General features: G+C 60.3%; 44 protein-coding genes (1 of these 44 running past the window's edge). 26 read left to right on the forward strand and 18 right to left on the reverse strand.

Going from position 1 to position 57,671, the window contains the following annotated elements:
- Positions 1 to 82 precede the first annotated feature (82 nt).
- The 6 genes from AD89_RS0100560 (at position 83) to AD89_RS19500 (ending at position 6,841) form a co-directional block, all read left to right on the forward strand.
- Positions 83 to 889, forward strand: a complete 807-nt coding sequence (locus tag AD89_RS0100560; protein WP_025776663.1) for an anti-sigma factor — start codon at positions 83 to 85, stop codon at positions 887 to 889.
- 82 nt (positions 890 to 971) lie between these two features.
- The gene (locus tag AD89_RS0100565) at positions 972 to 1,646 is read left to right on the forward strand and encodes a hypothetical protein (RefSeq protein WP_155807327.1); all 675 of its coding nucleotides are present in this window, start codon (positions 972 to 974) and stop codon (positions 1,644 to 1,646) included.
- The gene (locus AD89_RS0100570; protein ID WP_025776665.1) at positions 1,643 to 2,377 is read left to right on the forward strand and encodes an RES family NAD+ phosphorylase; all 735 of its coding nucleotides are present in this window, start codon (positions 1,643 to 1,645) and stop codon (positions 2,375 to 2,377) included. Before AD89_RS0100565 ends, AD89_RS0100570 begins: the two co-directional genes overlap by 4 nt.
- Before the next feature lie 344 nt (positions 2,378 to 2,721).
- On the forward strand, positions 2,722 to 3,054 hold the full coding sequence (locus AD89_RS17835; protein ID WP_025776667.1) for a hypothetical protein: 333 nt from the start codon (positions 2,722 to 2,724) through the stop codon (positions 3,052 to 3,054).
- A gap of 213 nt (positions 3,055 to 3,267) precedes the next feature.
- On the forward strand, positions 3,268 to 4,287 hold the full coding sequence (locus AD89_RS19495; protein ID WP_025776668.1) for a HamA C-terminal domain-containing protein: 1,020 nt from the start codon (positions 3,268 to 3,270) through the stop codon (positions 4,285 to 4,287).
- A complete protein-coding gene (locus AD89_RS19500) occupies positions 4,280 to 6,841 on the forward strand; it encodes a DEAD/DEAH box helicase (RefSeq protein ID WP_081770289.1) in 2,562 nt (853 codons plus the stop codon). The genes AD89_RS19495 and AD89_RS19500 overlap by 8 nt, the downstream gene beginning before the upstream one ends.
- A gap of 83 nt (positions 6,842 to 6,924) precedes the next feature.
- On the opposite strand, the gene AD89_RS0100600 is transcribed toward AD89_RS19500, so the two are convergent.
- Positions 6,925 to 8,382: a hypothetical protein gene (locus AD89_RS0100600; RefSeq protein ID WP_231488323.1), complete on the reverse strand. Its 1,458-nt coding sequence runs from the start codon at positions 8,380 to 8,382 to the stop codon at positions 6,925 to 6,927.
- A gap of 339 nt (positions 8,383 to 8,721) precedes the next feature.
- On the opposite strand from AD89_RS0100600, the gene AD89_RS0100605 reads away from it, so the two are divergent.
- Together AD89_RS0100605 and AD89_RS20080 are read left to right on the forward strand one after the other, a co-directional pair.
- Positions 8,722 to 9,912 carry a YbfB/YjiJ family MFS transporter gene (locus tag AD89_RS0100605; RefSeq protein ID WP_025776671.1) on the forward strand — a complete coding sequence of 397 codons (1,191 nt, stop codon included), beginning with the start codon at positions 8,722 to 8,724 and terminating at the stop codon, positions 9,910 to 9,912.
- A 293-nt stretch (positions 9,913 to 10,205) separates the two neighbouring features.
- Positions 10,206 to 10,349, forward strand: coding sequence for a GPGG-motif small membrane protein (locus AD89_RS20080; RefSeq protein WP_167193803.1), 144 nt, complete (start codon positions 10,206 to 10,208; stop codon positions 10,347 to 10,349).
- Positions 10,350 to 10,486: 137 nt separating this feature from the next.
- On the opposite strand, the gene AD89_RS0100615 is transcribed toward AD89_RS20080, so the two are convergent.
- The 5 genes from AD89_RS0100615 to AD89_RS0100635 are packed head-to-tail and all read right to left on the reverse strand — an operon-like array spanning position 10,487 to position 15,452.
- Entirely contained in the window at positions 10,487 to 11,197 is a 711-nt protein-coding gene (locus AD89_RS0100615) for a glycosyltransferase (RefSeq protein ID WP_025776672.1), read from the reverse strand.
- Positions 11,194 to 12,606, reverse strand: coding sequence for a bifunctional PIG-L family deacetylase/class I SAM-dependent methyltransferase (locus AD89_RS0100620; protein ID WP_025776673.1), 1,413 nt, complete (start codon positions 12,604 to 12,606; stop codon positions 11,194 to 11,196). The genes AD89_RS0100615 and AD89_RS0100620 overlap by 4 nt, the downstream gene beginning before the upstream one ends.
- A complete protein-coding gene (locus AD89_RS0100625; protein ID WP_025776674.1) occupies positions 12,596 to 13,651 on the reverse strand; it encodes an acyl-CoA dehydrogenase family protein in 1,056 nt (351 codons plus the stop codon). Before AD89_RS0100625 ends, AD89_RS0100620 begins: the two co-directional genes overlap by 11 nt.
- 42 nt (positions 13,652 to 13,693) lie before the next feature.
- Entirely contained in the window at positions 13,694 to 14,782 is a 1,089-nt protein-coding gene (locus AD89_RS0100630) for a hypothetical protein (RefSeq protein ID WP_025776675.1), read from the reverse strand.
- Positions 14,783 to 14,822: 40 nt separating this feature from the next.
- Positions 14,823 to 15,452, reverse strand: coding sequence for a TetR/AcrR family transcriptional regulator (locus AD89_RS0100635; protein WP_231488325.1), 630 nt, complete (start codon positions 15,450 to 15,452; stop codon positions 14,823 to 14,825).
- Positions 15,453 to 15,727: 275 nt separating this feature from the next.
- Here AD89_RS0100635 and AD89_RS0100640 point away from each other — a divergent pair, with 275 nt between their 5' ends.
- The 6 genes from AD89_RS0100640 to AD89_RS0100665 all read left to right on the forward strand — a co-directional run bounded on the left by AD89_RS0100640 (position 15,728) and on the right by AD89_RS0100665 (position 19,915).
- Positions 15,728 to 16,039: a general stress protein gene (locus tag AD89_RS0100640; RefSeq protein WP_025776677.1), complete on the forward strand. Its 312-nt coding sequence runs from the start codon at positions 15,728 to 15,730 to the stop codon at positions 16,037 to 16,039.
- A 96-nt stretch (positions 16,040 to 16,135) separates the two neighbouring features.
- On the forward strand, positions 16,136 to 16,333 hold the full coding sequence (locus tag AD89_RS0100645; RefSeq protein ID WP_025776678.1) for a CsbD family protein: 198 nt from the start codon (positions 16,136 to 16,138) through the stop codon (positions 16,331 to 16,333).
- A gap of 181 nt (positions 16,334 to 16,514) precedes the next feature.
- The gene (locus AD89_RS0100650) at positions 16,515 to 16,787 is read left to right on the forward strand and encodes a hypothetical protein (RefSeq protein WP_025776679.1); all 273 of its coding nucleotides are present in this window, start codon (positions 16,515 to 16,517) and stop codon (positions 16,785 to 16,787) included.
- A 226-nt stretch (positions 16,788 to 17,013) separates the two neighbouring features.
- Entirely contained in the window at positions 17,014 to 17,796 is a 783-nt protein-coding gene (locus tag AD89_RS17840; protein WP_025776680.1) for a YceI family protein, read from the forward strand.
- A gap of 245 nt (positions 17,797 to 18,041) precedes the next feature.
- On the forward strand, positions 18,042 to 18,878 hold the full coding sequence (locus AD89_RS0100660; protein WP_155807328.1) for a hypothetical protein: 837 nt from the start codon (positions 18,042 to 18,044) through the stop codon (positions 18,876 to 18,878).
- A gap of 113 nt (positions 18,879 to 18,991) precedes the next feature.
- Complete coding sequence (locus AD89_RS0100665; RefSeq protein WP_025776682.1) at positions 18,992 to 19,915, forward strand: LCP family protein; 924 nt, start codon at positions 18,992 to 18,994, stop codon at positions 19,913 to 19,915.
- A 14-nt stretch (positions 19,916 to 19,929) separates the two neighbouring features.
- Here the strand turns inward: AD89_RS0100665 and AD89_RS0100670 are convergent, their stop codons facing one another.
- Positions 19,930 to 21,993: a hypothetical protein gene (locus AD89_RS0100670; RefSeq protein WP_155807329.1), complete on the reverse strand. Its 2,064-nt coding sequence runs from the start codon at positions 21,991 to 21,993 to the stop codon at positions 19,930 to 19,932.
- A gap of 321 nt (positions 21,994 to 22,314) precedes the next feature.
- Between AD89_RS0100670 and AD89_RS0100675 the strand changes: the two genes are divergently transcribed.
- The 4 genes from AD89_RS0100675 (at position 22,315) to AD89_RS0100690 (ending at position 30,150) form a co-directional block, all read left to right on the forward strand.
- Positions 22,315 to 23,400: a hypothetical protein gene (locus tag AD89_RS0100675; RefSeq protein ID WP_155807330.1), complete on the forward strand. Its 1,086-nt coding sequence runs from the start codon at positions 22,315 to 22,317 to the stop codon at positions 23,398 to 23,400.
- 225 nt (positions 23,401 to 23,625) lie between these two features.
- Positions 23,626 to 24,477, forward strand: coding sequence for a polysaccharide pyruvyl transferase family protein (locus tag AD89_RS17845; RefSeq protein WP_025776685.1), 852 nt, complete (start codon positions 23,626 to 23,628; stop codon positions 24,475 to 24,477).
- Positions 24,478 to 24,606: 129 nt separating this feature from the next.
- A complete protein-coding gene (locus tag AD89_RS0100685) occupies positions 24,607 to 28,455 on the forward strand; it encodes a CDP-glycerol glycerophosphotransferase family protein (RefSeq protein WP_155807331.1) in 3,849 nt (1,282 codons plus the stop codon).
- A gap of 78 nt (positions 28,456 to 28,533) precedes the next feature.
- Positions 28,534 to 30,150: a CDP-glycerol glycerophosphotransferase family protein gene (locus AD89_RS0100690; RefSeq protein ID WP_231488333.1), complete on the forward strand. Its 1,617-nt coding sequence runs from the start codon at positions 28,534 to 28,536 to the stop codon at positions 30,148 to 30,150.
- 15 nt (positions 30,151 to 30,165) lie between these two features.
- On the opposite strand, the gene AD89_RS0100695 is transcribed toward AD89_RS0100690, so the two are convergent.
- Genes AD89_RS0100695 through AD89_RS0100735 form a run of 9 tightly spaced genes read right to left on the reverse strand, consistent with a single transcriptional unit; the run spans position 30,166 to position 43,913 of the window.
- Complete coding sequence (locus tag AD89_RS0100695) at positions 30,166 to 31,200, reverse strand: XcbB/CpsF family capsular polysaccharide biosynthesis protein (protein WP_155807332.1); 1,035 nt, start codon at positions 31,198 to 31,200, stop codon at positions 30,166 to 30,168.
- A gap of 58 nt (positions 31,201 to 31,258) precedes the next feature.
- Entirely contained in the window at positions 31,259 to 34,792 is a 3,534-nt protein-coding gene (locus AD89_RS19100; RefSeq protein WP_155807333.1) for a bifunctional glycosyltransferase/CDP-glycerol:glycerophosphate glycerophosphotransferase, read from the reverse strand.
- A complete protein-coding gene (locus AD89_RS0100705) occupies positions 34,789 to 35,670 on the reverse strand; it encodes a DUF6270 domain-containing protein (protein WP_025776690.1) in 882 nt (293 codons plus the stop codon). The genes AD89_RS19100 and AD89_RS0100705 overlap by 4 nt, the downstream gene beginning before the upstream one ends.
- Positions 35,667 to 36,974: an ABC transporter ATP-binding protein gene (locus AD89_RS19105; protein ID WP_025776691.1), complete on the reverse strand. Its 1,308-nt coding sequence runs from the start codon at positions 36,972 to 36,974 to the stop codon at positions 35,667 to 35,669. Before AD89_RS19105 ends, AD89_RS0100705 begins: the two co-directional genes overlap by 4 nt.
- Complete coding sequence (locus AD89_RS0100715; protein WP_025776692.1) at positions 36,961 to 37,842, reverse strand: ABC transporter permease; 882 nt, start codon at positions 37,840 to 37,842, stop codon at positions 36,961 to 36,963. The genes AD89_RS19105 and AD89_RS0100715 overlap by 14 nt, the downstream gene beginning before the upstream one ends.
- Positions 37,839 to 39,584: a glycosyltransferase family 4 protein gene (locus AD89_RS0100720; protein ID WP_025776693.1), complete on the reverse strand. Its 1,746-nt coding sequence runs from the start codon at positions 39,582 to 39,584 to the stop codon at positions 37,839 to 37,841. The genes AD89_RS0100715 and AD89_RS0100720 overlap by 4 nt, the downstream gene beginning before the upstream one ends.
- A complete protein-coding gene (locus tag AD89_RS0100725; RefSeq protein WP_025776694.1) occupies positions 39,581 to 40,942 on the reverse strand; it encodes a glycosyltransferase family 4 protein in 1,362 nt (453 codons plus the stop codon). Before AD89_RS0100725 ends, AD89_RS0100720 begins: the two co-directional genes overlap by 4 nt.
- Positions 40,939 to 41,976: an MraY family glycosyltransferase gene (locus tag AD89_RS0100730; RefSeq protein WP_025776695.1), complete on the reverse strand. Its 1,038-nt coding sequence runs from the start codon at positions 41,974 to 41,976 to the stop codon at positions 40,939 to 40,941. The genes AD89_RS0100725 and AD89_RS0100730 overlap by 4 nt, the downstream gene beginning before the upstream one ends.
- Positions 41,976 to 43,913, reverse strand: coding sequence for a polysaccharide biosynthesis protein (locus AD89_RS0100735; protein WP_081770292.1), 1,938 nt, complete (start codon positions 43,911 to 43,913; stop codon positions 41,976 to 41,978). The genes AD89_RS0100730 and AD89_RS0100735 overlap by 1 nt, the downstream gene beginning before the upstream one ends.
- Positions 43,914 to 44,140: 227 nt before the next feature.
- On the opposite strand from AD89_RS0100735, the gene AD89_RS0100740 reads away from it, so the two are divergent.
- The 7 genes from AD89_RS0100740 to AD89_RS0100770 all read left to right on the forward strand — a co-directional run bounded on the left by AD89_RS0100740 (position 44,141) and on the right by AD89_RS0100770 (position 54,881).
- Entirely contained in the window at positions 44,141 to 46,033 is a 1,893-nt protein-coding gene (locus AD89_RS0100740; RefSeq protein WP_231488327.1) for a glycosyltransferase family protein, read from the forward strand.
- 218 nt (positions 46,034 to 46,251) lie between these two features.
- Positions 46,252 to 46,587 (forward strand): hypothetical protein, encoded by a 336-nt coding sequence (locus AD89_RS0100745; protein ID WP_025776698.1) that lies wholly within the window; start codon positions 46,252 to 46,254, stop codon positions 46,585 to 46,587.
- A complete protein-coding gene (locus tag AD89_RS19110) occupies positions 46,584 to 49,217 on the forward strand; it encodes a glycosyltransferase (protein ID WP_025776699.1) in 2,634 nt (877 codons plus the stop codon). Before AD89_RS0100745 ends, AD89_RS19110 begins: the two co-directional genes overlap by 4 nt.
- Positions 49,210 to 50,070, forward strand: a complete 861-nt coding sequence (locus AD89_RS20085; RefSeq protein ID WP_025776700.1) for a hypothetical protein — start codon at positions 49,210 to 49,212, stop codon at positions 50,068 to 50,070. Before AD89_RS19110 ends, AD89_RS20085 begins: the two co-directional genes overlap by 8 nt.
- Positions 50,063 to 52,663 (forward strand): glycosyltransferase, encoded by a 2,601-nt coding sequence (locus AD89_RS19120; RefSeq protein ID WP_025776701.1) that lies wholly within the window; start codon positions 50,063 to 50,065, stop codon positions 52,661 to 52,663. Before AD89_RS20085 ends, AD89_RS19120 begins: the two co-directional genes overlap by 8 nt.
- Positions 52,660 to 54,069 carry a polysaccharide pyruvyl transferase family protein gene (locus AD89_RS0100765; RefSeq protein ID WP_081770294.1) on the forward strand — a complete coding sequence of 470 codons (1,410 nt, stop codon included), beginning with the start codon at positions 52,660 to 52,662 and terminating at the stop codon, positions 54,067 to 54,069. Before AD89_RS19120 ends, AD89_RS0100765 begins: the two co-directional genes overlap by 4 nt.
- Before the next feature lie 23 nt (positions 54,070 to 54,092).
- Positions 54,093 to 54,881 (forward strand): hypothetical protein, encoded by a 789-nt coding sequence (locus AD89_RS0100770; protein WP_025776703.1) that lies wholly within the window; start codon positions 54,093 to 54,095, stop codon positions 54,879 to 54,881.
- A gap of 6 nt (positions 54,882 to 54,887) precedes the next feature.
- On the opposite strand, the gene AD89_RS0100775 is transcribed toward AD89_RS0100770, so the two are convergent.
- Both AD89_RS0100775 and wecB read right to left on the reverse strand, forming a co-directional pair.
- A complete protein-coding gene (locus tag AD89_RS0100775; RefSeq protein WP_025776704.1) occupies positions 54,888 to 56,027 on the reverse strand; it encodes a glycosyltransferase in 1,140 nt (379 codons plus the stop codon).
- Positions 56,028 to 56,074: 47 nt separating this feature from the next.
- Positions 56,075 to 57,238, reverse strand: coding sequence for a non-hydrolyzing UDP-N-acetylglucosamine 2-epimerase (gene wecB, locus AD89_RS0100780; RefSeq protein WP_025776705.1), 1,164 nt, complete (start codon positions 57,236 to 57,238; stop codon positions 56,075 to 56,077).
- 301 nt (positions 57,239 to 57,539) lie between these two features.
- On the opposite strand from wecB, the gene wecC reads away from it, so the two are divergent.
- Positions 57,540 to 57,671: the 5' portion of a UDP-N-acetyl-D-mannosamine dehydrogenase gene (wecC, locus tag AD89_RS0100785; protein ID WP_025776706.1), read on the forward strand. The gene runs 1,128 nt beyond the window's last position; the window shows 132 of its 1,260 coding nt (coding positions 1-132); it begins with the start codon at positions 57,540 to 57,542; its stop codon lies beyond the right edge, outside the window.

Genomic DNA, 57,671 nt, shown 5'->3' on the forward strand with positions numbered 1-57,671 from the left:
ATCTCCAGGTGCCGCTGGGTACCATCAAGTCACGGATCAGAGACGGAATGAAGAAGCTGCGAGAAGAGTTGGAGGCAAGCCGATGAGCGCAGATCGTGACTATCTGGCTGCCGGGCTGGCCCTCGGCGGGCTCAGCGACTCAGAACTCGCCGAGGCTCAGGCGCTGGCCGAGTCCGACGCCGAATTCCGTGCCGAAGTCGCCGCCTATGCCGACGTCATGGCCGACGCGGCCGAATCCGATGAACCGGTCGAGGTCAGTGCGACTGCCCGCGATGCGATTCTCAGCATCCCCCGCACACATGCGCAGCAGAGGTCGACGGACGGGCTGCAGAACCCGGCGACTCATATGCAGGCGGGCCCGACTGCAGCGACCCCGGTCGCCCTCGCGTCTCCGACTTCGCTGGCCGACCACCGCGAGTCACGTCGCCGCTCATGGCTGCCGTATGCGGCCGCTGCGGCCGCTCTCGTGGTCGCGACCGGCTCCGGGGTGACTGTCTGGCAGCAAACGCAGCGTCAGAACCAGCTCGAGGAGGATCTCACCACCGCGCAGCAGCAGCTCGACGAGTCCACACGGCTGATGCAAGCCGATGATCTGCGCACGAGCACCGACGAGCTTCCAGAGGGAGGAACGGTCACCGTGTCATCCTCGGAGTCCGAACAGCTCATCCGGATCAGCCCCGAGGATGTCGGACGGGCTCCAGAGGGGAAATCACTGCAGATGTGGGTGATCGGCGACGAGGGGCCCGAAAGCGCCGGACTGATGACCGGAGAATCGACGACGATCGCCGGCCACGCTTTCACCGACGGCAGCGTCTTCGGCATCACCATCGAGCCGGAGGGCGGATCGGACCAGCCGACCACGGACCCGGTCGTGGCGATCAACCTGTAAGGCCCGAGGTCGACCTCGAAGAGTCTTCCGTCCTTCGGGGAGTTGCTCCAAGGCAGGTGGGCTCGACGGCACCATGTAGCAATTGAATACTCTGCTGCCGAAAGTGCACAAGTGCTACACTGGAGAGCAGACGCAGGAGGTTGCCATGACTGCACAGGCGCATCAACCTATGGCCCCAGATGAGCAAGTGGATTTCGAAGGGCTGAGACCACACGAAGTTCAAGACGCCATCCGACTCTACAAACAGCGCAAACGACTCCGGGTGTCCGGTCGCGCCACGCTGCGCAAACACATCGATCAGGACTATGTCGACAATGCGCAGATCGTTTCTGGAGCGACTCAGCGCCAGGCGGTCCGCAGTGGTGAGATCCGCAAGCGGCTCCTTGAGAGTGAAGGTGCGGCCACCTACGCGACCGTGGCCGACATGCGCGGCTCCAACGAAAAGGCTGCACGTCAGTGGGTTCGCCGACAGCGCCAAGAGCTGCGGCTGTTCACCGTCGAGGCACAGGGGCGAGTCCTCGTGCCCGCCTTTCAGCTGGGCGACGATGGTGACCTCGACAAGGCGGTCAGCAGCATAATCGTCCAGCCGCTGCTCAAGGCCGGCGTCCGCGCATGGGCAATCTGGGCATGGAGCACACGACCGACTGGACTCCTCAGCGGGCGGGTCCCGGCCAAGCTGGTCCACGAGAAGCCAGAGGTGGTTGAGAACGCGGTCAAGATCCACATCGATGATCTCGACTTCCCAGCCGGCGCATGAGTCGCGAGTTCAAACCCGAAGCGCTGACCTGCCCGGAGCCGTCGACGTGCACGGTGGCGATCGAGACGCTGACTGACCTGGCTCGCAGAGGCCGACTGCCGTCGACGACCATCTCTGCAGACACAGCCTGGAGTCGCGTTTATGACTCCCGGTTTGGACGCACGGAGTTCAACCCCGGGTTCGGCAACGCGCGGTTCTCCCCGTTCGACTCCGAACTGGGCGAGAACCGGGTTGCCGCTATTTACCTGGCCGGAACCCCGGAGGCCGCCCTCCTCGAAGGCAGTCTCCGGGATGGCGACGTGAGCGGCATTCCGGAAGCGGAGGAGGAGAGCTTCCACGGACTTCTGCACGTCGAACTGCTCGCCTCGGAAGAGATGCAGGTTGCCGACTTTCGAGATCCGCAGTTGGACGACCTCGGCCTGAAGCGGACAGCGATTTCGTCCAACCCCAGCCAGCATTACCCCTGCACTCGCACTGTCGCCAAAGCCGTCCATGCCTCGCGTCAGAATTTCAGCGGCATCATCTGGCACTCCCGGCAAGTAGAAGTCAGCCGACTGCCCCGAGTACCCGTCATTGTTCTCTTCGAAGAGCGTCTGAGCCGAGGCCGTGACGCCTTCCGTCTCAACCCGGAACGAGACTCCATCGGCTCCCTCTACGAAGGCGAAGGGCGAGTGCAACTCGATACGCTGCTCGACCGACTCGGTGTGTCCGTCGTGGACTACTGGGACTGATCACTTTCGGATCGGTCAGGCTTACGCTGATTGGTCGCCTCGCTCAGTAAGCCACGTTCACCAATGCTTTGAGGCACGGAAGGCACATCGTTCACATCTCGGAGGATGTCCATAAAGGCATCGACACTTACAGGATTGCCCCGACTCTTCAGGGCTACCTCCAAACGCTCCGTGTACTTGAATGCGTCAGCGCTCATAAACACCATTCTACGGCGAATCCCTCCCTGTGCGCCGGGCTTCAGGAACAGGCGGAGGTGCGTTAGCTTACGAATATACGTTAAGAACCGAAGATCTCGTTCCTGCCCGTCCCCGACCGGTATGAGGTCCCCGAAGCCGCAACCGAGGTGGACAGCGGTGTCGAATCGGCCGCCGAGGAGATCCTCTCCGGCCTCCGCAAAGCCGCCCCGGCGGCGCTGGCGGCGTCGAAGCGGATCGCGAACTGGCGGGTGCTAGAGAGAATAGATGCCCACGAGGCGGAGATGGTCGAGCTCCCGGCGACTTTCTTCGCCGGCGCTAACGCTCAAACGGGGATGAGGGCATTCCTGCGGAAGCAAACTCCCCCGCGGGTCGTCGAGCGGCGAGAGACGGCCGGACGGGACTGGCTCCTCGCCTTTGCGCCCTCACTCAACCAGGGACACCGAGACTACACAATGAAGACCCGGCCCTCGACCCTGTAACTAAGGAAGCCTAGCGTACCAGCGACGAAAGTCGGTCACGGGTACTAGATGCTCGCAATGACAGTGTTCGCAATATCGAATAGCTAGAATACGCACGCAGTCTTCGCCTCAAAATCATCCTGATAGGTAGAATCCAACACTGAACAAAACAGGGATGAAGCTCTCCAAAAAATGCAGTAACCTGCTCTTCAAGAGTTGTATTACACCACCCACATGGCACTCCAGTATGCTCAGCAAGAAAGCCAGGTACACGTGCAATCAAGCAATGGCGACGCAAACGAGTACTACCCAGAAGAGCCGTCTACGCTCCTAGGCGACCAGCTGATCCCCCGGCAAGGAGCAGACAGCCTCAAAGGCTATCTACTCACTGTGGGCGAAACAATCAAATTACCCCAACTACGCACTCAGCTGCGGACTCACTTAATCCCCGCCGACGTTAATGGCCTATTTCAGCAATCGAAGCTAGCTGAATTTCTTGCAAATCTGGTTACTGACTATTGCATTCCCCGAGAGCGTCGCATCGAGGCAGTAAAGGAACAAATTGCAACCGGATCGCAAGAACCAGTAAATTCGCTGCGCAAAGAAGCAATCGAACTCTTCGTGGATAACAACTCGTCAGGTGAGGCTGGAGAGCTTCTACTCTACTTACTCACGGAGCGAGTATTAGGGGCCCCACAAATAATGAGCAAAATGAGCCTTAAAACCTCACCCATGATGCACTACCACGGCGCCGATGGAGTGCATGCCAAACTCACTGACACCGGTCTGGCCGTCTATTGGGGTGAATCGAAGATCTACTCCGACCGGGCCACCGCAGTAGCGGAGTGCCTCAATTCTGTCGCTCCGTTCCTAACCGACCCCAACCGCAAGACCGCATCAAGAGACCTAGGTCTCGTTCGGGATAACCTCGACGTTGAGCAAAAAGCGCTGAAAGACAAAATGGTCAGATTCTTCATCAAGAAGAACCCTGAATGGAATAAACTGGAATTACGCGCAACATGCCTCGTGGGTTTCGATCTCGACGAATACCCGAACTATGTAGACGGTGACGATATACGCGAAGATGATCAAATCCACGACTTCATCAATGACTGGTCTGAACATGTAGGAAAGCACATCAGCAAGAACAACCTGGAAACATTTGAAATAGACTTCTTTCTGCTTCCCTTCACAAACGTCGATGACTTTAGGACGCAAACTCTGACCGCTCTTGGGGCTCCTACAAATGACTGAAATCAACGACGAAATTCTTAACTCCGAGGTCTTCGTAAACCTTCGTCGTGAGATTCTAGCCGAGTTCGATGAGCAATCGTTTCCGACAGCTCACTTTGGAACCCGAACGCAACCAATCGACTGGGATTTGGCTCTCTTCCTGATTAGCGCATTGGATGAAGCCGGAAGCGCTCGGGCACAACAGGCTGCTATGGACATAAGCTTCGGCGCGCTACAATCTGCCGATACCAGCGAGAATAACAAGACAGCTGCGGCGTTGCTCTTAGAACGGTTCGGGAACTGGGCCTCTATAGACTTGGCGATACGGCGCGGAAAAATCAGTGATTCATATCGCAATCTTGTACCGCTTCCTCTGCGGACCGACTCTGTGGCCGCCAAGATTGACCATACGATCCGTCCAGCAGTTGGTTCCTTTTTCCTTGGTAGCGACTTCCAACGACGGTTCTGGCACGAAGCGAAGTCCAATGCATGGCTGAGCATCTCGGCCCCAACTTCCGCGGGAAAGTCCTATGTCGTAAAACGATGGGTCATAGATCAAGCAGTCACAGATGACCAGGCGGTTGTACTCTACGTCGTTCCGACCAGAGCACTCGTCGATGAAGTCAGTAAAGAACTTCTCGATGAGCCTGAGCTCACTAATGTGCATATCAACACCATCCCGTGGGATAGCACTCTTACATCAAAAGGACCGCGCATTCTTGTAATGACTCAAGAGCGCATTCAGATCGTTTTTGATCGCTACCCCCTTATACGTCCGACCGCAGCGTTTCTAGATGAAGCCCAAAAGTTCGGAGACGGCTATCGAGGTATTCTGCTCGAAGAAGTATTGAGTGAAGCAATTCGACGAAACGAGTCATTGAAGGCTGTATTCGCAAGCCCGATGACCGAAAATCCCGAAGTTCTTCTCAGCAGAGCACCAGATGATGACCTGAACAGCGCTTTCGTATCACCGGTCCCAAGCGTCAGTCAGAACTTGTATTGGGTCAACCCAATTCCCCGCCAATCACCTAGGTGGTCAATCGAGCGAGCCGAAGACGGTGAAATGCGCGAAATTGCGCAGGTATCTCTTGGAGAAGAACCACACCCGCCGTCGAAGCGACTTGCAGCGTTGCCTACGAAACTATCCTCGCAAGACGCGCTAAACATTATTTACGCAAACACTCCATCGGATGCGGAAAAGTGCGCCAAACAAATTTTCGAATATTTAGGCAGGGAATCCACCACCAACGATCAACGCATATCCGACCTTCAGGATCTGATTGCCAAGTCTGTACATCCGAGCTATTCGCTCTCGGAAATGGTCACCCGAGGTGTTGCATTTCACTACGGAAATATGCCCCAACTTGTGCGTCACGGCGTGGAAGAACTGTATCGACTTGGGCTGATTCGGTTCCTTGTTTGCACATCTACACTCCTTGAAGGAGTGAATCTGCCGTGCACCAATATTTGGATAATGAACCCGAGGCGAGGCAAGGGCAATCCCATGACTCCTTTTGACTTCTGGAATCTTGCAGGTCGAGCCGGAAGGTGGGGGCATGAGTTTGCTGGAAATATTATCTGCATAGGCACTCGCGCAAATGGCGGTTGGACAGTCGATCCGCCGACGTCCAGAGCAAAGGGTGCGATCTCTTTTGCCAGCGAAACAAAACTCAAGGATGCTCGAGGCATTACCGACTTCATTGGTCGCGGCGGCCTGCATGAGTCGGGGCAGAAGAAGGATGAGGACTTGGAAGCCCTTGCCGCTCACCTATTCGGCGCCGCATCCCGCAATGAACGGGCGCCTGCACTTCGAGTATTGCCGAAAGCAACAGCAGAATCAATTGCTGACTCCTTTCGTACCAAGGAGAACGAACTCGAGGTTCCAGCTAGTATTCGCAGGGCACACCCGGGCATTAACCCTCAGGCTATGCAACGACTGCTAGATGACCTTCGAACAAAAGATCCAAACACTTTACCCTTGCTCTCTCCCCTCGACGATGGGGCCTACGATCGACTACTTCATGTACTTTCCCGTTGCGAGAGATCCCTACGAGCGGGTTTTGGCGTCCCCCGAAACCAGGCGCGATTAACCGTCCTACTACTTAACTGGATGAAGGGGCGGCCAATTCCATGGCTCGTTTCAGAAAGAATCAAGTTTGAGCGCACGCGAGACCCGGAAGGTTTCAATACTGCCAACTGCATACGTGCAGTTCTTAACGATGTAGAGCAAGTCGCTCGATTCAAGGCCCCAAAGTATCTCTCATGCTATGCAGATATAGCCGCATTTGTTGCTTCTCCAGCATCCACCGATCCGAATTCACCTGATTTGGCCATGATGCTCGAATTGGGCGTTTCTAGCATGACCGACGTTTCTTTGATGTCCCTAGGCCTGTCTCGTACTGCGACGATTCAGATTTCAGAGCTCATCGCTGACGGGCAGCTGACAACACAGGACGCTCTCAATTGGCTTGAAAAACAAAATCTAAGTGCGTTAGGTCTTCCGTCACTAATAGTGCGTGAAGTAGAGGCGACTGTTAAGAGAGCATTGCGTCGAGTATCCAATCGAAATTTGTAACTCGAAAGTTCGCCTAAAATTTCGCTTGCGATAAGATTTTGATGACTGTGCGGTCCTTTTCAGACCTGCCTTGTCTATGCCACTCACCCCTTGCGCATGATGAACACCGTCACCGAGCTCCCGGCCAGGTCGATCCTCAGCTTCCCGTCATCGCCCATGCCGCCGGCGGCAGCCGACGCCCCGGACGCATCCGGCGAACTCGAAGCCGACGCCCCAGCCAACGAAGAATCACCAGAAGCCCCATCCCCACTAAAAGGAACTGAGTCAGGCAGCGGATTCGCAGGCACCACCTGAGTCGCACTCTTCGCATCATTCGACTTCCCATACACCTGAGAAGCCGAATCAACTGAAAACCCCGACGGCATCGCCAGCGTCACCGGATTCCCACCCACCTTGGCCGCATCGTTCGCATTGATCACCGTCGTGACCAAGGTGCGCCCGTCGTTCTTCACCACGGTGTAGGCGCTCATGTTCCCGCCGCCAGACACCGAAGTCTTGGTGAAATGCCCGCCGACACTCGGCACCAACAGTCGCAGCCCCAACATGTTCGGACGAACTTGAAACGCATTCGACCGGTCCCCGAATTCGGCCGGATCACAGATAAGCGACATCGGCGCTCCCCCATTGCACGCCCCGAGCATCGAATGCATGGCCATCCGCTCGACGCCGAGCGTGGCCGCATACAGGGTGTAATCGGCCGCCCACAGCGCCGAGGCATTCGTCAGCGACGTGTCATTCGTGCCCGGGCAGCTCGTCGGCCCCGTCTCCTCCAACCACAGCGGCAAGTCCGCAGCCTCAGCCTTGTCCTTGCCGATGCCGAGGTTCTTCTTCGCGACTTCCTTCGCTAGCGGATCGATGAGGTTCGCCGCCTGCGGCCCCCGCCCCGGAACCTGAGACGAATCGCATTCGTAGAGCTGATACCAGTGCTGCGAAATCGCCTTCTTATGCTTGACCCCGGAGCCGGCGAAAGCCTCCATCCACGCCCCGTCGTAGACGTCAGGACCGATGATCGGCGCATCCGGTCGTTTCGCATGAATGGCCTTGACGTACGCCTGCAGCTGCTTGACGTACTTGTCTTCGTTCCAGCCGTCATCCCGGACGGCGCCACCGGGCACATCCTTGACGGTGTACCCGTTCGGTTCGTTGCCGATCGCCAGACCGACAAGAGAATCGCCGAGGATGTCGACCGCGTGTGCGGCCATGTCCGCTCCGCGTTTCGGATCGTAGGTCCCCAGAGGAATGCCGATGGTGACCGTCGAACCGGTGACGTCGACGAGCTTCTTCAGCCGCTTGAGGTCATCAGGAGTGACGGTGACCTTCTCACCGTGCTTCGGCTTCTCACCCTTGGACGTCCAGAACGTCCTCCGGTCGAGAGCATTGCCACCGAACCGCAGCGCTGGCGATCCGAGGGACTTCAATTGCTCGTCGAGATTGGACTGCGCCGGATCGAGCCGAGGGTCGGCGAGGTCGGTGGCTTCGAACGAGATCCCGACATTGTCTGCCGTGAGGCCCGGGCCCGTTCGGTCAGTGGACGCAGTCACCACCGCATCGTCTCCGGAGATTGCACCGGCAAACGACTGCTCGAATTCAGTCGGAGTAGGGCTCGGCTCCGGGGACTGGCTCGAGGACGACGAATCGTCCGAATCGTACCACGAACACCCCGACAGAACGAGGGCGAGCGCCACCACGCCACCCTGGATACTCCTTCTGAGGTTCACTCCGATAACTCTGCCCTGTCCCCGCAGAATCGACAACTTCCACAGTGCCATTCGAGTGGCCTCCTGTCCGAATCCCCACCCGCCGAGGCACCCGCCCCACGCTCATGGCATCGTAAGGGTGGAGACCACGCCACTCGAGCCCACCGGAGGAGAGGAACCGCCATGCCCGACAACGTCGCCAGGCCCTCCCTCACCCCCATCCGCGGGGCCTTGGGTATGTCGGTGGCGATGGGCATGGGCCGGTTCTTCTATACTCCGGCCCTGCCCCTCATGGTCGCAGCCCTCCACTGGAGTTCGGCTCCCGGCGCATGGATCGCGACGCTCAACTACGTCGGCTACTTCATCGGCACCCTCGTCATCGCCCAAGGCTGGGTCGAACCCAACAGGTTCGTCTACCGCCTCAGCCTCATCGTCTCCACCGTGGGTCTCGCTGCGGTCGCTCTGACCCCGAACCTCATCTGGCAGGGCGGCATCCGCACGATCGCCGGCATCGCCTCGGGGCTGATCTTCGTGTGCGTGACCCAACGGATTCCCGCGAACTCCCGCCGGCCCCGCGACGGCGGCATCTCCTACGGCGGAGTCGGCTTCGGCATCCTCGTCTCCGGCGCCATCGTCCTCGCCGCCGGCAGCGTCGCCGACTGGCGCCAACTATGGCTCATCTGCGCGGCCGTATCCGCGATCTTCTCCATCATCGCCTGGACCTGGCCGATCCCCGCCCGGATCCCACCACACACCAACCCCGCCGAGGCGGCCGACCCGACCGAGACCGCCACCGACGATCCCGCCGAGGCGGCCACCCCCTTCGACATCAACCGCCGCCGAGCCATGGCTGTCCTCTCCACCGGCTACTTCTTCCAGGGCGGCGGCTACATCATCATCGGCACCTACCTCGTCGTCTTGGCCGGTCCCGTCTTCGGAGCAACCGCGGCCGCCTCGACGTGGCTCATCGCCGGGATCGCGACGGCGGCCTCTCCCCTGACCTGGTCGGCGGTCGCGGCCCGCATCGGCACGGTCAAGGCACTGACGCTCTGCTACTGCCTCCAGGTCTTCGGCGCCCTGCTCGCCGTCTTCGGCTCCACCCCGATCGTGCTGATCATCGCCGCTGCCCTCTTCGGCTTCACGTTCATCGGGGTGGTCATGATGACGATCGGCGTCGGCACACAGATGGGTGTCGCGAACGCCTCGGCGAAGCTGACGTCGTGGTACAGCATCGGCCAGATCGTCGGCCCGGCCGTCGTCGCCGCGGCCCTGAGCGAACACATCGCCGCCGCCTTCATCGCCTCGGCGATCGCTTTGGCAATCGCCATGGCGCTGACCTTGGTCGGCGTCCTCACCGGCAACGTCGACCGCTGACGCCGGGCGATCGGGTCGGCTCTCGCACACCGCCGTGGTCCTGCCGATGATCCTTGTGTCAGAGGGGGAGGTATCGCTCGCGGTGTTTACACTGTAATCTTCTCGGCGGGTGTTGTTTATGGTCGGCAGACTCCGCGGATGAAGCAGCATCTGGAATCGCATCCGCTGGCAGACCAAGAAAGAGACAACTCTCCAACGTCGGCTGCGCGCAGCCTCGGCGTCGATCAGATTCCTCACCGGCTCTCGATCCGGTGATGCCGCACTCACAGTGAAACCGATAAGGAAGTTAAATTATGGCTATTGTTCTGTGGATCCTCGCAGCGCTGCTCGTCATCTCGGGCATCTTCGCAATTCTGCGCAAACAGATTCTGTGGGGCGTCGTCCTCATCGTCGTCGGCTGCCTCGTGGGGCCAGGAGGGGTGAGCATCTTCGCCTGATCTTCTCCCGCCTTCACGTGAGGTGTCATTCCCGGCAGGGAGGCCTCGCGTGAAGGCGGGAACGACGGCGACACCTTTCGGTGCACCGCTCAGTAGGACAGGCTCCGACTCCGCTTCGGCAGGAAGGCACCACCGCTTCAGCTCAGCTGCCGCAGATAGCTGCTGAATCCGCCGCGCGTGCGACCGGACAGACGAGCAGACGTGAGCACTCTGCAGTCATCGGTTCTGCGAACGCGGCCGCCCTCCCGCAGCACCGCATCGACGATTGCTTCGTCCTCACCACATTCCAGCTGAGGCACGCCTCCTATGGCTTCGAGCGCGCTGGCGCGCAGCCCCATGTTCGCTCCGAATATGTACGGGTGATTCTCGAGCAGTTCGTGGTTGGCATGCCAAGTTGCGACCAGGTCGGCCGTTGCTGTCTCAGGGCGTGGGGCCACAGTGCCCACCAGGCAATCGACGCCTCTCGCGGCGAGTTCGAGATGGGTGGTGATCCAATGTTCGGGCACTCTGCTGTCGGCGTCTGTGAATGCGACCCACGCCGAGTCGGAGTCTTCCCCTGTTGTGGATTCCTCGGTTCGCATGAAGTGCCTCCATCCAAAGTCGCGGGCTCGACCGACGGACTGAAAAGAGGTCGCGAGGACGAATACGTCGCGATGTCGGGCGGCAAAATCCTCGACGATGCTCGCCGTGGCATCGGTGCAGGCATCTGCCACGACGAGGACTCGAAACCGACAGTCGATGCCTCTGTCGACAGCGCATGAGCGCGATCGCTGCACCGACTCGAGGCACCCGAGGATGTCTTCCTCCTCATTATGAGCCGGGATGATCACACCCAAACGCGTGATCATGCGTGCCCCTCGGCCGCGGATGGGCGGAAATCCTTGTCGATCGTGATGATGTCCAGACGATAATCCCCTTGATACCGGTGTTCGACCCGATGACGAGGCCAGGCGCCTAAGCAGATGCGATGGACTTCATCGGCATCCAGCGGCCAATCGTCGATCTCGCCCCTCCAGTGGCAGAGCACCAGGATGAAACGAACCGTTGTCGAGCCATCGATCTTCTCCAAGGTGTCGAAGAGCTGAGAACGACTGAGGTAGAAGCCGGTCTCCGACAGCACGACGCAGTCGAAAGTGCCCTGAGGCCACTCGAAGGGAATGGTGGCATGGACGAAGTTGATTGCCGATGAAGGCGCAGCCCCTCGGCGTCTGGCGATTCGCAGAGCCTGCGAACTCGCATCGACTGCCGTCACCTGCGCCCCGATACCAGCGAGCTCATGGGTCAGAGCGCCGACCGAGCAGCCGATCTCAAGGATATGAGCGTACGGAACCGCAGGCAGATGGGTGAGGAGATTCCGGCGTTTGGCGATCTCATATTCGGAACTCCACACCTGCCAGGGGTCACACCGTTGAACGTGGACTTCGTCGAAGACCGCAGAGGCCGCACTGGCGTCGTGGAGCGTCTGTGAGCTGCCGCCGCCGCAGGAAACCGGAGTCGCGGCGGCGCGGAAGTCCGAGACCGCGAAGGTGTCTCCGCCACGACGGAAATGGTCGAGATGAGCGGGGCCGACGATTGCTTCGTCTCCGGGCTGATCGGATAGCGCTGAGACCTGCGAGGGATAGCAATCGAACACTGCCTGCCTGTCGAAGTTCGCTGGATCGGGCAGAAACGACCAGCTGCGCCACTCCTCGTCGGAGGGGTCTGCCCAATGCCAGTACCAGATCGGGTACTCGAGCACCGTCGTGTGGCGGTCACGCCCCAACTGCAGGGCCGCTGCACCGATCGCCTCATGATCACTATGTCCGTCCCGACTGTAAGGTGAGACGAGCACCACGGGTCCCTGGTGCTGGTCCACTTCGGCCCCGATCTCGTCGACGATCCTCTGGTTGAATGCGCTCAGCTGCCCATCAGGCAACCCCACGAAGCGGCGAGACAGACAACCATGGTCGAACAGATCCAGTGCCGCATTGAACTCGCGCAGACGAATCTCTCTGAGTTCCTTCGTCGAGTGGGTGGGAGAACCCGGATGGGATTGTTCCCCTGCGGTGAAGAGCTGCACGACGACTCGGTGAGCGGACCGACGCAGGCGAGCCAGCAGGCCAGGCGCTCCAAGGGCTTCATCGTCCGGATGTGCGGCAAGGATGATGAACGTGGCCCCAGCGGGCATGGCCTCGACCCCGAGCGCGGGAAGATCCTGCACGCCGGCTTCCCTCCAGGAGGCTTCGGGCGTACCGGGGTCTCGATGGTCAAAACCCATTGTGGTCGACCTTCGTGCGAAGTTCCGTGCCGAGAGCGGCTTCATCGTGTGGACCGTGGTGCTGGCTGATGTAGACGGTGAGGTCAGCGTCGGCTTTGGCGAAGCCGACATCACCTGTCAGCGCTGCCGGTCCCGCGATTTCGCGACTCAGGTGCTGGATCCGGCGAACTCCTGAGTAGACGATATTGCGCACCGTCAGGGCCAGAGTCCAGGCACGTGCGCGGGAATACTCGTCACACCCGTCGGCTGCGGCCGCTGCCTGCGCGAGGACGCTGCGAATCGAGAAGATCTCAGCCTCGAGCTGACCGATGAGCATCTGACCGACTGAGGATGGGTTGGAGCGCTTGCTGTGCCGTCGCACGGCGTTTCTTGCCAGTCCCACGGCTGCGCCGAACCAGCACGCTGCCACTCGGATGCCTCCCCATGCGAATGCAGTTCGCTCCAGATACCAGTTCGGCGATCCGAGGACGGCGACGGGTGCTTTCGTGAACGCGACACTTCCGCTCGGGATCTCTTGCAGCCCTACGCTCGGCCAGGCAGTCGGCTGAACCTGCACTCCGCGATTCCTGAGGTCCACGGCACAGGCGTACGATCCTCTGTCGCTGCCGGCGATGACGATCGCGTGCGTGAGCTCGGCGGCCAAGGAACACCAGGCTTTCTCCCCATCGATTACGGTCTGTTCGCCATCTGTACACACGGTGAGGACGTGAGCTGGAGACTCGGCGGCGTAGACCCCCCAGGTCGAGCCATCGGGTGCGTCGTGTCCGGCTTCGGCAAGGATGCCCAGCGCATCCACATGGGGTTCAAGCATCCGAGCGACAGCGACATCGACGGCCGCCACCTCAATCAGCGACTCCCACTGCCGCATCTGAGACGAGGTCCCGGTAAGTTCGAGAAACCGACTCAAGGCGAGAACCTTGTCAGCGGTCTGCGCATTGCTGGTGACCAGCTTCCTGAGCTCGTCGTGGCAGGCAGGTTCGTCGCGCCAGGAGCCCAGAGGCGCCGAAATCATCCCAGTGACGTCTAACCGATGCTGTGTGTTCATGTCGTGTCTTTCTGAAATCGTCGGGCAGGTCCTTATCAGCCATCAGGCGGTCTGGCTGACATCATCGGTGTCCAGGTCATTGTCGGTGTAGACCCGCTGTCGCATCCGCTGTCCGTGAGTCAGTCGCTTCACATCTAAGTCGGAGTCGAAGCTCGCACCGATACCGCCGGCGACGACGCCCATCGCTGCACTCAACCAGGCAATATCGAGATAGTTCGCCACCGTCGCCTCCTGCCGGATCTGGGCCGTCATGAACTCGGGATCGATGACGACGAGTCCACCCAGCAGAATGAGGCCCACCAGTCCAGCGTAGAGGGCGAACACCGTGATCAGCAGCGTCAGGACGGTGGAGAGGTTGTAGAACATCACCACCGTGGCCAGGCTATCGCTGCGTGGTTCGTCCCAGAGTTTGTGGTTGACGATCAGCCAGGAGACCATGACCAGAATGGCTGTTGCGCCGATCGACAGCAGCCGCGCGGTGGACAGATAGGTCGACATCTGCCAGATCGAGCTGTAGAAGATGCCGAAAGCTCCTGTGGCCGACGCCGCCGCGAGAGCTCCGGAGAGCTTCGGGACGGTGCGCCACGGGTCGTTGGCCATCGTCATTCCCAGCACCAGACGTGGGCCTCCAGTGAAGGTGTGGGCGTGCAGCGATTGGTGCTGCGTGTCTTCGTTCCTCGACCAGTTCGACCAACGCAGCAGGAATCGTCGGGTCGCCTCTTCGGGATCCCACGGCACCAACTTGTTGACCGAACTCATCAGCACTTTGATGATGCGGCGCTTGGTCGACCATGCGCCAAGAGTGGGACAGGACACGATCGCTAAGTTGCTGTCGGAATGGACCTCGGCGATCAGCGGGTCGCCCTGAGTATGGCGCGGGATCTCGGTGAGGATCAGAACGATGTTGACGTCCGGGTAGTCGGCTCGAAGGTCCTCGACAGCGCTGAGGTCGAGTTCGCTTTCCGGTGTCAAGCGGATGGTGTCAGTCGCCGTGTACAAGGTCGTTGTGACCCCATACGCGTCTTGCAGAAGCCTTTCGAGTCGTTGATGAATAGCGGCCGCTCGGCGGCTGGGCAGGCCCGGGTCGGCCACGAGAAGGACCTGGAGGGCCTCTGAAGAGGTGTCGAGCATGTTGATCCTTCTCAGCTCAGTGAGCTGTCTGAGGGTATGGCTAATTGGTTGGTGAGAGGCGGATGCGTTCGATGAGTTCGTCGAGGGCATCGTCGAACTGGCGTTGGCGATGATCTTCGCTGAGCAGGTCACTCAGCTCGTTCACGGTGGGATACTCCGATAAGTCGGAGTCGTCATCGGACCTCTCGTGATCGTCTTCGTCGGTGATGGCGAAATTCGTGGAATGGACTTGCAGGAGCAGATCCCCGATGAGGAAGCTGGTGAACGATTTGTAGGCACCGACCGCGGCCGCATCGGAGAACTCGAATTGCTGCAGCATGGAAAGGAACTCTTCGACCCAGCGCAGGCTGCGCAATGGAGGACGCAGCCACGGGGCTTGGGACGGTTGAGTAGCAATCAGAGGAAAGATCCCAGGATGATCGAGTGCCAGTTCTTTCGTCGTATTTGCCACCCGCTGGAGATAGTCCTCCCACGACGACGGCGTCTGCCTCATCAGCCGGTTATCGAACAGACTGTCGATAAGAGCTTCGACCATCGCTTCGAGAAGGTCTTCGCGTCCGGAAACATGCCTATACAACGCCATGGCTTCGACCCCGAGGGACTGCCCGAGACGTCGCATTGTCAGCGCATCGAGTCCGTGTACGTCGACGAATGTGATCGCCGCTGCCACGAGGTCGTTCCTGGTCAGACGGTTCTGGGCCATGGGATCCTCCCTGCCCGGATTGACGAAGGTTGAACCTGCTCGCTCATCTTGCGTGTCACACAGGCGAACACATCCTCTCAATTTCCTGACACGATTAGTGTGTAAACATTTTTGGGTTGCGCCCTCTAGGCTACATCGACACCGCTACCAGGAGAACCCCTTTGAAAATTCGGTTTCGGCCCCTCACTCAGGGGCGTGGCATCTGTTAGCGTGATTACGTCGTAAACATGAAAGGAGTCGACATGAAACCCGCAGTCAAAGAGTTCCAGGACGATACCGAACTGATGGATGAAGTGAAACGCCAGGCGGCAGCGGGCATCGCCAAGGACGACCTCTTCGTCCTCTCCCATGACGATGACCGCACCGACCGCGTCGCAGGCAGCGTCAACGCCAACGAACCCGACGATCTCAGCAATCACGTGGGCACCCGGTATGACAAGAAGGGCGACGAGCTGCGCGCGATCTTCGAAGAGTTCGGCTTCACGTCGAACGAGTCCGACGACCTCGAAGAGAAGCTCGATCACGGCAAGATCCTGCTGCTGATCAACAGCTGACGCACAGGCAGCCGAACACTTCTCACACAGAATCTCCCATCGCATCGAACCCCGCCCGCCCGCGCGAGATCCGTCGTGCACGCGAAAGGAAGGAACATGAACGACAGCTCCGCCGAAGCCGACAAGCTCAAGGGCTCCGCGAAATCTGCCGCAGGCAAAGCCAGTGGTGACAAAGGCCTGCAGGCCGAAGGCAAGACCGAAAAAATCCAGGCCGAAGGCAGACAAGCCGCGGAAGAGATCAAAGACACGGCTCGTGGAACCGCCGAATCTCTGGGGAACGGTCCGAAGCACTGACACTGCCCGGCGGAAGGGCGAGGACCAAGTGCTCGCCCTTCCGCTGCTCCGGCAGGAGCAGAACTCACCGAGTCTCAGCGGCAGACGAGCCAGAAGAGCGAGAAGAACATGGCAGAGACCAACCCTGAACATTCGTTCATCGTCTTGGCGAACCGTTTACCCGTCGACCGCCGCGAAGACCGTGGTCGACGTCGCGTGGGAGGGGCATCATCGCCAGACGTTCTTCCAAGAGGGCGCAGGCCTTCCTCCACCCGAGGATCGCGCCGACGTGTTCGCGCGCTATGGCAACGGCGATATCGCCGCAGCACGCTACGACCACGGTGACGGTATGGCGGGTCTCATCGGCCCGCACGCCGAGGCCGACCAGACTTGGCTGGACGAGGCGGGATTTGCCGATCCGGACGGTGACGACTGGAATTACGCCGTCCCGTTCGTCGAAGCGCTGTTGGACTGACTTCTCCCCGACATCGAATGCCGGTTCTGTGACGGGAGTTTTTCTGAAATCGTCCGGTCGCCGACTCGACGTCAGCGCGACCTCGCCGAGGTGGCACACACCCGACCGCCCGTGTAAGACTACGTAGGCGATTGCTTTTTCAATGATCGCTCGATCTGCGAATTGGCACACCGACTACGACAGCTTCCCCCACAGGAGCGCGGAGGAACCGAAGGAGCTATCCCCCATGACAGAAACTCCTGGGATCACAGGTCATTGGGACATCGATCCCTCACATTCTCGACTGGGATTCTCCACACGCCACGCCATGGTCTCGCGTGTGCGCGGAGCGTTCAATGATGTGTCCGGTTCGGCCGACATCGCCGACGATCTTGCCGATTCGACCGCCGAGGTCATCATCCAGACCGCCAGCGTCGACACCCGCAGCGAGGGTCGCGACGAGCACCTGCGTTCGGCAGACTTCTTCGACGTGGAAACCTACCCGGAGATCCGTTTCGTCTCCTCGGCCATCGATGAGGTCGAGGAAGGCTCCTACATCGTCACCGGTGAGCTGACGATCCGCGACATGACGAAGACAGTGTCGGTTCCGCTCGAGCTCATCGGCGTCGAGACCGACCCCTTCGGCAACCTGCGCGCCGGCCTCGAGGGCTCGCGTCGCATCGACCGCAAGGACTGGGGCGTGACCTGGAATACGACGCTCGATTCCGGCGGCGTGCTCGTCAGTGACAAGATCACGCTCGAGTTCGAGCTCTCCCTCATTAAGAACGTCGCCGAGGCGGCCCCCACCGATTCCTCCGAAACCGCCGATGAGAACGAGGCCGACGAGACTGCCCCTCCCGCGCCGAATGCCCCGGAGGCAGCCCCGACCGCTGAGCCCGCAGACACCGAGTTCCCTCCCCCACCGCCGGTCAAGCCCGCCGACAAGCCGGCAGAGACGGCCCCGGAGACCAAGCAGCCCGATGCCCAGCCGTCCGGAAACGGCTTAGGAAAACTCTTCGGCCTCCGCTGAACCCAGAACATGACTCGACCGATCAGCCCATAGCTGCTCGGTCGAGTTTCTATGTGCCGAAAGATTACTGAACAGGGAACATAGCCACCCTCATTCCAACGAATTGATAACCGTTGCCTTGGTCCTCCGCCGGAGGCAATCTCGTGCGTGATTGAACGGTTACGATAAGGCGTCTGCTTCGGTCAGAGTCGAATCGAGGTCCCGTGAAGCATCGCTCATCTCTACTGAGGTACTTGCCGTGGCAAATGAACACCAGACGCACCTTTGCCGCGATGGTCTTGATCTTTGCTCTCGTCGCACTTTCAGGTTGCTCAGCGTTCGGGGAGCAGTCAAAGAATGATGATTCGACCGGCTCAACTTCCAACCCGGCTGAGGACGTCAGCCCCGCAGCAGTAGCCGAACCAGCGCCTGAAGCAGTTGTCGAGGATCTGGACCCGTACTCGGCGGAGGAAGAAGAGCTCGTTTACTACGGTGAAGTGCTCTCCTATCGCTACGGAATCGACGTAGAACCGGATGAATGGCTGTCGCTCGCAGACAAGGAATGCGACTCGTATTCTGAGGCTGGTAGCACTCGCGTCTATGGTCCGAGGTCTGCCGACACCCTCGCCGACGATCCGCGATCAGGCCTTCTGCTCGAAACCTTCGTCTTCATGGTGAACGGTTCATTCTGGTGCGGCATCGACGATTACGGCGAGAGTTTCAAAAGGTACGGGTCTGAAGCTGAGCTGATCTCATTGGCTTTTCTCGAAACTGTCAATGCCACCGGTCCTGTCCACCCGCCGGTTGCGGACTTCTCGGACTACTACGACAACCAGCTGCTCATAATTCGATATGAGTTCGACACCCCGCCGGACCCTGACATGTCAGGTCCAACGATGCCGGACGTTCCCGACCCGTATGAAAGCTCAGACCCGGTTGAGGACGAAGCACCCGGGTACGGCAGTTCCGACCCCGACTATCCATACCCGGGTCCGTATAACGAGTATGAAGGGAACGCTGGCGGACCAACCCAGTGCAACGACGGCACCGTTTCCAATTCGTCCGGCCAGGGGACCTGCAGTTGGCACGGAGGAGAGCGCTGAAAGTTCCTCTCGACGCACATGTCCCGCGGGTGAGATCGGTACACGAGCCGATCTCACCCGCGACTACTATTGAGACCAGCACCAAATGACCGGACAGAGGAAGTAGGACTGCCATGGCCAAGCTGACGAAGATGGTTTCGGCCATCGGTTCTCTCAAGGACCTCAACGCCGCCCGCGCCGAGTTCGATGACGCGTCGAAGACCGTCCCCGCCGAGGCGGCCTTCCCGCCCGCAGACATCCGCCCAGCCGCGGACGATTCCCGCACCCTGATGCTGCGGGTGACGGATCCCGGAAACTTCGCCGAGGCGGCCCCGCAGTCATCGAGCCAGGGTGACACTTTCGCGGTCATCCACGTTCCCGCCGCCGGTGAATTCGCCGCAGTTCTCGTTCTCAATCCCTCCACTCAGGTCGAGGCAGGTCAGACTTTCGCGACCATCGCCGACGAGGGCGGGTGGCCGGTTGTCGTCGCCATGGTCGAAGAGTTCCTCGGCATCCGCATCGATCACATCGCACAGCTGGAAGCAGACGCGCTCGGTCGAGTCATCGACGAGCTCGGCGGTCTGCAGGTCTACAGCCGCGCTGCGTTCAGCGCTGGCGGTACCGACTTCGTCGAGGGGACGAACAACCTCGGGGGACCGACATCATCGATCTTCACCGCGGCAGATCCGGTCGATGATGCCGGCCAGACCCGGACCCGCAATCAGCGTGCGGTCGTGCGTGCGCTCGTCCAGGGGCTGAAGTCAGGCGGGTTGGTCAAGGATCCGAACAAGGGCGCGGCTGTGCTCGGACACTTCGCGTCGGGCATTCAGCACAACGCGGAGCTCACAACAGGTGAACTCGGCAAGATCGCCAATACTCTCCGCACTCTACAGACGGACGACATTGCGGTGGTCACAGTGCCCACGAACTCGCGTCGCGAGGAAGATGGCACAGTCATCATCGACTTCGATCCCGAGGCGGTGCCGGCGCTCAAGAATGCCTTGGTCGGCAACGACCTCGCAGACTTCTTCCGCTACCTCGTCTCATTGGGGTATTAGAAGGTCACGTCGATTTACCCGCGCAACGACTGCCCTGGTATGGCCGCTGCACTGGTCGTCGCATAACCCAGGTCGAGGGATCCTCGTCGCTCCCAGTATTCAGCTGCAGTATCCAAGATAGTGATGAAGCAACGAGAGGCTCTGGACCATGACTCGGTGGTCACCGTGCGCAAAGACCGGACACCCAAACTGACTCGATCGCCTGGCCGAAGGCCGTACACGGCCCAGTAGCTGGTGTCCGAGTCGAATCCGATCTTGTGGCCGACAAGGGTCTCCCCATTCACCTCGACCTCAAAGCGCATATAGTCAGTGCCTCTGGAGTTGACGTAGTTGCTGCGTAAGCTGAAGGTGAGGACGCTGGAGTTCTCGTCCGACCATTTCATTTCTCGTCTGGCGAATGCTCCGACCCCGAGCTCTTCGGCTGGAATCTTGATTTCACCCCTCGGACAGTCGACTGTGTGGTTGTTGGATTCCATCAACAGTGGGCCGGCCGACAGCGGATGGTCATGGTTGTCGCCGGCCTGTCCGATCCACGGTGGAGCCGCGGCTGCTTGTGACTTCGCATCGGTGAGCGACTTTCGGAGCACAGTATTCTGCTTGTAGAGGTTATTCCTGTTGTTGATTCCAGGAAAATTGAGCTCGGGCCAATTGCGGTCGATGAGCTCGGTGAATATGATTCCGGACCGTCGTTCGTCCTCAGAACCGGCGAGCCCGAGTTCGACGATGGCTCGCATGTTCATCGGCGAGATCGAGTCGAATGCAGGGTCGGTTTCGTTGTAGATCTCGGCCAACCATCGCCCCATCCGGACCTCCCAGTAGAACATGTCTGAGGCCACGAAGTCGTGCAGCGCGTTCGGGTAGCCAAAGTGTTTCAGTGTCTCCTCGAGCTTCGCCTGGCATTCAATGATCTCTTCCTCACCGAGATTGGCGCTTTTCATACGTGAGGACATCAGGCCCTTCACCAGGTCGATCGGATCCCTATGCTTGGTTGACCCGTAATACGAACGGATCGTCTCTTGAGTATTACCTCTGAAGTGCAGCCCCGTACTGTTTCCGAAATTCTCGACATAGCGAGCAACGAGCCAACGACCGTGTTCGACAAGAGAGTTCTTGTCAGCAATGGCCTTGTCTTCTTCGGTGAACTTTGCGCCCTGCCCATGCACGATCGGTACGTGGTTGACGTTCGCAAGAGCAAGCACCTCGCGGGAGAGGTCTCGATCCATCTGCATAGCCTGCGCCCAATTGCCGGTCCCATTGTTGGTGAAATAGGTGAATGCGTCGACCCTGTCTTTGTGCTCACGCAGTGCGGCGAGCACCACTCTGGAGTCGAGTCCACCGGACAAAGATACGAAGAACCGGTCAGTGCTCTGGGCGAAGGCACTCATCTGCCCCAGCCATAGACGATTGATCTCCGATGCGCGCTCCTCAAAGCTCAACCCGCTGAAGCGATTGCGTTCCCGAGGGAAGTAACGAAAGGTGTGCTTTGATTCGAGTTCGAGCACGTGGTTCGGGAGCAGGGCCCGAATTGTCGGGTACGGCGTTTCGTCCCAGGCAAACGACAGAGGCAGCGCCGCCCATGACCGAGCTGCTTTCAGATCGTCAGAACCGCGGGGCTCGGCACCGTTCAACGAGGCGAGCAGATGTGCGTGTGTAGAGAAGGCTTGGCGGTTCTCGTCGTAGTAAATAGTCCGAGTGCCGTGCGCATCGTGAAAGACGCGGTAGAGGCCATCGACCTCGACGATTATTGCGTAGCGCCCGCCCAGGTAGTCCAGCGCGTCAAGGAATTGCTCCTGGTTTGACGTCAGTTCAACCTGCAGAGTCTCAGCGATTGCCTGCAAGTCAGCAGTTGCCTCGGCCTGATCCGAACCAGGAGGGACGAGTGCTGCTGTCCCAACGACCAGAACCGAAGCTCCTTCTGACCGAGCAATGGCTGGCGTGCGCTCACTGTCGAACCATATGGAAAGGTCACCAAAGCTCAGGTGTTCGAAACGCTCCGGAGGGCCCTCCCATCCAGAAGTCTCCAGCGACTGGTGGTGAGCGATAAACCCTCTTGGGTACAAAGAGAAATCTGATGGCATAACAGGAGTCTAAATCTCAAGAAGCCAGGACCACTGCGCAAATTCGCCCGAGCTGTTGCCTCAAGAAGGTTCGCACGGAATTCAGGAAGCGTTAGCCAAATTAATAACCAGCGCCCCTGAGCCTTTAAGAGAGACCAACCACGAAGCCCTCTGAATCTTCATACGGCCTACCCTAGTCCAGCTACAGCCTCAGAGCCCTTCGTTCTGGCGAGCCAAGGGCACCAGCACACGTGTCGTCCGACCGGCGTGACCGATCGAGCTTCGTCTCGGCAACGCGAAGCTCGGACGTGTCAATCACCACATTCTGATATTGTGCGATTCATGATCAGCATTGGAACACCTCAACTCATAGAGGAGGGGCCCGACGTCATTGTCACCGCAGCACTGTCAGGCATAGAACCGAGCGGAAATCTGCGGTTTCGCTTTCCTGCACGCTACGCGCCGACTCCTGAGGCCATGGCAGATTCCATGTTGCCGGTCGGATTGATGCTCGCCATGTCTAAAGGCACTGAGCTTGAACTAGACGCCCCGGTCTCGGCGAAGCTTCTGCACAACAGTGAAACGGTGCAGGATATCTACCAATCGTGGTTTCCGAAGAAGATGCAACGGATCACCATTCGTGCTGCAGAGCGAAATTATCGCCCACTCCAGAAGGACGACCTCACTCTGTCCACCTTCACTGGCGGGGTCGATGCTTTTTTCACCCTCGACAAACACTTTGACAGCATCACTAGCCTGCTCTATGTCTACGGGTTTGATATGCCCTTGCGCGATAAAGAACTCCGCGCCCAGATGTCAAGGCACCTGAATGACGCGGCCGAGCATGCCGGAAAGACTCTCATCGAGGGCGCTTCGAACCTGCGAAGATTCCTCAATCCTCATCTCAGCTGGTCAAAAATGTCACACGGCGCAACGCTCTCCAGTTTCGCGACGTTACTGACTTCGCACCACCACCGATTCTATTTTCCGGCATCATATTCCTATGCCGACCATTACCCTTGGGGGAGTCACCCGCTCGTCGATCCACTCTGGTCGACAGAGAATCTGACAATCATCCACGACGGGGCAGAAGCGTCGCGCGTTCAGAAAACTCGGCGCATTGCACACAATGTCTCAGCTCAGAAGCACCTGCGCATCTGCTTTCAGCGCAGAGGTGAATACAATTGCGGTCAGTGCAGCAAATGCATTCGAACTAAGATCGCTCTAAAGCTGGAGGGGAAGTTAGAACAGTTCGAAACTCTCGACCACGAAATCGACTTGGATCGTCTCAAGCAGTTGGCAATCAGATCCAAGAGTGATCTAATCTTTGCTCGCGAGAACTACGAGTTCGCTTTAGCACGAGGCGATAAGGATATCAGTAGCACCCTCGGACGGATGATAAATTCGTACACGGCGCGAAGAGGCTGACTAACTCTGTCGTCAATCTCTTAGGATTCGCCTTAAGGCCAAGGGACGGCCGAGGGGTAGAGCTGCCACCTGCCGAACCCCCACGGCCTGTCCGTTTTAAGGCTCGGGTACAGGGTAAGGGTAGTCGGCCCCTCTCGGCGAGATCGCAGAATGCTAAGCTGACGGGAACATACGCCCAGAAAGTCAGAGAGCAGAAGTGTGATTTTATCCGACGGCGCAATTCCCATGAGATGGTGGGACTACACGAGGAACTTCGGGGATCTCCTAGGGCCATGGCTCATCGAGCGAATGACAGGCAAAGACATCACTTGGGTTCCTCGACATGAGCCCCACTACATCACGGTCGGCTCCATCCTCGGCCACGTCCGGCCGTCCAGCGTCGTGTGGGGCGTAGGTTCATTCGGCAGCGAAGGCGAAAAGAATGTGACAACTGGAGACAGGTACTTGGCCACCAGGGGCCCACTGACGAGGGCCCGGCTGGAGATGTATAAGCAGTCGTCCCCTCGCATCTATGGAGATCCGGCCCTTTTGGTTCCCGACCATCACCCGGCCGCTTCTCAGCAGGACAAGAAGGTCGGACTGATTCTGCGGTGGTCAGAGCGCGTGCGTAAACGGAATTTCGACGTCGCGGGAGTGCACGTCGTCGACCTGGAGACAGACAGCATCGAGGAAACCCTTGATACCATCACCTCTTGCGACGTGATCGTATCGACGTCACTACACGGACTCATTCTCGCCGATGCCTACGGCATTCCCAACGCCTGGCTGATCGCGGACACCGGGTACGGCAAAGAACACAAATTCTGGGACTACCTGCTTTCAGTTCGGAAGGAACGAGATCCGGTCGAATTCGACATTACCGAAAAGGGAATGACCGTCAGCTCGTTCATGAATAGATTCTCCTTTGACGATCGTCCTATGAGGATCGACCTCGAGGCATTGAGAGAGTCCAACCCATTCACCGGGAGCTCGCCTCGGATCGCCGAAGCAGAGGCCGCAGCACGTGCAGGTGCAGAAGAGATGGCGGCTCAGGGCAGAATCGACAGAAAGAGCCTCCAGCCCAAGTACCTCAAGTAGCTTGGACTGCCAGCATCATTCCGAACATGCTCAGGTGGACGGCCGACAGCTCAACCCAGGAAGTTCCCCATCGCCTTCGGGAACTCCGCCGAGGACCGGAAACGATCGCCGCCAGACTATCGCCTCGGAGTGACAGTCAACGCCCGTCTTTCTCTCAACGGAAAGATCGCCAGTTATCAGAGGAAGACTGAGAGCACCTACCTGAAAGCGTTAGCAATGACAGAAGAGAACGTCGCCGTCACTTTGATGAAAATGACCGGATCTCGCCTGGGTCGTTTCCTGGAACATCGGGGCCGGTTCGATACAGCCCTAGCGATTTATCGCTCCTCCGCGTCCTCTCCACCGACACCTCGAGAAGCCTTCACCATCGGGAACTGCCTATATCGGCTGGAACGATACGACGAGGCACTGCCCCTCTTGAGGAGGGCTGCCGACGAATCTGGAGCATCTGATCAACAGATCAATCGATATCTCAATGCAGTCGACTACGTCGGTGACTATCTGGTTGAGCTCGAAACCCTGGGCGACAACTCGTCACTCAGGCCAGCAGTCTCGCGCCGATATGCCCGGTGGCTGGAAAGGTCAGGCGATACCGAGTCTGCGCTCGCACTGTATCTGATGTCCGACCCCATGAACAATGACGCTGTGCTTGACAAGATCGATGACCTAACACCGGCCACGGCACCGGTCTGGCTGCGCATCGAACGACACAACGCGACTGCCAATGTCCATCGTAGAGATCCAGCCTGGCTTCGGAAACGTGGTGACCTCCAGTTTGAAGCACACCGTTACGCTGAAGCGGGTGAGTCCTACGCTCAGGTTCTGTCAATCGATGATTCCTCAGCGTGGGATTCATACTGCGCCGGAATCAGCTTCGAACTGGCTGGCGATTCTGACTCCTCTAAGTACTATGCGCTCGCACGGGAACGCGACTCGTCGTTGGACGCAGAAACATATGGGGTGGGCGTCTTCCATGAAAGGGCCCACCGATACAAGCGAGCTGGGCATGCGTATCGAGCCGAAGCCGAGAAGACTCTGTCCCCAGCGACCCGAACAGACCTGCTACGTCGAGCTGCGCTGATGTTCCAAGGCGCATTCGAGTTGAAGGAAGCCGAATCAGATCTCCACCGAGCGATCGCCTTACGCCCCAGGGTTGCCGAACTTTACGCCCTACTGGCGCTCAACTCCTACCTTCTCGGCGATTTCTCAGACGCAGTTGCGTCGGCCGATCGAGCTAAACAGTTCGGTGATTGCGGAACAGAGACTAGAAACTTGCATTTCCTCAGCTGCGTTGCCGCCGGAGACCTCAACGGCGCGGTCACCTCGTTCCTCGAGGCGACAGTCGACGAATTGCAGGAAGAGTCAAGCAGAGATCGGAGCGACGAGAATTCCGATCCTGTAGTGATCGAAGTTCCACAGGACCTGCCAGACTTCGAATCTCATCGCCAATGGTCGGAAATTCTGCTCGATGCAGGTCAGACGGCGACCGCGGCCGACGTCCTAACAACCGGCATGGAACGCTATCAGGCGCATTTCGAACCATCGGACGCACTCAAAGCGGCCAAAGCCCTGATGTCAACGGGCCGAGTCGAGAAGGCGGCGCGTGTCATTCATCAGTCTATTCGCTACACCGATCCGATTCCGAAAATTTACGGCAATCCGAAAGTCCCCGGCCTGGGAACAATCTTCATGTATCGGTCATGGCTCGACACGGAGCCGGTCCGGCCAAATGCCATCATGTTCGAGTCCAATCTCGGCCTTTCAGTCGATTGCAACCCGCTGGCCATCTATAGGCACATCCGAGACAACGAGTCCAAGGAGTACACACTCTACTGGTCCGTCGACAAAAACGCCGTTGTCCCGCATGATGTCTGGCAGGATCCGAACACGGTCATCGTCCGCAAGAACTCGTCTCGGTACGTCAAACTACTCGCAACCGCCGGGTATCTAGTGAATAATTCGACTCTTCCAACTTACTTCGTCCGTCGTCCGGAACAGCAGTATCTGATGACCTGGCACGGAACTCCGTTCAAAACACTCGGTAAGGATCAGCCCGAAGTACTCGGTCATGCCAATATGACCCGGAACCTTCTCCAAGCATCAATCGTGCTGCACCCGAACACCCACACGGAGCGAGTCCTCTTGGAAGGTTGCGATGTCGCGGGGCTCGCAACAGCACAGTCAGTCGTTACTGGCTATCCTCGGAACGATGCGCTCAAAGCGCCGTCTGCAGAGGTCCCCTCGGTTCGCGAGAGACCGTTCGTTCTCTACGCCCCGACCTGGAAACCGGATGCAGAACTGTCCGACCAAGCGTCATCTATCGCCGAGGTCGTCAATGTGTTCGAAGCCCAAGGCTATGAGGTTGCCGTCCGCGCACATCACTATGTTGAGTCGAAGCTCACGGAGCTGGCAGTCGGTGTCACTACTGTGGCCCGAGACATCCCGACAAATGACTTGCTGCCTCAGGTCGACGTCCTGGTCACCGATTATTCGAGCATCTATTTCGACTTCGCCATTCTGCGGCGGCCGATCATCTTCTTCGTCCCCGATTGGGACGAGTACACAACTTCCCGCGGATCCTACTTCACCGAGGATCATCTTCCAGGACTCGTATGCCGGACTCAGTCACACCTCGAAGAGGCTGTTACGCGGCTGGGCTCATGCCCCGAACTAGCTGTGCCAAATGAACAGTTCATTGAGGAATTCGCCCCTCAGGAAGACGGACGGGCCAGCGCACGTGCAGCAGAACTCCTGCTCAGAGGTCGCCCTCACAGCGCCACCGAACCAACCGGTGCCGCGCAGAAGAACCTGCTGTTCCGACAGAGTTTTATCCCCAACGGGATGACTTCGTCGTTCCTGAACCTGGCGAAATCCCTTCCCCGAGACGACTACCGCACATACGTCCTCACGGACGCTGTAGCGGCGCAGTCCGACGAGGGACGTGGCGAGATGCTCAGGTTGCTGCCGAGAGATGTCGGCGTCATTGGTCGGATCGGCCGACACGCAGTGTCGCGTATAGAACACCTTGCCCTACAGGTCATTGCCGACGACCCTTCGAACATCAGTGATGACGCCCGGCGAATTCGCAGGGAATCGTTCGAATTCGAGGCGGCGCGTGTAACTGGAGATGCCAGTTTCGACAAGGTCATCGAGTATGACGGCTACTCATCCTTCATGGCGAATGTTGCGTTGGGCCACGCAGAACGCGCTCGCGTGACAGGGATCCTGCTCCACTCGGACCTCAAACGTGAAGCAGCCCTGCGTTTTCCGGAGATCTATAGAATTGTCGACCAGATTCCCGAGTTCGATCGCGTCGCTGCGGTGTCAGCAACTCTTGCAACTATCAACGAGGACGGCCTTCGCTCGCTCGGTTTCGACGGTCCGTCGATCGGTCACGTTCGAAACCTCATCGACGTCGAAGCGATGACTCGGCGAGCATCGGAGTCGATTCCCTCTGACCTGAAGGATTTCGTGGAGACCGGCAAAGAGCTTGTCATCTTCCTGGGACGGCTATCGCCGGAGAAGAACCTCGCAGATACCATTCGCGCCTTCGCGCAGGCGCGATCCGAGCGTGCTCATGCTCGCCTCCTCATTGTCGGAGACGGCCCCGAGCGAGAGAAGGTGAGCGCGCTGGCTGCCGCCCTGCTGCCTGCCGATTCGTACAGGTTCGCCGGTCATCGGACCAATCCCTTCCCCTATCTGGCCGCTGCAGATGCACTCGTCTTATCGTCGTTCCACGAGGGCCAGCCAATGGTGATCCTCGAAGCATTGGCTTTGAATACCCCCGCCGTGGCCATGAACATTCCATCTCTGTCCGAGTTCGAAGACTTGTCGGGGGTCGTCATCTCTGATTTCACTGCCGATTCCCTCGCTGCGAAGATCAGCTCTGTACTCGCCAACCCGCCAGTCGTCGATTTCGATCCTACGGCCTATGTCGATTCCGCCCTCGACGAGTTCGACATCGCCTTCAGGCAGTAGCGGGGGTCTGGCCCGGAAGAGGAGACCGAGCGTGAACTTGCTCGACTCGATGCGAAAGAGGTGGAACTTGTGAAGGATATGCAACTGCGTAAGCACAAAGAAGGCTGGGGAAAGAAGTGGCTGCGGACGGTCACCGACAAGGAGGAACGAAAGCAGCTCTTCCATGAGTTTCAAGAGTCTGTCGACTGCCATCCTGACCTCATCTTCTATGAGAGCATGTCCGGCGCGAAGATGATGGACAGTCCGTTCTCCATATTCCAAAAGCTGCATGACCAGACATCGACGCACGGTGGCTTCCTCCACGTCTGGTCGGCCAAGTCACAAGACGTCGTTCCGCCACAGTACAGAAATCGCGATTCCGTCGTTACGGTGCGACGACACACTCCGGCCTACTTCTACTATCTCGCCCGCGCCAAATACATAATTGCTAATTCCGCGTTACCCGAATACTTCGTTCGCCGCCTCGGCCAGCGCTATCTTAATACGTGGCATGGAATCGGATACAAGACACTGGGGCGCACCGATCGCAATCCGTTGGGAGCCGCTCTCGCAGTGTCGAACATGTTGCAGGCAACCCACGTGATCAGTCCGTGCAAGTTCATGAGCCGTATCCATTTGCATGGATTCTCGATGGCTAATATGTTCACCGGACAACTGGCGGAAACGGGGTACCCACGAATCGATGCCACGTTGAACGCCTCTGAATCCGATAAGAGTGAAGTGTATTCCGTCCTGGGGTGCTCCCCTGCGCATCCAGTTGTCACCTATGCTCCGACATGGAGAGGTGAGGACTTCAATGTTGACCGTCTTCGCTCCGATCTGCATAATCTCGCGCAGCTCGAATGCACCATTGTCTTCCTCGGGCACCACCTGATGCTCAAATACGTCAGCCCTGACATTCTCGATGGCGTTGTCGTTCCGCCGGATTTCGTCAACACCAACCAATTGCTGTCGATCACCGATGTCCTCATCACCGATTACTCGAGCATATTCTTCGATTTCCAGATCACTGGACGCCCCATCGTGCACTATCTCTATGATTACGACGAGTATTCGACCAGTCGTGGCCTGACTCTCGCGAAGGACGAATTACCAGGGCGCGTGGTTTCCACCTCGGATGAACTCATCCGTGCAGTCTCCTCGTCCTTACGAGCGGACTGGACTGCGGATTACCATAGCCACGTAGAACGGTTCAATCCCCATGACAGAGGCGACAGCACCCAGTGCGTCGTCGATTGGTACCTCCATGATCGCTCGGATCAGGTCCGCCTGTTGGATGGGATCAACGAACGCCCACGTGTCGTCTTCTGGGGCGGGCGCCTCGGCTCGGACGAGGAGGTTAACGTGTACTTCAGGCATATGCAAGCTCTGGCAGACGATGCCAACACAGACGTATCACTATTTATTTCTCGTTCAGTGCGTAGGAACCAGCTGGCTATGGAGTGGATCCGGCGGATGGGTACATCGATCTCAATCATCGTACGCGACGAGTATTCGTTCGGAATGACCGCTGATGAGTTTGCTGCTCGCGAGGTTCCCGGATCACAGCGGACTGGCCTGGAGGTTGCTGCCTACGACAGAATCTACCGGCGGGAATACCGAAGGATGTTCGGAGACACTCGCTTCGACGAGGTTCACCAATTCCCGGGCCTCTCGCACTTCTGGAAACGGCTCGCTCAGGAGGCGTATAAGTGATCCTTTGAGCAATGACTACGGAATCAATCGTTGGCCGACAGGAAGATCCAATCCGAGAAGCAACGAATTGATGGCCATGACCTGAGCGTATATCGTCTTCGGCGCCACATCTGGATGCTTCCTGATCTCGGTGTTCTGAGAATCGAATACGGTGATTCTCTCGCGCAATGGTGCTATCGCATCGAACGTATAGGAGAATTGCGGAGATCGCGACGATGTGATGATGACTGTTCCGGGCCGAAGAGAGTTCGTTTCGCGCGAAATCTCCGCAAACAACTCAGAGAACACTTCCTGCTTCGGAGCCGGGAAAACGTCACCGGCGGTGAAATGGTAGTCTTTCTTATACGTCTCGTACCATTCGTCTGAGAGAATCGGATCGACGGCCACACTGCGCCACCCGCCAGCCAGCCCATGATAGACAGCTCCGGTGCCGCCCTTGGATGCCCCGTAGATCACAACTTTCTCCCGAGGCACGGCGAAGCGACCAGCGACGTCCTCGATCAGCCGATGGATGTTGAGACTGTTGTGGGGCAGCGCCGTCGTGTCCAAGTAGAACGCGCCCTTGACTCCACCCATGTCGGCCACTCGGAGTACCGCGGTATGCGGCGCAATGAACTTCTGCAGCGTGCCGAACGACCGTCGGAAATAGCGAACGAGACGCGCTCGTGAGCTGACGGGAGAAAAGACCACAACAAGCCTTTCGACCCGACCGCTCGGCGGTTCCTCGAAAGTGTAGAAGATCTCGTTCTCCGATACACTGACTGCTCCGCTCTTAACGGCCGGCCAATGATGTCGCAGTCGATCATGACGGATGAAACGGCTCTCGCCTGCAGCATGGAAGTACAGCGAATAGCCGAGATTCGTCAAAGTCAGAAGAAGTGACTTGGCGCGAACATCGGACAGGGCGATCTTCATGAGATCTCGTTTCGGGTCCATGCTCGTTTCCGTCTGTACCCGAAAATAGCGCGGCAACCCCTCATTGTCGGAGACGGCTGCAGCAATATTGTCTGGCCCTGCTTGGGCCGTGGTCCACAAGATGCTGTCTTTCACGGTTACACGTTACCCCAACCGGATCCGCCCGGTTCCGCCTGGACGACCCACCGAAAGATCACAGCAGTCGGTTCGGACCACTCAGAGGGCGAGGGCGAACCTGGTCATCAGGATGAGTATTCAGCGCGTGTGCGCGAACGGTCTGCACCAGTTCGTCCGACGGCGGCATATTCTCCGGCGGTGTCCGCTCAGTGGCCAATGCGTCGATGACGAAGTCCACCAGGTCGGGAAAGGTCTCGGCGACCTTTCGACCCCGGGCCCACCCCGCATACAGTCCACGTTCTATCCGATAACTGTGCAGATCAGGGACGAAATGCACTGCTGTCGCACCGGTGAGTTCGAAGTCGTAGACAATTGACGAATAGTCGGTAATGAGGACATCGGCGACTGCCATCAGATCCTCAACATGCGGATAGTCTGAGACTTCGACCGCTCCGCATCGCTCTCCCGACTCAGATTGCGCAACATGGTGCGCGCGAATAAGCACACGAGACTTTGTTGCCGCTGCAAGCCTCTCCGCGTCCAGAAACTCTTCCCACCGTAAGACTTGCCCGTTGCGATGAGCTTTCCTCCACGTCGGAACGTAAAGAATGACTCGCTCGTTGGTGCCCAAGCCCAATTGTTCCCGAATCTCCCTCTGTCGTTGAAGCCCTTTGAGCAACCGCGTGTTCCTCGGCTGTTCCCCGACCGCGATCTCCCCGCGGTACCCCATGCTCTGGCGGAGGATGTCACCTGCCTCTTCCGACTGCGCCAACAGCAGATCCCACTGTGCAGTCTCGATCCGCATCAGACGACGGTAAGTCAGGGGGACTTGACGAGGGGAAATGTCCCAGAGCAGTTTCTTAATGGGAGTCCCATGCCAGGTCTGCAAATAGTACTGTCCTGGGCGTTTCCGCACGTAATGGGGAAAGTTGTTGTTGTTGATCCACACACGGCTGGTAGCCAGAGCCCGGTGCCAGTCAGCTGTCCCTTCAACGATCGGAAGGCCGCCGTCCGGCACGTCCACGCGTCGATCACGGACTGACCAATAGAGCGGGAAGGTCTGACGCTCTTCCCGAATGGCTTCGAACAGAGCTCTGGGATTGTCGTTGGCGCTCTTTCCGTTATATGACTCAAAGACGATGCCATCAGTCAGGGGTCCCCAGTCCTGATCGCGGAGCTGAAAGCGGCCGTACTTGGTCCGCTCCTGAGCAGACCAAGGCGGTGAGGCCGTGACAGAGACGGCGCCCGAGTTGCGTCCTTCGACCCGGAGCGTGTTCCACTCGGTGAAGCAATCCACAGGTCGGATCGCCAGTTTGCCGGCAGCTCTAGCCCAACTGTCCGTTCGGTTCGGTGTGTCGCCGTATTTCAGGTGATAACCGCCTGCAAGTGCTGCTACTTTGCCTCCTTCGGCCCCGGTAGTCGTCAGGTCATACACAGCGGTAAAGCTGCCATCGGCATGTAGCGCAGACTCATCAGGCTCAATCGTCTGCTCGGAGGATTTGAGCACCACCTTGAGCTTCTCGGGAGGGTCGATCCGGCCGATGATCAGTAGTCGATCCCTATCGTTTGTAGCACCCGTCACAGTCACTCGCCGGAACCGCTGCGCCATTCTCACCTTGCCAGCAGAATGCGCCGCAAGACGTACGCACGATGTGCCGGGCAGAAGATAGTCGACGGATGCGTGATACACGTCGACCTCATTTCCTTCGGGGGTCTTGGCCAACAGCTTCCACTGTCGTTCCCCATGGGCTCGGAATCGATCGGGAAGCTCGGGCAATGTGGCGAAAAATACCGATGGGCCGATTGCTTCCAGGGCGACCTTGTTGCCCGCAGTGTGCAGTGCCAAGCCACGTACATTCGCAGAACCGTCGAGGGTCACCGTTACGTCCCGCCCGCGGAAGTCGACGTTCTTCACGATGACTGGATCAGCCGGCATGGCTACGGGACGAATCGACAATTCGCTTCGATCGTCAGCGACTACTGTCAGGCGTCCTGAATCGCGAATCGGGCTTGGAGCAATCATTCCCACTACCGCTGTCGACACAGCCGGGGCTTGGAGATGCATCCCGTGCATTTCAAAGGAGCCGATCAGGTCGATACCTCGTGGCGATATGTCACCCAGACCGGAAACTTTAACGCGAACCGTGAATCCCCCGGCTTCATAAGTCCGCCAAGGATCACCGACGTCCAAGTCCACTCGATTGTCGTTACGAGTCTCTACAGCACAGTCCAGAACAGTCGCCCCATCCATGATGCCCTGCATACGGAATGTGGCCCGTCCCGGATCGACCCCGGGAATGTAGGCGCACCCCTGGAGCTCGATCTGCTGTTCACCGATCCACCGCGCATTTCGCACGATGACAACGGGTTTGAAGTCGACAGGTTGTGCTTTCAGCAAACGCTGCGGGACATCGGTCTTCAACCGAGACAGATACGTCGGCGCGACCATCCACGTATCGGCGACCAGTTCGAGCGGCACGGCGCGAGTCTCTTCCATCCTCGTTCCAAGGACTTCTTCGATATCGTCCAAGTCTCCGGACGCCACAACCCACATGTAGAGACGTTCCTGCGCCGGCATGAGCTTCCAAGCGCCTTTCGGCATCGTCTTTTGCAGGGTTTTGGCTGCTTCGCAGAGGGTCTTTCGGAACCGTTTGTTTGCCGTGTCGAGGTACTCGGCGTGCATAGCAAGGTCTGTGCCCATCCAGATCGCATATGCTTGCTCGACAACGTGACCGGATGAATGGTGCAGGGTCGCTCTGAGCGCCTCAATGACTTCGAGCTTCGACTGCAGATCGCTCAGCTCGGCCTTACGTTTGGAACGAGTGTCTCGGCCGTCGGCCAGTCTCCACGCATACACGTCGTTCGTGAGCACGTCGATCGCCGCAGCACCGACCAGTGCCCTATAGACGGGTTCCTGGTCTTCGTAGTTGGAGAACCCCCACATCTCCCCCACGTGACGGTTCCAAAAATCGTGCCGATAGACCTTGTTCCACAGGACAGGTTCCTCGAGCAGCTCCGGCATATCGTCCAGCCGAACTGCCAAGCGCTGACGAGCATGTACTCGTGCGGTCAGCTTCGGCCTGGACCGGCCGGTCGCGCCGATACGAACATAGGCCCCAGTGGCAATGTCAGAACCGGTCCGTTCAAGTGAATCAACGAGCGTCGCATACGCGCCCGCCAGCACTTCGTCATCTGCGTCGGCGAAGGTGATGTACTTGCCACGGGCAGCGCCGATTCCTCGATTGCGTGCACGCGCTGGACCTTCGTTGGGTCCGGTGAGGACCGTTACCAGCTGAGAACCGTGAGAATGCTTTTCGGCCTTTTCAACGGTGTCATCGGTCGAACCGTCGTCGACGACAATCACTTCAAATGACACGCCGCTCTGGTTGAGGATGCTCTTCAAGCATCGATCGATGAAGCCGCTCGCATTGAATGCAGGCACGATCACGCTCAGCATCGGAGCGTCCGCGCCATCCTGTTTGGGGGATCCAACGGTCGATGTTCTGGTCGAAGTCAGTTCCGATTCACGCTTTCGCCGGAATTCTCTGAATCCTTCGACGCCGCCATGCCGCAGATGCCACAGTGCTTTACGCCACTGCTGTCCGCTCACATGACCTCACCACCGTTCTTCTTCACCTGCTGACGGATGCTTTCGACGATCGACTCATAGTCAGCATTCCGGAAGTGGAAAGGCTGCGGTCCCCACTTGTGATTCTTATCGATCCGAAGCTCACGGCTCTCTCTCACCACTGACGACACCGTCAGCGATCGCGCTTCTCTACGATACCGGATGTAGTCTGCATTGGCCGACTGCGCCCGATTGGCATACTCTTCGGCTTCGGTCGGTTTGATATTGCGCAGGCTCTGCCATGCCTCGCTCAAACCACGACCTCGTGACAATTCCCTACCCGCCTCGCGAGATCCTCGCTGAAGCCGACGCCATTGCCGCCCTGCTTTCGCGAAACCGTCGTTCTGTGGATGCTGTGCGCCGTCGAGGGCACCCGCCCATTCGATATCGAGGAGGAGAGTCTTCTCCCACATTCCGGCAGCCTTGAGACCTTCGATGAGAGTGATGAATCCTGACTTCCACTGGTCGAAGTGTTCGTCAGTCCCGAACTCGACGAGCCGTGCACCGCTGCGGCGCGCTGTGCGAGCAGCTCCACAGGATTCGATTTCAAGTGAGTTCGTCATGGTCGTGCTGTCGGGGAACTTCCAGAATCCCCGTCGTTCATCGACCAGGTCGAGAAGAACGACGTCAAGTTCCTTGGCTTCCTTGGTGATCCGCTCGAGACCGGTGCCGTTCAGATCACTGGTGACCATTCGCTTCTGGAAAGCGGAGGTCAGATCGTTGAGATCGATTCCAGCTGTTCCATGCGGAGACTCCAAACTCGTCACCGAGTGCCGGGCCACGTAAGCCACGACCTCGGCTTCAGGCATGAACTCCGCCGTATCGCGGCTCACGCAGGAACCGAAGATTGCGATCTTCATCGGCCCGATTCCTGGTGAACGGCAGGGGCCCCGTCTTCCTGCCGCAGACGCTGTCGCTCTTCATACCGTTCATCGGCGATCTTGCGCGCACGAGACGCAAGCCTCCGGCCGGTGAAGTCATCTGCGGCAGCAACGGCTGAGGCTCGGTCATTCGGGTTCGCGGCCCGAAGAACGACTCGCCTCTCGCTAGGGTTCAGCCGCAGCGGCGGCGCATCGGTGATACGTGGGGCGCTTACTGCCTGAGAGGCCGGTTTGGGCAGAGCCGGGAATTTGGCTTTCGGAATCTCGGCGTCGAAGGATTTCGGCCAGACCTGCTCCTCGGCAGCGGCCAGCATCGGGGTCGGAGTCTCTTCGACTACTTCGACCGTGTCCTGTCGCTTCACATGGCGCGCCCGAGCGGCCTTCTTCTTAGACGGGCGTGCTGCGTGCCGCGGGATGGGATTCTTGATGAGTTCGGGCTCGAGGATGTTAATCTCCTCTTTGACCGCGTTGCTTACCACATCGGCAAGGAGCTTGTCCGCGATGTCGTCCTTGCCCTTGGCAACATTCCACGCCCACCAGCGGTATTTCTCTGCGACAGCGTCGGCTGGTCCGTTCATGAGGATCTCGCCTCGATGCATCCACACTGCACGAGTGCACAGTTCCTGAATCACTTTTGCGGCATGGTTGACGAGAAGAACTGTTCCTGCCTCGGCAAGGAGTTCATCCATTGCACGTTCGCTGCGCTCGGCGAACGTCGCGTCGCCAGTCGACAGGGCCTCGTCGATGAGCAGAATCTTCGGTCGCGCGGCCAAGGCAATGGCGAATCGAAGTCTGGCACCCATACCCGAGGAGTAGGTTCCCATCGGACGGTGAATCGCTGAGCCCAACGCCGAAAGCTCAACGACATAGTCGAAGGCTTCGGCCGCTTCCTCGGGCGACAATCCCATCGCCAAACATCCGAGGCGAACGTTCTCACTTCCCGACAGCGCGGGTTGCAAGGCAGCGCTGACACCGAGCAGAAGCGGCTGATAACGGACGAGAATACGGCCTCGATCCGGCTGCTCGACACCCGCGACATTGCGCAGGAAGGTGGATTTTCCGGAGCCGTTGGCCCCGACGATTCCCACCATCTCTCCTTCACGGGCAACGAAGTTGACCCCACGCAGTGCCCGCACAGTCGTCTGGCCTTGACGTCCGACGATCTTGTTCGTCAGGTGTCGGACACCAGTTGCCCTACTGCCCGGATCGTTGGTGTTGACGGTGTACCGGACTTGGACGTTCTCCGCGATGATATTGGGTTCCTGGACCTCAGAGTCGGCCATAGTTCTCCTCCCCTCTCCAGAAGAACAGAAATCCGACTATGAGAAGGCCGAACGCCCAGACGGTGCCGACGATCCACATCTTCGGATCGGTATCGACTCCGTAGAGCAGTGAGTTGCGCACCAGCGTCAGATAAGCATGCATCGGGTTGTACTGCATTGCCTCCAAGAGCGCCGGGTGATTTCCCAAACGGTCTTCGATGGAGAAGAACACTCCCGATCCGTAGAGCCAGAACCGGCTGACAATCGACATGAAGTTCGTGAGGTCCGGGATCTTGTGACCGAGACGCGCCAAGAAGCAGGCGAGACCGACGTTGAAGATCGTCTGCAGGATCACAACAGGGATCACCAGAACGATTCTCCACGTGATCTCTTCCAGCGGTGGGGCGATTGCGAGGACGATCACCATGACGAGCAGGGTCGGCATGAAGTCAAGGAAATTGCGGACCACGGTGGAGATCGGTAGCGCAGCGCGTGGGAATTGGAAGCCCTTGATCATGGACGCACCGGAACGGATGGCTCCCGTTCCGCCGGTCATGCACTTACCTGTGTATCCGAAGAAGAAGACGCCGACGACAAGGAACCCGAGGAAGTTGTGAATACCTCGAGAGGTCCCCAGGATATAACCGAAGATGAACCAGAACGCGAGCACCGACAGCAGCGGATTGAGGAACAGCCAGCCGTAGCCGAGGATGTTCTTCCGCGTCGAGCTCGACATCTTGGCTCGGGACTCGGCGATGATGAAATGCCGGCGGTTCCATAGCGCGGCGAGGTAGCTGCTCAGACTCGTCCGTCGTCCGACGGGCACGAGGCCTTCACTCGACACGGACGGGATCGAACTCAGCCCGAGGGGGTTCGTCGTCTCACTCATCGCACATCACTCCCCACGAGTTGAGAATAGACCTGCCCATATCGCCGTCCGATTTCCTTCCACCTGCGTGTTGCAAGAACATGTGCTCGTCCATTGTCCCCGAATCTTGCCCGTGCCGTGTCATCGGAGGCGAGCTCGGACAACAGTTCCGCGAGTTTCTGCGGGCTCTCCGGCGGAGTCGCCAAGCCGGCACTGTCCGGAACCAGTTCACGCAGTGCCGGCAGGTCGGAGATGACAACTGGTCGTGCTAGACCCATCGCTTCGATCGGTTTGATCGGAGTGACCAGACGACAGACCGGTTCGTCCTTGCGCGGCACGACGATGGCGTCGAGCGCGAGTTGGTACTCAATTGCCTGGGCTTGAGAGACCCGTCCAGTGAAGACTGCGTTCTCCCTCAACGGTGCTGCACGTTCCCGTAGTTCCGGCAAAGCGACACCGTCGCCGGCGATCAGCAGCCGCAGGTCCGCGCCTTCGCTCCGGGCCAGGATGACGGCATCGACGAGGTCATCGAGGCCCTCATAGCCGACGATCGACGCCGCCGTTCCGACCCACACCCCGTCATCGGGCAGGCCGAGGCTTCTTCTCACTTCGGCCGGAGTTCGGGTGGCATCGGTGTCGACGACGGCTTCGGAGACCGAATTCGGGATGAGGGTGATGGTTTCTGCCGGCACTCCCCCAGCGATCAGGTGCTCACGCATCGTCTCGCCAAGAGTGATGACGGCGTCGGCAGCCGATGCAACTTCGACCTCCTTGGCCCGCATGAGTGCGAAGCGTTGGCTGTCCCTGCGCGCAGAACGCTCTTCCGGACTGCCGCCTGCAGCCGCCCATGTCTCTTCCAGGACACCGCGAACTTCGTAGACCCACGGCAGGTCCGCAGCTGCCGCCGCCGCACCAGTGGCCAAGCCGTTGACGTAGTGCGTCGTCGTGTGCAGGATCTCAGCACCACGTTCGTGCGCTTCAACAGCGATGCGATTCGCCTGCGCGCTCAGCCGTTCGGTTGGAGTGGGACGCGGTCGCAACGGCACGTCACGGATGTACTCGACACCATCGATGACCTCGACCGGCGCCTGGCTCAAGCGTCCGATGGTCACGGGGTACGACGGGCGGGTGATCGCAGCCGTTTGATGGCCGGCCTCCGACAGCGTGGTGAGGATGGCATGTGACCGGTAGGCATAGCCGGAGCGGGTGTGCGGCAAGGAGTTCGTGAGCACATGCAGCGCCGTCGGATGCTGACCTCGGTCATGATCCGTATTGCCGCGGGCCCGGCGAGCCGTGATATGGCTCGAAACCTCGGGCCACCATTGCGGCTGCAGGCACTGTCGTTCATCGATCAATCGTGTCCGGCGTGCGCCGTCAGGCAGAACTGCGATGGCTTCGTCGATGTGTCCCTTGGTCCACTCGATACGTGAGCTCAGTGCTTGGGCACCGGGAACGGCAACTGCGATCGATTCGGCTTCGTCGAGAAGTCCCAGATTGAGTGCGATCTCGCCGAGAAGGCGTGACGGCGAGGGAGAACCTGCGACCAATGACTTCGCCACCCTCTCTTGACCGAGCAGCCACGAAGATGCCGCCCGACTGGCGTCGCCCGGCAAGCGCCCGAGCGCGTGTCCGACGAAACGCGAGGCTGGGCCCGGCAGGCGACGTGCCAACTGCATGCCGAAGAACACGCGGTCGTCGTTGATGTGTCCGACAGTCGTCACAACGACGTTCGTCAGCTGCCGGGCGAGGAAGCGCAGGTTCACGAGACCACCTGTTCGAGGACGCGTTCGTAAGTGCGCCCCATTGCGGCGGCCGAAGCATGTCGAACCACCCAGTCGCGTGGGTTCTGACCTGCAGGCGGATTCGATCCGAACTCCTCACCGGTTAAGACTCGTTCTCGCATCCTCGACATCGCCGCGGCCACGGAATCGACATCACCGGGAACCGCGACTTCTCCCGCCGCGGTCTGCGTGATGATGTCGGCGGCCTCACCGGCGACGACTCCGAGGACAGGAATTCGACGGGCCATCAACGAATAGAGCTTTGACGGGACGGTACATTCGTAGGAATCGAGGGAGCTGAGGCTGACCAGTCCGGCATCTGCCCATTCCCAGTGGGCAGCGAGTTCGGCGCCTGCGATCTGCGGATGGAATTCGACCGGCACCCCAAACGCTGCGGCTGTGGTTTTGAGCTCGCCGGTATCGACGCCGCCGCCGACGATGCGCAGTCGCACACCTTCGGTGCGGGCCAACGCTCGAATCGAGGTGCTGAGATCCTGGGATCGACCGACAGTGCCCACGTACAGCAGGTTGAGCCCTTGACGATCGACAGGAGTCCTGCCCTTGACGGTGCCGCCAGCGGTGCCTGTCTCCTCTGCGACGGGGACTAGGGGGATCGCACCCGTGGCGGTCAGTCCGGATGCGCCTTCCAACTCCGCCGGTGAGACTCCGCTGCGAACGACCTCGGCGGTCACTCCACGCTGTTCCAGGCGACGTTTGAAACCTTCAGTGGTGACGACGACGACCGCCGCACGCCGTTGGGCACGAGTGAGCAGGTCCGGCAGCAGTCGATGCTCGAGACGCTGCGTCAGCGTCCCGGGAAGATATCGCCCGACCGCTCCCGTCACCAAGTTCATTTCCGAAATGAGATCCGGCCACGCATCGCGCACTTCAGCGACATGCGGCACTCGCAGCAGCCGCGACAAGGTATCGCCCGCCAGCAGAAACGGCAGTGCCGGAGTCGTGGAGACGATGACGTCGGGACGCATTCCGCCCCGCAACCGGTCAATGACCGCCGACATCGCACCCGTCGCCGATACCGTCTGATCGAGCAGCTGACGAGCCATCGACGATCCGCTGTGCAGGTACGGCACGCGAAGGATCCGCTCACCGTCGACACCGGTGTCCCAGCTGCCGCCGAGGCGCACGTCGACTCGACGACGCCCCCGCCCGACCTTCGACCCGAAGAACCCATTGCGGTCGGAGTACGGGTAATGGGGATGCGGTGCCACCGTGATGACATCGTGACCGGCAGCGCGCAGGTGGTCGACGAGAATCCGCCACCGTCGCTGCGGTGCACCGACCTCGGGATAGTAATAGTGGCTGAGCAGAACGATTCTCATGCGGTCGTCGCCTCCTTCAGCGCCCGTCGCCGCAGCCACAGCGGCAGCAGCGCATAGAGGGCGAGCAGCCCGACCCAGAACACATGGGCCGGGTACGTTGTCGCCGTATTTCCGCTGATGAGTGTCGGGACGGCCATGATGCAGGCGAGGACGCTCAATGCGGCGTGGAAGAGCGAAACGGAACTGTGTGGCCAGCCCGCCTGCTGGATCCGCTGGTAGATATGTTCACGATGAGGCAAGAGAATATTCTCTCCCCGGAAGAGCCGTAGGACCAAAGTGAGTCCGACGTCGAAGACGACGAAGATCATCGGTGCGATGATGACGACGATCGGGACGCCTTGGACGAACAGCCAGACCGCGAGAGCGAATACGGCCGCTCCGATTCCATAGCTTCCCGTGTCTCCGAGGAACGCCTTGGCCCGACCGAGGTTGAACGGGAGAAACCCGACAGCAGCGCCGGCCAGCGACAGAGCAAGCAGTGCAATGTCGTTCTCTCCCACCCAGGAGCTGACGAAGGCGAACCATCCGGCAGTCACGATGGTCCACTCGGTGACATAGCCGTTGAGTCCGTCGACGAAGTTCACGGCGTTGACAGTGGTCACGCCGATGACCGCGAAGGCGATGACGTGAGCGATTCCCTGTGTTGAGAACATGGCGATGATCGCGCTGAACAGCAGAGCCAGGATCACCTGTCCGATCAGCCGCCCGGCGGGGCGCAGGGAGTCGAGATCGTCGCTCATCCCGATGGCCGAATAGCACCAGGTCAGGACCAGGAAACCGACCGGAAGGAGGATCCCGCCGAGGCCGAAGACGCCGTCTTCGCTGACCGTCCACACCATGGCCAGAATCGTGGCCACGGTGATGCCGCAGCCGATGGCGATTCCCCCTCCGCGGACGGTCGACAGAGTATGCGAGGAGCGATGGGAGGGGACATCGACGACCCCCGCTCGACGCAGCAGCGGAAAGGCGATGAGGGCGCTGAGAACCGTGACCACCGCGGCCACAACCAGGATCACCAGCGACTGCAGTGCCATCAGAGGCCGACTCCGGTGTCATGGGGGTCTGCGCCAGGCTCAGAGGCACTTGATGAAGTCGCTGCCGGCTCGATGGCCTCCGTCGCGTCACCGGTGATCGGTGCCGTCTCGGAGTCGAGGAGACGCGTCAGGTGCTCTTCGAGGCCCGACCTGTGAGTGAAAACCCGCGGGTCACGTGATTCGGCGACCAGGGCACCGAGTTTCTCCAGATCGATCGGAGCGATCGGCACCTGAGTGATCAGCGGATGGTTGGGGCGGCTGTCGACCTCTCCGGGCGACAGAAGGGCTTCAGTCAGCTTCTCCCCCGGGCGCAGGCCCGTGTAGACGATCTGCGCATCACTGCGACCTGACAGCGCGATCACTCTCTTGGCGAGGGCCGCGATGCGGATCGGTTCGCCCATGTCGAGGACCAAGGTCTCTCCGGGGCCGCCGATCGCTGCGGCCTGAAGGACGAGTTCACAGGCCTCATCGGCGGTCATGAAGTATCGGGTGACCTCGGGATCGGTGACTGTGACGGGGTCGCCGGCCGCCACCTGGGCCACAAACGTCTCGAGTACGGAGCCCCGGGATCCGAGCACATTGCCGAACCGCACCGACATATAACGTCGTCCGGTTGCCACTGCCACAGAGGCGATCGCCCGTTCGATGGAGAACTTCGTCCGCCCCAGCACTGAGGTCGCACCGGCGGCTTTGTCGGTGGAGATGTGGACGAAGGAATCGACGTCGTGAGCCACGGCCGCGTTGAGCAGGTCGAGGCTGGCTCCGATGTTCGTGCGCACTGCCTGCTCCGGGAACCGCTCAAGGAAAGTCAGGTGTTTGAGAGCCGCGGCGTGGAAGATGATGTCCGGCTTCGCCTCAGCGACGAGGGAATCGATGAATGCCGGATCTCGCAGGTCTCCGAGGACGAGGTCATCACTGGTCAGAAGGGCTGAGCCCTCAAGACCGAGCTCAGTGGCGTGCAGGCCGGATTCGTCCCGGTCGGTCATGATGAGTCGGGCCGGATCGAACCGTGCGACCTGACGGCACAGCTGTGAGCCGATGGAGCCGCCTGCACCGGTGACGAGGACGACCTTGCCGGTGATCGCCGAGGCGATGTCGTCGATATTCGTCGAGATCGGTTTGCGTCCGATGAGGTCTTCGAGGCTGACATCGCGGAAGCTGCGGTGACGCAGGTCGGCGACGTCGTGCGCGTCGGGCTCGGGACGGGCCAACGCGGAGTCAGAGAGTTTCGGCATGATCTTGATCTCGACCGGCCGAGATTCGAGATTCGACGCGATACGGGAGAGCTCTTCGGGTGGCAGGTCTGCGATCGCAATGATGACGGCCCCAGCTCCCGTGCTATCGACATGGGTGGCGATATCGGCGATCGGTCCGAGCACGCGGATTCCGTTGTAGCGCAGATGCCGCTTGGCGGGGTCGTCGTCGAGGATGCCGACAGCGACGAACTCACTGTGCGTGTCCTGAGCGATCATATCGAGGGCGAGCATGCCCTGGTTCCCCGCGCCGACGACGATCGTGGGCCGGGACGCACCGGACGCGGTGAGGCTGCGTTGCCGCAAGTTGCGACGAATCCAGTTCTCGAGGCTCTTGACCACGACCATGAGCGCTCCCGCCGTAATGGGGACGCTGGTCGGGATGAGCAGTCGACTCGCGAAGGCGAATTCGGCCACCCACATGATGCCGACACCCAGAGCAACCGTTCCCACGATTGCGGCGAACTGATCGGTCGAGCCACGTCGGTAGCGACCGCGGTAGATCGCCAGAGGCCCGCCGATGAGAAAGACGCTCAGACCGACCGCCGAACAGACGAGCATTCCCGGCACGTTGACGAGAGACGCATGGAAGTCGTACCTCACGAGCGTCATCGATACGACGAGGAACGCGAACACGAGACCATCGATGAGTGACAGCGCCATCGCTCTGCCGTGCCGTCTCATTGGGGTCCGTGAGGGAATGGGGTCAGACTTGCTTCCCACGGTCCTCTTTTCATTCTGGTTTCCCCGTCCGACTTCGCGAAGCCGCTTGCAACTTTCCGATTGTACTATTGGCGTTAACAGGTTTCACACATAAATGACGCTGTGAACTTTGAGCGTCGACAGCCGTCGCCTGACTTCGATTCACTTCCCCGTCACGCACCCTGGCTACCGCCGAGAGGATCCGATCCGTGCCCCGAACACCATTTCGCACACTGAGGACCGCTGTGTGGCATCTGCGCAACGGCGGAATCAGCCAAGTCGCGAAGTGGCGACGTCGACGCTCGTTGGTACAAGGAACCGCAGAAGCCTCCGCCGAGGTCGCCACGGGAAGCCTGTCAGCGGAGGTCCTCGCAAACCTGTTCCCTCCCCTGCCGGTGCAGCATCGCCTTCCGGTCTTCGATCAGCTGTCCGTGGGAGTCGTCCTCGACGAGTTCTCGACCGAGAGCTTCGGCTATGAGTGGTCGCTCCGACCGCTGTCGCCGACGCAGTGGCCGACCGAACTCGACGATCTCGACTTCGTCTTCGTTGAGTCCGCCTGGAGCGGCAACGACGGTCAGTGGAAGTTCAAGCTCACGAGCCCGTCGGGTCCGAGCACAGAGATCACCGAACTGCTCGGCGAGTGCCGCCGCCGAGGCATTCCGACCGTCTTCTGGAACAAAGAGGATCCCCCGCACTTCGAGGATTTCCTGCCCCTGGCACGGATGTTCGACGTCGTCTTCACCAGCGATGTCAGGCTGATCCCCGAGTATCGCTCAAGACTCGGTCATGACAGGGTCGCCGCCCTGCCGTTCGCCGCACAGCCGGCAGTCCACAATCCCTCACGTCCTGCGCGGAATGCCGCCGCCAGGGACATTGCCTTTGCCGGCATGTACTTCGCCCACAAATATCCGGAGCGCAGGGAGCAGATGGACCTGCTGCTCGGTGCCGCTGACGTCGTATCGCCGAGGATGCAGTATGGACTGGAGATCTTCTCCCGTTTCCTCGGCAACGATGAGCGGTATCAGTTCCCAGGCAACCTGGCCGGGCGTGTGGTCGGGTCGCTTCCGTACCGCAATCTGCTCACGGCATACAAACATTTCAAGGTCTTCCTCAACGTCAACTCCGTCACCGACTCTCCGAGTATGTGCGCACGCAGGATCTTCGAGATCAGTGCCGCCGGCACCCCGGTCGTCACCACCCCGAGTGCGGCGACTCGAGAGTTCTTCCCCACCACCGAGGTCCCTCAACCTGAGACTCCGGAGGAAGCAGAGTGGACTCTGCGTGCCTACGTGCGCAGTCCTGAGTTGAGAGACCGCACCGTCCATCTTGCCCAACGACGCATCTGGGCGGAACACACCTACACTCACAGAGCGATGACGGTGATGGATTCGCTCGGCCTGGACTATGCGCAGCCATTCCCCACGTCCGTCTCGGCTGTGGTGTCGACGAATCGGCCGGACCACCTCGGCGAGGTTCTGCGGACCCACGCCGCGCAGCTGCACACGGATAAGGAGCTCGTGCTGGTGACCCACGGGTTCACGGCACCTGCCGATCTGCGCGCTCGCGCCGCAGAAGCAGGGGTTGAGCATCTGCAGATCGTTGAGGTCGACTCTGCGCAGCCGTTGGGAGTCTGCCTCAATCGCGGAGTTCAGGCGGCCTCCGGCGATGTCATTGCGAAGATGGACGACGACGATGTCTACGGAGCGCACTACCTGGGCGATCAGCTCGCGGCTCTGCGCTATTCGAATGCCGATCTCGTCGGCAAGCAGGCACACTATCTCCACATTCGGGGCCGTGACATCGTCATCTGCCGATTCCCTGAACGTGAGCACCGGTTCACCGACCTCGTCATGGGCCCGACTCTGATGACGCATCGTTCGACGCTGCTGGACAATCCGTTCGCCGAACGCACCCTTGGTGAGGACACGGAGCTCCAGCAGAGACTCATCGCTTCTGGAGCCCGGATCTACTCGGCGGACAGGTTCAACTTCGTCCAGGTCCGTGGCGACCATGCCCACACGTGGAGCGTCGACGACAGTCACCTGTTGGCCAACGGGAACATCCACGCCTTCGGCTACGCTCCGGGTCACTATTGCTTCTGAGAATCCGCTCTTCGACGCCCGCCCGACCGTTCGCCCGGCCCGAATCGAGCGGCCCGCGGAATTCTTCGTATGCCCCAGGTGAACTGTTGGTGAAATGGGCGGTTTCGGTCTGATCCGGTCAGTAGCGTGGCAGTCACGCTGTGAAGATTTCGCAGAGGAACGCCACCGGTTCCGGTGGCCAGAAGTTCCACTGCGGACGTTGGACAACTGGAGCCCATTTGAAGACCACCACGACGGGAACCGAGGACCTCGGCTCCGTCCGCGAGAACGTCACCCGCGTCATTGACGAGACTTCGTCCCTCAATGCCGAACTCGCCAAGGAACTCATCAGCGCCTACGACCGTGAGTCGAAGCTGCTAGGAGGCATCAACAAACGCGAGAAGGAGATCGAGCGACTGAAGAACGAAGTCGCGAAACGGGATGCAAAACTCGCCTCGGTCAATGAACGACTCGAACGACTGCTGGGCTCAAAAGCCATGCAGGTCCAGCGCGCTTACTGGCGCCTGCGCCGTCCGCAACGCGGCACTTCCCAGCAGAAGGGTGGTCAGTCATGAAGGACGCCGATATCAAGAAGCGGCAGGCCGCTCTCGACACTCGCATCAAGGAACTGAAGGCAACCCGCACTCGCCAGAAGTCGCTCGGCGTGCACACGCAGTCGGACTATTTCATCGACGGTCTGCTCGGACGGCATCCCTACATCGACCTGGCCGAGTCGCGTGATGAGTACCTCGAACGTCACCGCGCCTTCGCAGCCCCTGTCGAGAGCAAGATCTCAGCCCTCATCGACGAGTCTCAGCAGCTGCCGAGGACCTCGGGGCAGCATTGGGATACTCGCCGGAAGCTGCGCATCGGGATCATCGCCGACCGGTTCCTCTTCGACTCGCTCAAGAACGCGGCTCATGTGGTGCCGATCCATCCTGAAACCTGTGAGCACGACATGGCGGACATCGACCTGCTGCTCATCACCTCGGCCTGGCGCGGACTTGCTGACGAATGGTTCAACGTCGCCCTGTCCGGTTCCCCGGCACGCCAGGTCCTCGAGTCGAAGATCGTTCCCTTCGCCCGCGCGAACGAGATCCCGATCGCCTTCTATTCGAAAGAGGATCCGCCGAACTACGAACAGTTCGCACCCCTGGCGAAGTCCGCCGACCACGTGTTCACCAGCGCCGTCGAATGCGTGCCTCGCTACCGTGAGTATCTCCACAATGAAGTGCCCGTGACTGTCCTGCCCTTCGCAGTGAACTTCGTCCATCATCATCCGCTCGGCAGCATGCGTCATTCCGGTCGCGAGTTCGTCTTCGCCGGTTCTTGGTTCGAGCACAAGTATCCGGAGCGGAAGTCATCCGCCCAGCGGATCTTCGACGGACTGCTGTCGGCCGGAGCCGATCTCACGATCGTCGATCGCAACCTCGAACTCGACACCGAGAAGTTCGCGAAAGCCGAACGCTATCTCTTCCCTGAGCGGTATCTGCCTCATCTGCACCGGCCGATCGATCACGAGACGCTCCTCGATCTCCAGCGGCTCCTGCCTGTCGGCATCAACCTCAATTCGGTTGTGAACTCCCAGTCGATGTACGCCAACAGGATCATCGAGCTGCAGGCCATGGGAACGTTCATCGTCTCGAACTACAACGCGGGCGTGAACTCCCTCTATCCGCAAGTGTGCATGCCCGACTCCGCTCTCGACATGGAGCAGACGTACCGGGCATTGACACAGCGCAGCATCCGGGAAGCACAGGTGGCGGGAATCCGTGCCGCGTTCACTGCCAACACCGCGTTCGACCGCATCGACACGATCGCCGAGGAGATGGGACTGGACTCCGGTTCTCCCGATCACACGGTCTACGTCACCGGACTGACGGAATCGGACTTCGACGCCTTCCGCCTGGCCCAGTCGTATGCGGGTCCGGTGGAGGTTCTTCCACACGACTCCGACCGGGTCGCCGGCGCTGACGGCGACGTCGTCATCGACCTGACCGGGCATTCCGATTTCGGTCCTCACCTCGTGCAGGACGCGGTGAACGCCTTCCGCTTCACCGACGTCGATGAGGTTCGGATTCTGCCCATCGATACCGCAGAACCTCTCTACGAATTCGTCGCTCCAGTCGACTCCGACCAGCACATCACTGCCACGTGGTGCCCCGCCGGAAGCCGCCTCGGTGACAGGGTCGGGCCCGAGCGGACGACTCTGGCGATCGCCTCGGACCTCATTCTCGAACCAGTCGAGACGATCGACGTCACTGTCGAACCTGAGATCAGCGTCATCGTGCCCGTATACAACAACGGTCCGCACCTGAAGTTCAAGTGCTTCGAATCCCTTCGCCGGTCTTCGATCTTCGACCGCTGCGAGGTCCTCCTCGTCGACGACGGGTCCACGGACATCGAAACGTCGGCGATCCTCGACGAACTCGACCGCGCTTATCCCAACGTTCGGGTCCACCGGTTCCCTGCCGGCGGTTCGGGCAGTGCGTCGCGTCCACGCAACAAAGGACTTGAACTCACCAACACCCCGTTCGTGACGTACCTCGATCCGGACAATGAGCAGACGAACGACGGTTATGCTCTGCTGCTCGAGATGGTCGAAGAGCACGGATACGACTTCGCCATCGGCAATATGATGCGGTTCAAGCACAACCGGATCATGATCAAGAACGCCGGTATTCTGCGTCCGGTCGTCGGCGAGGAGGGTGTACTCGAAGACAATGCGCTCTCTAAAGTGAAGTTCCAGCCGATGAGCATCCAGGCCCTCGTGGCCGATACGCAGTGGCTGAAGAGCCTCGGCATCTATCAGCCGATCGGCGCCGTGGGACAGGACTCCTACTTCTTCCAGCAGATGCTCTTCCACGCCGACCGGATCGGGCTGACGTCGACACCGATCCACACCTATTACGCTGCGGTGACGAACTCGACCGTCAACGCCATCGGGCCGCGCTTCTACGAGAAGTACCTGCCCCTGGAAGAGGACAGGTCTGCGTGGCTGCGCGAGGTCGGCCTGCTCGAGGACTACAACGCCAAACGGCTCGAGCCCTTCGTCAAAGGATGGTTCGTCCAGAAGCTCGCGTTCGCCGCCGAAGAGGATATCGATGAGTGCAAGAGCCTCATCCGTCGACTCACCCGGTTCTACGGCAAGACGTCGTGGAAGGACGCCGAGCTCGCCGAACTCCATGCCGTCACACATGTCTGAGGCCGCACTCAGCGAAGAGCCCCAATTCGAGCGACTGGGCACATTGCTGCCCGGAGACCGCATCGAACGACGCCCCGGTCTCTTCCAACGCTTCGATTTCCACGCCGGAACGGTGACGGTTCCCGCGCTCCTGTGGTCAAGGGACCAGCCGACCGGCCGTCTCGTCATCGCCTTCAACGGAGCAGTCCGGAGGACACCGGGGAAGGATCCGCAGGAGATCTTCCAACGGCGGACCTGGGTCGACGACTTCGACGCCGATGTCCTCTTCATCTCCGATCCGACGCTGCGCACGGACAATCAGATCAGCATCGGATGGGGGCAAGGAGCTCCCGGCCGATTTGCGCTGCCCGCGATGGCCCAGACGGCGCGATTCGTCGCGGAGTGTCTCGAGGTTCCGTCGGCTGCTCGCCTGTATTTCGGGACCAGTGCGGGAGGCTTCCAGGCTCTCCAAACAGCCGCCCGCGACGAGGGCAGCCGTGCCCTGGTGAACAACCCGCAGATCGACTGGACGAAGTACATCCCGGTGTACGTCACAACGATCGCCCGCCAGTCCTATGAGGGTGCGACTCCAGAAGAGACGGCGGAGAACTTCCCGGATAGGACGTCGACCGCTCAGGCCTTCGCCGAGTTCGGGCATATCCCCCGAACTCGCTGCCTGCTCAATGCCGCCAGCGAGAACGATGCCCTCGCGCAGCTGCCCGCGCTTGTCGACGCTCTGCCCGCTCAGTCCGGTGAACGATCCTGTTTTGATGTATCGCTGTATTCCGACGTCCGTGGCGGTCACAATCCACTGTCCAAAGCCGCCACCGCCGCGGCCGTCAACGCTATCGTCAGCGAGGCCGCAGATGAGTGAACGCATCGAGGTCGACACCCGTGAAACAGCACCTGAGCCTGTGTTGGAGTCCGTTCCTGCCGTAGAACCGTCGAGTGAGAGCAGCCGAACCGTCCGCGTTCCCGCTGAGAACCCGATTGTCGACGGCATCGCAGCTGCCGCTCGTCTGCTGTCCGAGCATTCCGATGACCTGGAGACGGCCGCGCGGAAGATCAGCTCAGTACTCAACGGTCTGACGTCGTCGGCAACGGTCTGCCGGATTCTCTTCCACACTGCGGTGGCCGAAGGTTCATCTCTGCGATCGCGGTTCGTGGCTGACCTGTTGGCCACGAACGAACGCGTCCAGCTGGCACGTCTGCTGGCCGATCAAGCGGTCGCGACAGGGGCGAAGCCCTGGCAGAGGAGACGGTTGGAGTCCCTCATGCAGGATGCTCCGAACAGCAACTTCGGTGAGGGCGCCCGCCGATCCATCGAACTGACCATCTCCGCTGACGGCACGACCACGCTCGAGTCAACAGGGTCGGATGTGCAGCCAGCAGCTCAACACGAGCTGCGTGCCGTCACCCGCTCTCTCGGTGCGGATACAGACTGGCTCGCCGAACTTGTCTGCGCCCTCGATGACGCTCCCGTCGGTATCCAGCACGACGTCGTCTGCATCCGGATTGCGCCGACTGAGCTCGCTCGCCAAGCGCTGACACCGGTAATGGAGACCCTCGCGATCCTGCCCGTCGTACCCATACTCGTCGCCGAGTCTGTCTCAGCGGCACTGTCGACCTCTGACTCGGTGGGTCGGCCCCTCCTCGATCGGGCTCGAGCCATTCTGCTCACACCGAACCGTTCGGGACAGCAGACGATCATCTCGATCCGCGGCTCCGAACTGCTCGACGCAGGACCGAGCTCGGACCTCGTCCTGCCGACGGAAGTCGATATCCAAGCGCTGGGAGCCGCCCTCGGACTGGCGACCATCGTCGAGTCACCTGTGCTGGCCAAACACGTTCGCACGGTCGTCGACTCTCTTCGGATCGAATCATCCCGACTGCTGCCCCTGTCCTCTGCGACCAGAGCGTTCGCCCGACTGCTGCGGTTCCGCGGTACGAGGCGGCAGACCGCACCGATCCGCGACATTCTGACCGGACACCTCCTGGCCGCCGGCTTCTATGCCGAGTCCAAGGCTCTCGTCGATACCGTGCCGGCGTCCGACCGCGGAAAGATCTACCGAGCGCGACGCATCCGCGCTCTCTTCGGAACCGGACGTTTCGACGAGATCGCCGACACTGCCGATCCCACGACCGCATCCGCCGCGGACCGACCTCTCATCAGCGAGTCCGCAGCCGCCTCGGCGATGCTGCGCGAGCTCGAATCCGTGTCCGAGAACACCGCGGTGCCGTTCGAGCCCGTGCCCGGCAGGATCCTCACCATCCTCCACGCGAGCGCACCGGACCAGAGCGGCGGCTACGCGGTTCGGGCGCACAGCGTCCTCAAGACCATCGCCGCAGGCGGCTTCGAGGTCATCGCTCTCACCCGCCCGGGCTTTCCCGAGGCCGCGAATTCGTTGGGGCCGGGGGCGACCACCGAGGTGGTCCATGACGGGATCCGCTACCTGCGACTGGGCAGCGAGGCCGCCCGCGCCGATGGTGAGTTCGCGTACATGCGCGAAGCCATCGACCATTTCGCCGAGGTGATCCGCCGTCAGCGACCGACGGCTGTCCATCTGCGATCGACCTATGTCTCGGCCCTCCCGGGGCTCATCGCAGCCAAGCGCTTCGGTCTTCCCGTCGTCTATGAGGTCTCGGGTATGTGGGAACTCGTCTACGAGGCCGCGAACACCGCCCGGATGGAAGGGCGTCGTGCACGCACCGTGACGCTGGAGAACGCAGTGTTGGAGCATTGCGACGAAGTCCTCACCATCACCGAGGCGATGCGAGACATCATCAACAGCAGAGTACGTACTCGATGTCCGATCGGCATCATGCCCAATGCCGTCGATACGGCTGAGTTCGCGTCTGCAGAGAAGAACCCGCAGGTGCTCTCGCGATTCGGTTGGAGCGCCCACGACCCGATCATCGGATACATCGGCACGTTCGTCGGCTACGAAGGCCTCGACATCCTCGTTCGCGCCATCGCTCTCGTTCGCAGCCGCGGAGTCCAGGTGCGCGCGCTGCTCGTCGGAGACGGCGCAGAGTCGTCCCGGATCCGCTCGCTGGCAGCCGATCTCGGCCTCGACGAATCGACCATCGTCTTCACCGGGCGCGTCCCCCACGAAGAGGTCGCCGACCTCTATTCGGTCATCGATGTCTGCGCCTATCCGCGCCTGCTCACCCCAGCGACCCGTGCAGTCTCGCCGCTCAAACCCTTCGAAGCGATGGCAGCGAAGAAGTCCGTCATCGTCTCCGACGTCCCGGCCCTGGCGGAGATCGCCGGATACGGCGAGCGCGGTCTCGTTGTGCCCAGCGGTGACGTCGAGGCTCTCGCCGAGGCGATCAGCGCGGTCATCGAGCATCCGACCGCGACGCAGTCACGGGTGGAGGCTGCGGCCGCATGGACGGAATCGGAGCGCAGCTGGTCGGCGGTCGGGGCGGTCATGGAATCGGCGCTCGCTAGGCTGACGTCATGACACGGACAATGCTGTTCTACGGGCATGTCGCCTCGAACTGGGGTGACCTCGCCATCAATGCCGGTGCCCTCGAGCTGATGCGCCGGGCCGAGGTCGACATCGACGACTCGACGGCTGTTCTCCTCGCTCCTTCGGACCAGTTCCGCAGGCAGGCGGGCTTCACCCTCAAGGGCATGAAGCAGCTGATCGTTCCGGCCGACGGTCGCGCACGCGGTGGCCGTGACGAGGTCGAACTGCTCATCGACTACGTCGCTCATCCGCACAGGTTCGCCGAGGATGTCGGTATGGCCGATGTCGACCTCGTCGTCCTCAACGCCGGTGAGCATCTCTTCGAGTCGGCGACCGGGGAGAACCTCATCGACCTCGTGTGGAGGATCCTCCCCGCACTGGCCGCGCAGTCGCTGAAGAAACCAGTCGTCCTGCTGCCGTCGACCGTCGGCCCGTTCCGCACGTCGTTCGGGACCACACTCGAGGAGTTCCTCCACCAGGGCGTCGACGCCGCAGCCTTTCGCGACCTCGAGTCCCGGAGACTCGAGTCGCCCGACCTCGGTCAGGAGCTTCCGGTTCTCCTGGATCCCGGCTTCTTCGTGCCGGGACTTCGGGCCCAAGAGGATGAGAACCGCGACGAGGATGTTCTCGGCATCGTCCTGCGGCCCGAGGACATGGGAATCCGTCCGGGGTCCCGCCGTTCGGCATTCGTGCAGAACAAACTCCGAGAATCGCAGTTCCGCAGTTCCCAGGCATACCGACTCTTCACCTCGGTGGCCGAAGCCCATCTGGCCGACGGAGGGCGGGTGAAGGTCATCGTTCAGACCCGAGCCGACCGGGAGATCTCCACGGCGGTCGCCGACCATCTCATCGAGATCGCTGGGTCGGACAAGGTCGAACTCATCGATCCGGCCGGATTCCGGTCGTTCGTCGACGAGCTCGGCCGCCTCGGCGCTTTGGTGACGTCTCGCTTCCATTCGGTCATCCTCGCCTCGTCTCAGGCGGTGCCGACCGTGGGCGTGTATTCGGAGACGCACGGGCACAAGATGCCCGGGCTGTTCGAGCTGCTCAAGTTTCCCGACTGCGCCGTGCGTCTCGACGACCGCAGCATTTCGACGGTGCGCGACGAAGTCGACACGGCACTGTCCACGGTCCGCGACTCCATCGACGAGATCCACAATCGGATCCGGGCAAACAGGACCCTGGTCCGTCGCTGGTTCGCAGAGGCGATCGCCTCGCAGGAGACGGCGACGTTCGACACGTCTGCACTGAAGATCGAGGCCCTGGCTCTGCTCTATCGGACAGGGCTCGAACGCGCGCAGAAGGAATCGCTGTCCCAAGTGCTGCAGGCCGTACACGATCTGCGCGACGCCGACAGCCACTCAGATGACAATGCACCCGGCGCAGAGTCGCGCTGAGAACGACCCGAGGAGTTGAAGAGATGATCGAACGCACCATCCCTGAGGAGGGGCACCACCACGCCGAATCGGTGGCGGCGTTCACCAGGCCCCAGCCGGGCGCCTCGACAACGTACACGATCATGCTCGATGACATCCCCATCGATCTGCGTTATGACGATCGCGGGTTCGACACCACCGTCGTCTTCTTCCACGCGGCGATCACGAAGGCGGTAAGTCGGTACCCGGTGTTCTCCGGGGCCACGTTCTCCGAGGATGTCGCGGCGAATCGTCTGTTCATCAGCGACCCTTCGCTCTACGTCGATTCCCGGATCAAGCTCGGCTGGTACGCCGGCAGCAGTCGGCAGCCGAAGCTGCAGGACGCATTGACGGAGATCATCTCCAGATTCGACGGTCCGGATCGTCGGCTCGTCTTCTTCGGCGCATCCGGAGGCGGTTTCGCCTCCCTCTACTACTCCACGCACTTTCCCGGGTCGATCGCTGTGCCGGTCAATCCGCAGACGACGATCCGCAACTATGTGCCGGTCATCGTCAACCGGTACCTCAACTATGCGTGGGACGGACTGTCCGTCGACGAGCTGCCGGTGTGCACCGATGTCATCGAGCTCTACCGTCGTCCCGTGTCCAATTCGGTGCACTATGTGCAGAACTCCGGCGACAGCGATCATATGGAGCACCACTATGCGCCGTTCTTCGATGTGCTGCCGGAAGGTCACAAGATGGAGTCTCACCTCGTCGATGCCGGCGAAGGCCATGTTCCACCGAAGCGGGCGCTGCTGGGAAAGATCCTCAAGGACGTCGTCGGCAGCTGACCCTACTCAGGTGATGGTGAGGCGGAACGGGAGCGTATTGGCCTCGGTGTCTCCGGAGAACTGACGCAGTTCGACCGACCATTTCGACGCTCGGAAGTTCTGACGGATCGACCAGCCGCCGTCCTCTGCACATTCGGCCGACCCCATGTGCTTGAAGTCGTTCTTGCCTTTCAACCACAGTTCGATGCGGCTGCCGGGTGTGCCGACTCCGATGAACTCGGTGACGCCCGCTTTCCGGGATTTCCCCGGCAGGGGCGAGCGCAGGTAGAAGAACGGTTCGGTCCGTCCGAAGATGTCGGAGTTGATGCGGATGCACTTCTGCTTGAGCTTACGCGTCCGACGGTGCAGAGCGAGCAGTGCGTACTGCTGCGGTTGAGTGCGACGCCAGGTCAGCCCCATCGTCTCTGGGATCGCTTCATGTTCGACGACGCTGGCTCGGAACGCTTCGAGGTCGATGCCGAACGGGTTGAGATCTGCTTGGGTAAGCGGGCGCATGGAGTCGCCGAATTGGGCGATCCGCGAGTCGTAGTCCCCGTCGCCTTGCCGATGGTAGAGGTAGAGCCAGTCGTCGGTGTCGGTCTCGACTCTGTGGGCCAGTCCCCCGCGTTGAACCGCGGTGGTCAGCCATTTGCGGTGGGATGAGAGCATGAGGTCACCGACGTCGGTGGCTGAACCGAAGAAGGTCGAGTTCGGGACGTGGCTGGGGTAGATCAGTTCGCCTCGGTTGCCGCGCGGTGCATCAATCCCGACGCCTTTCGCTGTCGTGGCTACCTGTGCCCCGGCGACATCCGGTTCGAAGGCCTCGAGGTGGGCATCGTGCAATCGGGCCGAGATCGCATCATCGTCATCGAGCAGCTGGGCGTGTAGGGGACGACTCGGGTGCGTCTCCGCCCTGAGCGCCGCGCGCACCGTGTCCCCGAGGCGGGAGTGGTCCGGGACGAAGTGGAAGCGAACAGTATCGCTGAGTCCTTGGGCGTCGATGACGTCGTGGACATCACCGAGGATCGCCGGCGGCAGATCCGAGTCGAGCAGGATGGCCCAGACTAGGTCTCGTTCTCCCATCGCTGCCACGCTGGCGGCGGTGATGCTGCTGAAGAGTCCGAGTCGGGTTCGCCACCAGACGGGGTCGAAGATGCCCACACCCATGCGGGTCACCAGTACAGTGCGCGTTTGAACTGCCACGGTCGTCGCCGTCAGTCGGCGAAGGCGACGTCTGGTGCGAATTCCGCGATGCGATCGCCGACGCCGAGCAGCGATTCGATGGCCGCGACCGATCGGGCGGCTGCTCGTCCGTCACCGTACGGGTTGACGGCCTTCGCCATGGCTTCGTAGGCGAGCGCGTCGTCGAAAAGTCGGGAGACCTCGGTGGTGATCACGGTGGTGTCGGTGCCGACGAGTTTGACCGAGCCTGCGGTGACAGCCTCGGGGCGTTCGGTGTTCTCACGCATGACGAGGACGGGCTTGCCGAGGCTGGGGGCTTCCTCCTGGATGCCGCCGGAGTCGGTGAGGACGACGTCCGAGGCGGCCATGACAGTGGTGAACTCGCCGTAGGACAGCGGTTCGGTGACGAGCACATTGTCGAACTTCTCGACTCGGGGAAGAACGGCCTCGCGCACGAGCGGGTTGCGGTGGGCCGGGAGCAGGATGAGCAGTTCGGGTCGGGCAGCGGCCAACTCGGCCAGCGCGTCTCCGATGTTCTCCATGGACGAGCCGAGGTTCTCCCGACGGTGGGTCGTCACGAGAAGTTTCGGGCGGTCAGAGGCGACATAGTCCGCGACGACCGGATCAGCGGGGGCGACATTCATGTCGACGGCGATGTGGAGGGCGTCGATGACGGTGTTTCCGGTGACGACGACGTCAGCCGGATTGACGCTCTCGGCCAACAGGTTGTCCCGTGAACGTGCGGTCGGAGCCAGGTGGAGGGCGGAGATCTGACTGGTCAGCTTCCGGTTGGCCTCCTCGGGGAAGGGACTGAGCAGGTTGCCCGAGCGCAGCCCGGCCTCGAGGTGGATGACCGGAATGCCGCGGTTGAAGGCGGCGATGGAGGCACCCATGACTGTGGTCGTATCGCCTTGGACGAGCACGGCGTCGGGCGCCTCACTTTCCAGCACGGTGTCGAGTTCCCCGATGACACGGGAGGCGATCCCGTTGAGAGTCTGCCCCTGGGACATGATGTTGAGGTCCACGTCCGGGGTGATGCCGAACAGGTCATTGACCTGGTCGAGCATCTCACGATGCTGGGCCGTGACGACGGTGCGGGATCGCAGGGTCGCACTTGATTCGATCGCCCGGATGAGTGGGGCCACCTTGATGGCTTCCGGCCTGGTGCCGAAAACGGTGAGGACAGTTGGGGTCACGCACGAACTCCTGGTCGGGAGAACCACGGGGGCCGCCTCGGCGGGGCAGGGTTCTCGCATCAATGCCGATGTGGGTAATGGTATGCAGTTCTGCGGAACTTGGACATACCGACTCCGTCTATCTCATCATGTCGGGTCCACTCCGACCGGCCGATTCTGCGGACCTTCACAACTCGTTCACCCAAAGTTGATAATGAAGTCACGTCAGCGGTCATTTCATGGGTCATTGTGGTCAGGTTGCCTCGAGAAGCTCTCAGGTAACATCAGAAGTCGTTCATCTCGAGTTTGGAGCATTGCACACATGCCGCCCACCGCCACCTCTCAACGCCCCTCGGTCGCCGTCATCGGCCTCGGTTATATCGGTCTTCCGACAGCAGCTGTTCTGGCCAGTTCGGGCGCAGAGGTCGTCGGGGTCGATATCAACGCCGATGCC

Source organism: Brevibacterium sp. VCM10, assembly GCF_000583215.1.
Classification (GTDB): Bacteria; Actinomycetota; Actinomycetes; order Actinomycetales; family Brevibacteriaceae; genus Brevibacterium; species Brevibacterium linens.

Excerpts from the sequence above, each read along its gene's own strand:
- AD89_RS0100560 (WP_025776663.1), top strand. The coding sequence starts at position 83 with ATGAGCGCAGATCGTGACTATCTGGCTGCCGGGCTGGCCCTCGGCGGG.
- AD89_RS0100570 (WP_025776665.1), top strand. The coding sequence starts at position 1,643 with ATGAGTCGCGAGTTCAAACCCGAAGCGCTGACCTGCCCGGAGCCGTCG.
- AD89_RS19495 (WP_025776668.1), top strand. The coding sequence starts at position 3,268 with ATGGCACTCCAGTATGCTCAGCAAGAAAGCCAGGTACACGTGCAATCA.
- AD89_RS19500 (WP_081770289.1), top strand. The coding sequence starts at position 4,280 with ATGACTGAAATCAACGACGAAATTCTTAACTCCGAGGTCTTCGTAAAC.
- AD89_RS0100605 (WP_025776671.1), top strand. The coding sequence starts at position 8,722 with ATGCCCGACAACGTCGCCAGGCCCTCCCTCACCCCCATCCGCGGGGCC.
- AD89_RS20080 (WP_167193803.1), top strand. The coding sequence starts at position 10,206 with ATGGCTATTGTTCTGTGGATCCTCGCAGCGCTGCTCGTCATCTCGGGC.
- AD89_RS0100615 (WP_025776672.1), bottom strand. The coding sequence starts at position 11,197 with ATGATCACGCGTTTGGGTGTGATCATCCCGGCTCATAATGAGGAGGAA.
- AD89_RS0100620 (WP_025776673.1), bottom strand. The coding sequence starts at position 12,606 with ATGGGTTTTGACCATCGAGACCCCGGTACGCCCGAAGCCTCCTGGAGG.
- AD89_RS0100625 (WP_025776674.1), bottom strand. The coding sequence starts at position 13,651 with ATGAACACACAGCATCGGTTAGACGTCACTGGGATGATTTCGGCGCCT.
- AD89_RS0100630 (WP_025776675.1), bottom strand. The coding sequence starts at position 14,782 with ATGCTCGACACCTCTTCAGAGGCCCTCCAGGTCCTTCTCGTGGCCGAC.
- AD89_RS0100640 (WP_025776677.1), top strand. The coding sequence starts at position 15,728 with ATGAAACCCGCAGTCAAAGAGTTCCAGGACGATACCGAACTGATGGAT.
- AD89_RS0100645 (WP_025776678.1), top strand. The coding sequence starts at position 16,136 with ATGAACGACAGCTCCGCCGAAGCCGACAAGCTCAAGGGCTCCGCGAAA.
- AD89_RS17840 (WP_025776680.1), top strand. The coding sequence starts at position 17,014 with ATGACAGAAACTCCTGGGATCACAGGTCATTGGGACATCGATCCCTCA.
- AD89_RS0100660 (WP_155807328.1), top strand. The coding sequence starts at position 18,042 with ATGAACACCAGACGCACCTTTGCCGCGATGGTCTTGATCTTTGCTCTC.
- AD89_RS0100665 (WP_025776682.1), top strand. The coding sequence starts at position 18,992 with ATGGCCAAGCTGACGAAGATGGTTTCGGCCATCGGTTCTCTCAAGGAC.
- AD89_RS0100670 (WP_155807329.1), bottom strand. The coding sequence starts at position 21,993 with ATGCCATCAGATTTCTCTTTGTACCCAAGAGGGTTTATCGCTCACCAC.
- AD89_RS0100675 (WP_155807330.1), top strand. The coding sequence starts at position 22,315 with ATGATCAGCATTGGAACACCTCAACTCATAGAGGAGGGGCCCGACGTC.
- AD89_RS17845 (WP_025776685.1), top strand. The coding sequence starts at position 23,626 with ATGAGATGGTGGGACTACACGAGGAACTTCGGGGATCTCCTAGGGCCA.
- AD89_RS0100690 (WP_231488333.1), top strand. The coding sequence starts at position 28,534 with ATGCAACTGCGTAAGCACAAAGAAGGCTGGGGAAAGAAGTGGCTGCGG.
- AD89_RS0100705 (WP_025776690.1), bottom strand. The coding sequence starts at position 35,670 with ATGAAGATCGCAATCTTCGGTTCCTGCGTGAGCCGCGATACGGCGGAG.
- AD89_RS19105 (WP_025776691.1), bottom strand. The coding sequence starts at position 36,974 with ATGGCCGACTCTGAGGTCCAGGAACCCAATATCATCGCGGAGAACGTC.
- AD89_RS0100715 (WP_025776692.1), bottom strand. The coding sequence starts at position 37,842 with ATGAGTGAGACGACGAACCCCCTCGGGCTGAGTTCGATCCCGTCCGTG.
- AD89_RS0100725 (WP_025776694.1), bottom strand. The coding sequence starts at position 40,942 with ATGAGAATCGTTCTGCTCAGCCACTATTACTATCCCGAGGTCGGTGCA.
- AD89_RS0100730 (WP_025776695.1), bottom strand. The coding sequence starts at position 41,976 with ATGGCACTGCAGTCGCTGGTGATCCTGGTTGTGGCCGCGGTGGTCACG.
- AD89_RS0100735 (WP_081770292.1), bottom strand. The coding sequence starts at position 43,913 with ATGAGACGGCACGGCAGAGCGATGGCGCTGTCACTCATCGATGGTCTC.
- AD89_RS19110 (WP_025776699.1), top strand. The coding sequence starts at position 46,584 with ATGAAGGACGCCGATATCAAGAAGCGGCAGGCCGCTCTCGACACTCGC.
- AD89_RS20085 (WP_025776700.1), top strand. The coding sequence starts at position 49,210 with ATGTCTGAGGCCGCACTCAGCGAAGAGCCCCAATTCGAGCGACTGGGC.
- AD89_RS19120 (WP_025776701.1), top strand. The coding sequence starts at position 50,063 with ATGAGTGAACGCATCGAGGTCGACACCCGTGAAACAGCACCTGAGCCT.
- AD89_RS0100765 (WP_081770294.1), top strand. The coding sequence starts at position 52,660 with ATGACACGGACAATGCTGTTCTACGGGCATGTCGCCTCGAACTGGGGT.
- AD89_RS0100770 (WP_025776703.1), top strand. The coding sequence starts at position 54,093 with ATGATCGAACGCACCATCCCTGAGGAGGGGCACCACCACGCCGAATCG.
- AD89_RS0100775 (WP_025776704.1), bottom strand. The coding sequence starts at position 56,027 with ATGGGTGTGGGCATCTTCGACCCCGTCTGGTGGCGAACCCGACTCGGA.